At 70.5% G+C, this 57,671-nt stretch carries 48 protein-coding genes and 1 pseudogene (1 of these 49 running past the window's edge); 13 read left to right on the top strand and 36 right to left on the bottom strand.

What is annotated here, in order from left to right:
* Positions 1-1,992 carry the 5' portion of an AAA domain-containing protein gene (locus ACYVK5_RS16550; RefSeq protein WP_460706963.1) on the bottom strand. It extends 636 nt beyond the left edge of the window, so the window shows 1,992 of its 2,628 coding nt (coding positions 1-1,992); it begins with the start codon at positions 1,990-1,992; its stop codon lies beyond the left edge, outside the window.
* 398 nt (positions 1,993-2,390) lie between these two features.
* Between ACYVK5_RS16550 and ACYVK5_RS16545 the strand changes: the two genes are divergently transcribed.
* Positions 2,391-4,556 (top strand): GmrSD restriction endonuclease domain-containing protein, encoded by a 2,166-nt coding sequence (locus ACYVK5_RS16545; RefSeq protein ID WP_460706961.1) that lies wholly within the window; start codon positions 2,391-2,393, stop codon positions 4,554-4,556.
* A gap of 150 nt (positions 4,557-4,706) precedes the next feature.
* On the opposite strand, the gene ACYVK5_RS16540 is transcribed toward ACYVK5_RS16545, so the two are convergent.
* Positions 4,707-4,994 carry a hypothetical protein gene (locus ACYVK5_RS16540; protein ID WP_460706959.1) on the bottom strand — a complete coding sequence of 96 codons (288 nt, stop codon included), beginning with the start codon at positions 4,992-4,994 and terminating at the stop codon, positions 4,707-4,709.
* Positions 4,995-5,056: 62 nt separating this feature from the next.
* Positions 5,057-5,533, bottom strand: a complete 477-nt coding sequence (locus ACYVK5_RS16535; RefSeq protein WP_460706957.1) for an NUDIX domain-containing protein — start codon at positions 5,531-5,533, stop codon at positions 5,057-5,059.
* Between the two features lie 691 nt (positions 5,534-6,224).
* On the opposite strand from ACYVK5_RS16535, the gene ACYVK5_RS16530 reads away from it, so the two are divergent.
* A complete protein-coding gene (locus ACYVK5_RS16530; protein WP_460706955.1) occupies positions 6,225-7,781 on the top strand; it encodes an AAA family ATPase in 1,557 nt (518 codons plus the stop codon).
* A 225-nt stretch (positions 7,782-8,006) separates the two neighbouring features.
* On the opposite strand, the gene ACYVK5_RS16525 is transcribed toward ACYVK5_RS16530, so the two are convergent.
* Genes ACYVK5_RS16525 through ACYVK5_RS16500 form a run of 6 tightly spaced genes read right to left on the bottom strand, consistent with a single transcriptional unit; the run spans position 8,007 to position 12,092 of the window.
* Positions 8,007-8,687: a class I SAM-dependent methyltransferase gene (locus tag ACYVK5_RS16525; protein ID WP_460706953.1), complete on the bottom strand. Its 681-nt coding sequence runs from the start codon at positions 8,685-8,687 to the stop codon at positions 8,007-8,009.
* On the bottom strand, positions 8,684-9,349 hold the full coding sequence (locus tag ACYVK5_RS16520) for an HD domain-containing protein (RefSeq protein ID WP_460706951.1): 666 nt from the start codon (positions 9,347-9,349) through the stop codon (positions 8,684-8,686). The genes ACYVK5_RS16525 and ACYVK5_RS16520 overlap by 4 nt, the downstream gene beginning before the upstream one ends.
* Entirely contained in the window at positions 9,339-9,899 is a 561-nt protein-coding gene (locus tag ACYVK5_RS16515; RefSeq protein ID WP_460706949.1) for a 2'-5' RNA ligase family protein, read from the bottom strand. The genes ACYVK5_RS16520 and ACYVK5_RS16515 overlap by 11 nt, the downstream gene beginning before the upstream one ends.
* Positions 9,896-10,375, bottom strand: a complete 480-nt coding sequence (locus ACYVK5_RS16510; RefSeq protein WP_460706947.1) for an adenylyltransferase/cytidyltransferase family protein — start codon at positions 10,373-10,375, stop codon at positions 9,896-9,898. Before ACYVK5_RS16510 ends, ACYVK5_RS16515 begins: the two co-directional genes overlap by 4 nt.
* Positions 10,372-11,019, bottom strand: a complete 648-nt coding sequence (locus tag ACYVK5_RS16505; RefSeq protein WP_460706945.1) for a hypothetical protein — start codon at positions 11,017-11,019, stop codon at positions 10,372-10,374. Before ACYVK5_RS16505 ends, ACYVK5_RS16510 begins: the two co-directional genes overlap by 4 nt.
* 17 nt (positions 11,020-11,036) lie before the next feature.
* A complete protein-coding gene (locus tag ACYVK5_RS16500; RefSeq protein ID WP_460706943.1) occupies positions 11,037-12,092 on the bottom strand; it encodes a tetratricopeptide repeat protein in 1,056 nt (351 codons plus the stop codon).
* A gap of 302 nt (positions 12,093-12,394) precedes the next feature.
* Here ACYVK5_RS16500 and ACYVK5_RS16495 point away from each other — a divergent pair, with 302 nt between their 5' ends.
* A complete protein-coding gene (locus ACYVK5_RS16495) occupies positions 12,395-13,189 on the top strand; it encodes an alpha/beta fold hydrolase (RefSeq protein WP_460706941.1) in 795 nt (264 codons plus the stop codon).
* Between the two features lie 151 nt (positions 13,190-13,340).
* On the opposite strand, the gene ACYVK5_RS16490 is transcribed toward ACYVK5_RS16495, so the two are convergent.
* Genes ACYVK5_RS16490 through ACYVK5_RS16480 form a run of 3 tightly spaced genes read right to left on the bottom strand, consistent with a single transcriptional unit; the run spans position 13,341 to position 15,087 of the window.
* Positions 13,341-13,829, bottom strand: a complete 489-nt coding sequence (locus ACYVK5_RS16490) for a Rieske (2Fe-2S) protein (protein ID WP_460706939.1) — start codon at positions 13,827-13,829, stop codon at positions 13,341-13,343.
* 8 nt (positions 13,830-13,837) lie between these two features.
* Positions 13,838-14,401: a DUF6529 family protein gene (locus ACYVK5_RS16485; protein ID WP_460706937.1), complete on the bottom strand. Its 564-nt coding sequence runs from the start codon at positions 14,399-14,401 to the stop codon at positions 13,838-13,840.
* Complete coding sequence (locus tag ACYVK5_RS16480) at positions 14,401-15,087, bottom strand: hypothetical protein (RefSeq protein WP_460706935.1); 687 nt, start codon at positions 15,085-15,087, stop codon at positions 14,401-14,403. Before ACYVK5_RS16480 ends, ACYVK5_RS16485 begins: the two co-directional genes overlap by 1 nt.
* A gap of 289 nt (positions 15,088-15,376) precedes the next feature.
* On the opposite strand from ACYVK5_RS16480, the gene ACYVK5_RS16475 reads away from it, so the two are divergent.
* A complete protein-coding gene (locus tag ACYVK5_RS16475) occupies positions 15,377-15,736 on the top strand; it encodes a hypothetical protein (RefSeq protein ID WP_460706933.1) in 360 nt (119 codons plus the stop codon).
* Positions 15,737-15,790: 54 nt separating this feature from the next.
* On the opposite strand, the gene ACYVK5_RS16470 is transcribed toward ACYVK5_RS16475, so the two are convergent.
* On the bottom strand, positions 15,791-16,291 hold the full coding sequence (locus ACYVK5_RS16470) for a nuclear transport factor 2 family protein (protein ID WP_460706931.1): 501 nt from the start codon (positions 16,289-16,291) through the stop codon (positions 15,791-15,793).
* 59 nt (positions 16,292-16,350) lie between these two features.
* Between ACYVK5_RS16470 and ACYVK5_RS16465 the strand changes: the two genes are divergently transcribed.
* Positions 16,351-16,752 carry a MerR family transcriptional regulator gene (locus ACYVK5_RS16465; RefSeq protein ID WP_460706929.1) on the top strand — a complete coding sequence of 134 codons (402 nt, stop codon included), beginning with the start codon at positions 16,351-16,353 and terminating at the stop codon, positions 16,750-16,752.
* 190 nt (positions 16,753-16,942) lie between these two features.
* On the opposite strand, the gene ACYVK5_RS16460 is transcribed toward ACYVK5_RS16465, so the two are convergent.
* From ACYVK5_RS16460 to ACYVK5_RS16425, 8 genes are all read right to left on the bottom strand, one after another.
* Positions 16,943-17,323, bottom strand: coding sequence for an MmcQ/YjbR family DNA-binding protein (locus ACYVK5_RS16460; protein WP_460706927.1), 381 nt, complete (start codon positions 17,321-17,323; stop codon positions 16,943-16,945).
* Between the two features lie 88 nt (positions 17,324-17,411).
* Positions 17,412-20,378, bottom strand: a complete 2,967-nt coding sequence (locus ACYVK5_RS16455) for a glycoside hydrolase family 2 TIM barrel-domain containing protein (RefSeq protein WP_460706925.1) — start codon at positions 20,376-20,378, stop codon at positions 17,412-17,414.
* Between the two features lie 142 nt (positions 20,379-20,520).
* Positions 20,521-21,522: a LacI family DNA-binding transcriptional regulator gene (locus ACYVK5_RS16450; RefSeq protein ID WP_460706923.1), complete on the bottom strand. Its 1,002-nt coding sequence runs from the start codon at positions 21,520-21,522 to the stop codon at positions 20,521-20,523.
* Between the two features lie 251 nt (positions 21,523-21,773).
* The gene (locus tag ACYVK5_RS16445) at positions 21,774-24,014 is read right to left on the bottom strand and encodes an RICIN domain-containing protein (protein WP_460706921.1); all 2,241 of its coding nucleotides are present in this window, start codon (positions 24,012-24,014) and stop codon (positions 21,774-21,776) included.
* Positions 24,015-24,137: 123 nt separating this feature from the next.
* Positions 24,138-25,514 carry an extracellular solute-binding protein gene (locus ACYVK5_RS16440; RefSeq protein ID WP_460706919.1) on the bottom strand — a complete coding sequence of 459 codons (1,377 nt, stop codon included), beginning with the start codon at positions 25,512-25,514 and terminating at the stop codon, positions 24,138-24,140.
* An 84-nt stretch (positions 25,515-25,598) separates the two neighbouring features.
* The gene (locus ACYVK5_RS16435) at positions 25,599-26,495 is read right to left on the bottom strand and encodes a carbohydrate ABC transporter permease (protein ID WP_460706917.1); all 897 of its coding nucleotides are present in this window, start codon (positions 26,493-26,495) and stop codon (positions 25,599-25,601) included.
* Complete coding sequence (locus ACYVK5_RS16430) at positions 26,495-27,433, bottom strand: carbohydrate ABC transporter permease (RefSeq protein WP_460706915.1); 939 nt, start codon at positions 27,431-27,433, stop codon at positions 26,495-26,497. Before ACYVK5_RS16430 ends, ACYVK5_RS16435 begins: the two co-directional genes overlap by 1 nt.
* Complete coding sequence (locus ACYVK5_RS16425) at positions 27,430-29,553, bottom strand: beta-galactosidase (RefSeq protein ID WP_460706913.1); 2,124 nt, start codon at positions 29,551-29,553, stop codon at positions 27,430-27,432. The genes ACYVK5_RS16430 and ACYVK5_RS16425 overlap by 4 nt, the downstream gene beginning before the upstream one ends.
* Positions 29,554-29,722: 169 nt before the next feature.
* Here ACYVK5_RS16425 and ACYVK5_RS16420 point away from each other — a divergent pair, with 169 nt between their 5' ends.
* Positions 29,723-30,913, top strand: coding sequence for a LacI family DNA-binding transcriptional regulator (locus ACYVK5_RS16420; RefSeq protein ID WP_460706912.1), 1,191 nt, complete (start codon positions 29,723-29,725; stop codon positions 30,911-30,913).
* 75 nt (positions 30,914-30,988) lie between these two features.
* On the opposite strand, the gene ACYVK5_RS16415 is transcribed toward ACYVK5_RS16420, so the two are convergent.
* From ACYVK5_RS16415 to ACYVK5_RS16405, 3 genes are all read right to left on the bottom strand, one after another.
* Positions 30,989-31,441, bottom strand: a complete 453-nt coding sequence (locus ACYVK5_RS16415; protein ID WP_460706910.1) for a hypothetical protein — start codon at positions 31,439-31,441, stop codon at positions 30,989-30,991.
* Positions 31,442-31,642: 201 nt separating this feature from the next.
* Positions 31,643-34,648 carry a glycosyl hydrolase gene (locus tag ACYVK5_RS16410; protein WP_460706908.1) on the bottom strand — a complete coding sequence of 1,002 codons (3,006 nt, stop codon included), beginning with the start codon at positions 34,646-34,648 and terminating at the stop codon, positions 31,643-31,645.
* A gap of 325 nt (positions 34,649-34,973) precedes the next feature.
* Positions 34,974-36,836, bottom strand: a complete 1,863-nt coding sequence (locus ACYVK5_RS16405; RefSeq protein ID WP_460706906.1) for an Hsp70 family protein — start codon at positions 36,834-36,836, stop codon at positions 34,974-34,976.
* A 137-nt stretch (positions 36,837-36,973) separates the two neighbouring features.
* On the opposite strand from ACYVK5_RS16405, the gene ACYVK5_RS16400 reads away from it, so the two are divergent.
* Positions 36,974-37,681, top strand: a complete 708-nt coding sequence (locus ACYVK5_RS16400) for a hypothetical protein (RefSeq protein ID WP_460706904.1) — start codon at positions 36,974-36,976, stop codon at positions 37,679-37,681.
* A gap of 98 nt (positions 37,682-37,779) precedes the next feature.
* On the opposite strand, the gene ACYVK5_RS16395 is transcribed toward ACYVK5_RS16400, so the two are convergent.
* The 6 genes from ACYVK5_RS16395 to ACYVK5_RS16370 all read right to left on the bottom strand — a co-directional run bounded on the left by ACYVK5_RS16395 (position 37,780) and on the right by ACYVK5_RS16370 (position 48,444).
* The gene (locus ACYVK5_RS16395; protein ID WP_460706902.1) at positions 37,780-39,255 is read right to left on the bottom strand and encodes a dynamin family protein; all 1,476 of its coding nucleotides are present in this window, start codon (positions 39,253-39,255) and stop codon (positions 37,780-37,782) included.
* On the bottom strand, positions 39,252-41,186 hold the full coding sequence (locus tag ACYVK5_RS16390; protein WP_460706900.1) for a dynamin family protein: 1,935 nt from the start codon (positions 41,184-41,186) through the stop codon (positions 39,252-39,254). The genes ACYVK5_RS16395 and ACYVK5_RS16390 overlap by 4 nt, the downstream gene beginning before the upstream one ends.
* Positions 41,187-41,313: 127 nt before the next feature.
* Entirely contained in the window at positions 41,314-42,762 is a 1,449-nt protein-coding gene (locus ACYVK5_RS16385) for a hypothetical protein (RefSeq protein ID WP_460706898.1), read from the bottom strand.
* Between the two features lie 108 nt (positions 42,763-42,870).
* Positions 42,871-45,039 carry a LuxR C-terminal-related transcriptional regulator gene (locus ACYVK5_RS16380; protein WP_460706896.1) on the bottom strand — a complete coding sequence of 723 codons (2,169 nt, stop codon included), beginning with the start codon at positions 45,037-45,039 and terminating at the stop codon, positions 42,871-42,873.
* 178 nt (positions 45,040-45,217) lie between these two features.
* The gene (locus tag ACYVK5_RS16375; RefSeq protein ID WP_460706894.1) at positions 45,218-46,957 is read right to left on the bottom strand and encodes a cellulase family glycosylhydrolase; all 1,740 of its coding nucleotides are present in this window, start codon (positions 46,955-46,957) and stop codon (positions 45,218-45,220) included.
* A 344-nt stretch (positions 46,958-47,301) separates the two neighbouring features.
* The gene (locus ACYVK5_RS16370) at positions 47,302-48,444 is read right to left on the bottom strand and encodes a ricin-type beta-trefoil lectin domain protein (RefSeq protein ID WP_460706892.1); all 1,143 of its coding nucleotides are present in this window, start codon (positions 48,442-48,444) and stop codon (positions 47,302-47,304) included.
* Positions 48,445-48,766: 322 nt separating this feature from the next.
* On the opposite strand from ACYVK5_RS16370, the gene ACYVK5_RS16365 reads away from it, so the two are divergent.
* Positions 48,767-50,278 carry an RICIN domain-containing protein gene (locus tag ACYVK5_RS16365; protein WP_460706890.1) on the top strand — a complete coding sequence of 504 codons (1,512 nt, stop codon included), beginning with the start codon at positions 48,767-48,769 and terminating at the stop codon, positions 50,276-50,278.
* 49 nt (positions 50,279-50,327) lie between these two features.
* On the opposite strand, the gene ACYVK5_RS16360 is transcribed toward ACYVK5_RS16365, so the two are convergent.
* The gene (locus ACYVK5_RS16360) at positions 50,328-50,765 is read right to left on the bottom strand and encodes a DUF4267 domain-containing protein (protein WP_460706888.1); all 438 of its coding nucleotides are present in this window, start codon (positions 50,763-50,765) and stop codon (positions 50,328-50,330) included.
* A 60-nt stretch (positions 50,766-50,825) separates the two neighbouring features.
* Here ACYVK5_RS16360 and ACYVK5_RS16355 point away from each other — a divergent pair, with 60 nt between their 5' ends.
* Positions 50,826-51,437 (top strand): TetR/AcrR family transcriptional regulator, encoded by a 612-nt coding sequence (locus ACYVK5_RS16355; protein WP_460706886.1) that lies wholly within the window; start codon positions 50,826-50,828, stop codon positions 51,435-51,437.
* A 40-nt stretch (positions 51,438-51,477) separates the two neighbouring features.
* Here the strand turns inward: ACYVK5_RS16355 and ACYVK5_RS16350 are convergent, their stop codons facing one another.
* Positions 51,478-51,615 carry a hypothetical protein gene (locus ACYVK5_RS16350; protein WP_460706884.1) on the bottom strand — a complete coding sequence of 46 codons (138 nt, stop codon included), beginning with the start codon at positions 51,613-51,615 and terminating at the stop codon, positions 51,478-51,480.
* Positions 51,616-51,677: 62 nt separating this feature from the next.
* Here ACYVK5_RS16350 and ilvD point away from each other — a divergent pair, with 62 nt between their 5' ends.
* Entirely contained in the window at positions 51,678-53,384 is a 1,707-nt protein-coding gene (gene ilvD, locus ACYVK5_RS16345) for a dihydroxy-acid dehydratase (protein ID WP_460706881.1), read from the top strand.
* 81 nt (positions 53,385-53,465) lie between these two features.
* Positions 53,466-54,428 (top strand): alpha/beta hydrolase family protein, encoded by a 963-nt coding sequence (locus ACYVK5_RS16340; RefSeq protein WP_460706879.1) that lies wholly within the window; start codon positions 53,466-53,468, stop codon positions 54,426-54,428.
* A 254-nt stretch (positions 54,429-54,682) separates the two neighbouring features.
* On the opposite strand, the pseudogene ACYVK5_RS16335 reads toward ACYVK5_RS16340, so the two are convergent.
* Positions 54,683-54,907 (bottom strand): annotated as a pseudogene (locus tag ACYVK5_RS16335) (RNA polymerase subunit sigma-24); the annotation flags it as partial.
* Positions 54,908-54,911: 4 nt separating this feature from the next.
* Entirely contained in the window at positions 54,912-55,256 is a 345-nt protein-coding gene (locus ACYVK5_RS16330; RefSeq protein ID WP_460706877.1) for a YciI family protein, read from the bottom strand.
* Positions 55,257-55,402: 146 nt separating this feature from the next.
* Between ACYVK5_RS16330 and ACYVK5_RS16325 the strand changes: the two genes are divergently transcribed.
* On the top strand, positions 55,403-55,735 hold the full coding sequence (locus tag ACYVK5_RS16325) for a PadR family transcriptional regulator (protein WP_460706875.1): 333 nt from the start codon (positions 55,403-55,405) through the stop codon (positions 55,733-55,735).
* Between the two features lie 14 nt (positions 55,736-55,749).
* Complete coding sequence (locus ACYVK5_RS16320; RefSeq protein WP_460706873.1) at positions 55,750-56,667, top strand: HAAS signaling domain-containing protein; 918 nt, start codon at positions 55,750-55,752, stop codon at positions 56,665-56,667.
* Positions 56,668-56,802: 135 nt separating this feature from the next.
* On the opposite strand, the gene ACYVK5_RS16315 is transcribed toward ACYVK5_RS16320, so the two are convergent.
* Both ACYVK5_RS16315 and ACYVK5_RS16310 read right to left on the bottom strand, forming a co-directional pair.
* Entirely contained in the window at positions 56,803-57,096 is a 294-nt protein-coding gene (locus ACYVK5_RS16315; RefSeq protein WP_460706871.1) for a TIR domain-containing protein, read from the bottom strand.
* A 22-nt stretch (positions 57,097-57,118) separates the two neighbouring features.
* A partial coding sequence (locus ACYVK5_RS16310; protein WP_460706869.1) for a hypothetical protein occupies positions 57,119-57,671 on the bottom strand: 553 nt, incomplete at its 5' end.

The following is a 57,671-nucleotide window of genomic DNA, read 5'->3' as shown; positions in this document are numbered from 1 at the left end:
ATCCACGAACTGCACGCGAAGGTTCCCCTGCTTGGTGTCGTCGATGACGGTGGTGAAGCTGACCGCCGCACGCTCACGCCCCTGGAACTTGTGCACGGTGTCGGCGGCGATGTACGGGCGCAGGTTCGTGGCGGCCTCGTCCGCGTGCAGCCGGAACGGCGACACCAGCGCGCATTCCTCGGGCCGACGATGCGCCAACCACCCGGGCAGCACCTCCTGCGTCATCTGGTCCAGCTCCCGCTGGCTGTACGCGCCCTTGCCCTTCACCGAGCGCATGTGCCCGCCCGGCGCGGTGAGCTCGACGCGCATCGGCCGCGCGACACGAGGGTTGTCCTGCGTGAACGGGATCAGCTCGTCCCGGTAGAACTTCTTGTTGCAGTACCCGATGATCATCGGGTCGCACCGGTAGTGCTCCTGGAGGGTCACCTCGGGCAGGTCGTCGCCGTACCGCGCGATCACCGCGGACAGGAGGTTGTGCCGGAGGTAGTCCGTGTCCGACGACGGCGCCCGGAGGCCTTCCGCATACGCCTTCTTCGCGATGTGCTGCAGTTGTCGCGAGTCTCCGACGACGACGATCCGGCGGGCGAGGGCCATCGCCACGGCGGCGGTCACCAGATCCACCTGGGATGCCTCGTCGACGATCAGGTAGTCGAGGAGTTCGCCGTCGGGGAGACCGGCCCGGAGGGAGTGACAGGTGCTGAGCACGACGGGGAACTCCTGGAGCAGCTCACGCGTGAGACGCAGATACGAGGGCAGCGGGGTGGATCCCGCGAGCTCCTGCGCGGCGATCTCGGCACCGAACAGCGCCTGCGACATCTCGACGAGGCGCCCACGAAGGTCCTTGTACTTCGCCGATTCGAGCTTTCGGTCGATCCGCTCCACCCGCCGTCGCAGCTCCGCGATCCTGCGCTCGTAGTACGCCTCCTGCAGCCGCAGGACCACCTCGGTGTCCTCGGGGTCCAGCGAGCGGATGATCCCGTACCGCAGGTACTGCCGGAGCCACCGGCTGATGCGCTGGGCACGCGTCGTGGTGAGGGGTCCGACGGCGTTGTCGACGAGAAGCGCGAGAATCCGCCTCGACGAGCGCCACAGCAGCGGGAAGTCGTCCAGTGGCGGGATCTCGTGCCGTTCCAGGTGCTCGCGGAAGTGGCTCTGCTCGAGTTCGTAGGCAGCACGCTCGCCGGACTTCTGCGCCCGTTCGCGATCGAGCTCCTGCAGCTTGACCAGGCGCTTGTCGAGGTTCTTGAGCTTGGTGTCCGTGGCCGCACCGTCGTCGTCGGTACGCGCGGAATGCTTGAGCCGGTGCACCGTCCGCGCGGTGCGGAGATCCGGGACCGCCGTGAAGAACGCCTCCCGCTTCGCCTTCGGGCCGAGCCCGGCGACGACGAAGTCGTACCCGGCTTCGTGCAGCTTCTCGCCGACGTTCTTGACGGCCTCGTTGTTGAGGGAGACGACACCCACGGTCGCGCCAGGATCCCGCACGATGTTCGCGATGATGTTGAGGATGGTCTGGGTCTTGCCGGTACCCGGCGGCCCCTGGATCACCGAGACGTCGTGCTCCAGGGCGTTGCGCACCGCGGCGCGCTGGCTCAGGTTGATCCCGAACGGGTACAGGACGGCCCGCTCGACCTCGGTCCGGCCGATCGGGCGACGGTGCAGGAAATGCGCCAGCGCCGACTCCCGATCGACGATCCGCATCGCCTCGTAATGCCCCACGAGCGACGTCGGCCCTTCGGGCTGACGTCCGGCGATGCGGCGCCAGTAATCCAGGATCGGCCTGCCCTCGGCGTCGTCGGCCCCGTCCACCACGATCCGCCGGACATCAGCCTCGCGAATCGTTCGTATGCCGTCACCGCTCGCGTGGAAGACACGAATCCACGCCCCGGAGTCGTCAACCGCGTCGAACCGCAGGACCTGTGCGGCGACGACGGCCGCCACGTCACCGTTCTTCGCGCGGTAGGTCACCCGTGCGCGGCGACCTTCCGGCGCCATGCTCCGAGGGTTCTGCAAGACCCTGACCCGCTGCGGCCGATACTTCCGACGACGCGGCTCACCACTGGTGTGCTCCAGCCAGACATATCGATCATCGGACCAGCAAGCCACGACACGCGACGTCGCATCGTCGAACGGCGCGCCATCCCGTGCATCGCGAATGAGGACAAGGTACTGGCACGGGTCGAGAGTCGACGTCATGCGCCGAACATAACGGGATGCCGGAATTCATGGGTATCACCCGATCAGGTGCCACCTCCCGACCTATCCGGTCACTCCACCGAAGCATGTTTCACCCGGTCAGGCGTGTCACACCGCCACTCTGCGCAAATAGGCTTCACCGCAGGGCGATCCCAGCCGTGGGTTCGGCCGTTGCCGCCGTCGCACAGGAAGAGACCATGGGATTCGAGACACCGGAACCGGTCCTGAGAGACCTCGTCACGAACGCAGGCACCGGGAAGATCCAGCTACCGGACTTCCAACGGTCGTACCGTTGGGACGACGATCGGATCCGCGAGCTTCTCGTGACCGTCGTGAGAGGGCATCCCATGGGCGTCCTCATGCTGCTCGTCACCGGAAGCGACCACGTGCACTTCCAGCCTCGGCCGCTGGAGCGTGTCGCCTCTGACGCCGTCGAGAGCAGGCGCGACCTCGCTGAGCCCGAGGAACTGCTCCTCGACGGTCAGCAGCGAATGACGTCTCTCTACCAGGCGCTGACCGGGAGCGGTGTCGTCGAAACGATCGACGTGCGCAAGAAGCACATCGCCCGTCGCTACTTCCTCGATGTCGCCCTGGCTCTCGGCAGCCCGGCCGACCAGGACGCCGCGGTCCGCTCCCTTCCTGCTGACGGCATCCTGCGCACCAACTTCGACCGCGACGTCGAACTCGACGTGTCGACCACCGAGAAGCAGGTGGTGGCCGGTCTGATGCCCTTCACGTCGATCTTCAACGGCGAGTACACGGACTGGCTCTGGGAGTACGGGGACCTTCACCCGGACAACCGTTCGCGCGGACGCGAGATCAACGCTCTGATGAGCGCGATGCTCGCGTACAAGATCCCGGCGATCAGGCTCGACAAGGAGACCACGAAGGAGGCAGTGGCCACGGTCTTCAACAAGGTGAACCAGGGCGGACTTCGCCTCGACAACTTCGAACTCCTCACCGCGATCTTCGCCGGCGACCGCTCGTACTTCGACACCCACGGCGAGGACTTCCGGCTGCGGGACGACTGGGCCCTCACGAAGAAGATCCTGGAGGCGCACCCGGTTCTCAGCGAGATCAAGGAGACCGACTTCCTCCAGATGGTCCTCCTGCTCGCATCGCTCGACCGTCAGCGGGCCGACCTCTCAGATCCCTCGCGCAAGGATCGCCCGCGACCGGTCACGGGCCGCGGCGACGACGTCCTGGACATGACCCTGGAGGAGTATCTCCGCTGGGCGCCGCAGGTCCGCGAGGCACTGCCCTGGACGGCTCACTTCTACACCTCGTCCCACATCCACACGAAGCAGTTCCTCCCGTATCGCACGCAGTCCGTCCCGCTGACGGTTTTCCGCGTGCTGCTCGGTGACGAGGCCGACCTGCACTCCGTCAAGGAACGTCTTCGGCGCTGGTACTGGTGCGGCGTCCTGGGCGAGCTGTACGGGTCGACCACGGAGACCCGGTTCGCGCGCGACACCGAGCAGGTACCCGGCTGGGCTCTCGCCGCCAAGACCGGCGCCGACGCCGCCACGCCACGAACCGTCCAGGACGCACGGTTCTCCGAGTCGCGGCTCTGGTCCCTGCAGAGCCGCAACTCCGCCGCCTACAAGGGCATCTATGCCCTCATGCTCGCGCAAGGTCCGCACGACTGGCGCCAGGACCTGCTGCTCGACAACGCCGCCTACTTCGACCTCCAGGTCGACATCCACCACATCTTCCCCAAGAAGTTCTGCGAGGACAACAACCTCGACAAGGAGCGCTGGAACTCGGTGGTGAACAAGACGCCGCTGGCGAAGAAGACGAACATCTGGCTGGGCGGCCGCTCCCCCGAGATCTACACGGCACGTCTGGAAAGGGACCAGAAGTTCGCCCCCGGCCAGCTGGACGATCTGTTCCGGACGCACCTCGTCGATCCTGTTGCCCTGCGCGCGGCGGACTTCGACGCATTCTTCACCGCACGCCAGGAGGCGCTGGTGGCGATCGTCGAAAAGGCGATGGGCAAGCCGGTCTTTCGCGACCTGGCTGCCGGCGAGCCTACGGAGCTTCCTGCAAGCTACGACCCGGACGAGACCGACGACATCGACACCGACGACGACGTCCCCGAGCTGCCGGACGCATGGCACGACCTCAGCGACATCGCGAGCGGCGAGGAGCGGATCGCGCTTGCCGAGCTGGCCAGGTCCGGCGCCCCGCGGCCCGCCGTGGGATTCGAGGCAGACGGCATTCCGGTCGGCATCGGGTGGCCCGACCGCCAGATCGCCACCGACGTCGGACTCCTGACGGAGTACCAGGAGGAACTCACCGGCGAGGGCTGGAAGATCTTCCCCCTGGGCGATGACCTGGAGGCAGCACTCCGACGAAGGTGACGGACACCTGATCGGGTGCGGGGAGGTACCCGATCAGGTGATGTAGCAGCCGTTTCCTGCGGCGGACGATGAACTCGTCAACGTACGAACGAGGAGTTTCATCATGTCTGCGATCCAGCCCCGCCCTGTGCCGTCGACACCGAACCCGGCCTACGGCGCGACGCCGCCCGCTCCCGCCACGAACGGAGCGGCGACGGCGTCGCTCGTCCTGGGTATCGTCTCGCTCTCCCCCCAGACCGAAGTCTCACCCTTGCGGAGGCTGTCGAGGCGCCGTCGCACTTCTGCTGCCGCCGGTGACCCCGGAGGTGACTTGCGGGCGTTGGTTGTGATCATGCGCAGTTCTCGAACGTCGCGGAGCCACTCGTAGCTGGACCATTCCCGGATGTCTCGGCCGTAGCGCCGGCAGAACTCTTCGTACTCGGCACGGACGCCTCCCACCTGCGCCTCCTACCAGGACACGCCACCCCGGCCTACCTCGTCTGGGAAGGATGACAGCCCCGTCAGGCCGCGAAGCCCGCCTCGGCCAGCAGCGCGTCCCTGTTCGCGAGCACGAACTCCTTGAGCACAGCCGGCTTGAGGTCGATGGCTTCGAGTGATCCGTCGGTCAGCGGCACGTAGTCCAGGTCGTAGCCGCCACGCTCGGGCTTGCTGAACTCCGACCCATACCGCTCCGTCAGGTTCAACGACGTCAACCGCGCGAGGAAGAAGTACTGGATCGCCACGCCCGTGTCCGTCGGGTCCGAGGAGAAGAACACCTGCTGGTACCCGTCCGCCGTCGCACCGAGCTCCTCGGCCAACTCCCGACGCAGTGCGTCCTCGACCGTGGCGTCCGACTCCTCGACGCCGCCGCCGGGCGACGTCCAATACGGGTCCTGCCCCGGTTTGGTCCGCTTGATCAGGACCAACCAGCCCTCGTCGTCGATCACGATCCCCCGGGCTCCCCGACGCCCGACATTGATCCCCACAGCAGCGCTCATCCATCTTCTCCATCTTCTGTACGAGCGGCGTGACCGCCCCTGACATCAGCAAACCACCACGCTAGCGACCACAACATGCCTGCGCGCCCGGGCGTACGTGGACGGTTCGACGCCTGTTCAGCAGGTCTGGCCGTTCCGGGACAGGTGATCGTGAGGGGGTCTGCTGCCGCCGCTCGACGGTGCTCATCAGGCTCGGCCGTGACCGGCAGCGGTGCCAGCGAGACCTCGTCGCCGACGTCCGGGCGTCCGACCCCCTCGTAGCCGGCACGCCGCCACTTCTCCAGCGTGTGGACCGAGACGCCCAGCAGCTCCGCGGCCTGCTGGGGCGTGAAGTACCCCGTCGCCGGAAGGGTGGTGTGGCGGACGGGCCTCGGGCTGGGGCGGTGCTGGCGGCTCATCCAACGCAGGTGCGCAGGGCCAGCCGCCTCCTCCCAGCTTCTGACGTCCCGGGCTCGCAGCGCCGGGCAACGGGTTCGCGAAAGCGTGTCCAATCCGGGTCACCTCACGGTGTCGCGGACCCGTCCTTCCTGGTCAGACGCCAGCTACCCGGAAAGCAAGTACTTCTCGGTGTAAGTCATCCAGGCGGGCGCGGCCGTGCGCCGTCGTCCCGGCAAAATCAGCGATGAGTTCGGTCGCGACGTGACGGCTCGGAAGACCGGACGACCACGTACATGTGGGATAGAGTCGTGCGGTGCGGAAGTTCAACACGTCGGGTCCCTGCGAGCCAGAGTTCGACTACATGCTCCCGCTGGAGCCGCGGCTGCCGGAGATCCGGGGCCTCATCGAAGAGTCCGAGTACGTCGTTCTGCACGCCCCGCGTCAGTCCGGCAAGACCACGGTGGTACGGGCACTTGCGGAACGGCTGACGGCCGAGGGTGAGTTCGCGGCGCTGTACGTGTCGTGCGAGGAAGCGGCCAAGCTGGCGAGCAGGGATGTGAGGGAGTCTCAGCTGCGGCTGCTGGAAGCGATCACAGCCGAAGCGGAGGAGCGCCTGCCGAGTGAGCTTCGCCCTCCTGCGTGGCCAGATCGGCTGGCACCCGTTCGGGCCGGGTTGCGCGCTTGGTCTCAGGCATGTCCGCGTCGGGTGGTCCTGTTCCTGGACGAGTTCGACGGGTTCAAGAACGAAGTCATGGCGGATCTCCTGGGGCAGATCCGAGCTGGCCACGCCGATCGTAGGCGCGGCGCCTTCCCGTGGTCGATCGGGATGGTCGGGATGCGGCAGGTGCGGGACTTCAAGGTGGATTTCGGCCGGTCGAGTCCGTTCAACATCCAGACCACGATGCGGTTGCCGGACTTCACGCGGGACGAGGTCGTCGCCCTGCTCGGGCAGCACACCACCGAGACCGGGCAGCGCTTCGACGACTCGGCGCTCGAGACGGTCTGGCAGAGTACGTTCGGGCAGCCATGGCTGGTCAACGCCCTGGCCAAAGAAGCCACCGAGCGGATGAACGTTCCCCGGTCGGAGACGATCACGGGCCGGCACATCGACGAGGCGGCCAGCAGGCTGATCAAGACTCAGGCCATGCACCTGGACAACCTCGCCTCCCGGCTCCTGGAGCCGCGTGTGCGGGCGGTGATCGAACCGATGATCACCGGCACCGACCCGGACTACCAGCTGGGCTCGTACGACCGGGACGTGTCCTACGTCCGCGACCTGGGCCTGATCGCTGCCGACGACCCGGTACGCCCCGCCAACCCGATCTACTGGGAGGTCCTGCATCGCACGCTCTCGGCTCGCGCCGAAGGGCGGGTGCGCGACAACCCGCGCGACTACGTCCGCGCCGACGGCACGTTCGACTACCCCAAGTTCCTTGACGGCTTCATCCGCTTCTGGAAGGAGACGGGTGACGCCCTATCGGCGTCGAAGGACTATTACGAGATCGCACCCCACACCGTCATGTACGGGTGGATGCACAAGATCGGCAATGGTGGTGGCGACATCCACCGCGAGTACCCCCTCGGGCCGGGCAGGGCCGACGTTCTGCTGACCTGGTACCCGGGCGGACGCCTGTCCGACCGCGAACCCGAACGGTTCGCGCTCGAGCTCAAGGTCTGGCACCCCGGCAAGCCCGACCCGCTGATCAAGAGCCTGGAACAACTCGACACCTATCTCGACCAACTCAGCCTCGACACGGGGACTCTCGTCATCTTCGATGGTCGCCGCGAACGCGAACCCATCGGCCGACGTACCGCCCTCACTGAAACGACCAGTCCACAGGGACGTAGGATCACGCTCCTTCGAGCCTGACGTTCACTATGGATCCCGTCCCATGCACCTGTCCGTAGCGCGCGGAACAACGCGGCGAACTCGCGCCCGGGCGGGAACTTCCGCGAACCGGACCTGCTACGCGCGCTGCGCACCTACGCACGACGACGGGTGACCATCCCGCGATCGGCCTCGATGGATGGCCAAGCGGGTGACCACTATTCGAGGAGAGAGGCCCTGTGGTCGACGCCGCGGACATCCGCCAGGTCACGACGGGTGCGCCAGCCCGGTCTTTCTCCACAGGTCGACGACGTGGCCGATGACGCCCGCGACAGGCCGCGACTCGGTGAGATCCCATCCGGCACCACGCATCTGCTCCCGATACGGCGCGACACCACCCCCGTAGCAGTTCGCCACGAAGCAGCCGTCCGAGGTCGCGCAACGGCGAAGCTCACGGATCATCGACGTCGGGACCTTGAAGTGCACGACGAACAGCGCGTGCACGAGGTCGAAAGCGCCGGTCGCGAAGGGCAGCGGCCCTTCAGGTGCCACCACGACGGTGTCCAGTCGTTGGGCGGCGGCGAGGGATCTTGCGCTCATGTCACATCCGAGCACTCTCGGAGTGAATGTCTTCAGGACTTCAATTGCTTCGCCTGAGCCCGTACCGAAGTCAAGGATCCGGTCCGGCGTGATCCCGGCGTCACGGACGAGGTCGATCATCGCGGCCTGGACGGTGTCGTGCAGGCGTTGGTCCAGGACACGGTCTCGTTCGCGCAGCCGGAGTTCGCAGACCTCTTGGACGAGGTCGGGTTCCATCTCCGAGGGTGGGGTGGGGACGTAGAGGTAGTCCATGAACCGGTACCAGGTCCAGCCGTCGTGTTCGATCGTGCGGGGTCCAGTGCTGCCTTCGTTCATAAGAAGGTTCGGGCTGTGAGCAATGAGCTTCATGGCGTATCCCACGACCCGGTGGCCAGCCCGCGGGACTCCTGGAACGTGAGTTCGTCCCTGAGCAGGCCGGCGATCTCCGGGTAGTGCGGGTCGAGGAGGCTGAGCTGGTACTGGTACAGCTGGAACATCCAGCGCGGGATCTTCGACCACGCCGCGTCGGTCGGGCGCAGGTATCGCCAGGAGATGGTGTTGTCCAGGACGTCGCAGGCGTGCACGAGCAACGTGCCTGGATCGGCGTTCTTGAGGCGTGCGAGCTTGGCGAGCTTCCGCTCCCGTCGTTGCTCCCGGGTCTCGGCAGGGGAAGGGCTGGCCGCGCTCACGGCGTCGACGATCGCCGCAACTCGGGTACCGAACTGCCTCGTGATCCGGTCGAGGGGCGTGTCCGAGTCCTCGACGACGTCGTGCAGGAGCGCGGCGGCCACGATGTCCTGATCGGGTTTCTCGTCCCACGTGGCGGCCAGCCGGGCGACACGGATCGGGTGCGCGAGGTAGGCGGTGTCGTCGGCGCGGAGCTGGCCTCGGTGCGCCGTTGTAGCCAGGCGCAGGGCGTCACTGACAACTGCACGATCGATTGCCAGCCTGAGTAGTGGTGCTGCGTCTGAACCGGTCCGGCCATCCCCGGCGCGCATCTGGACGACCAGGTTGGCAAATTCAGGCGTCACCGAGCGTAAACCTCTGGATGACGTCGCCCTTGGCGCCCCGGGATCCGGCGAGCGCGATGTCGACGTGCGTGATCTGGCAGTCCGCGATGCGTCGCACGGTACGGGTCAGGAACTGGTCGACCGCGTCGTGCTGGTTCTCGACAACGGCGACCGTCAGGTGCGGATCGTCGGTTGTGCGGCCCAGTCCACTCAGGTGGTCGGCGATCCTTGCGCGCAGTGCACGTCGCCATTGACGGACAGGATCCGGCATGACGACGTCAGCGAGGACGTACCGTCCCGTGACGATCTCCCGCGCGACAGGTCCGAACCTCATCGGGAACGGTCTCGTGGTGCGCACGGCCCTGTCCAGGAGGGCAATCACGCGGGCGAGGGCACCTTGATCAGCCTCGCCCAGCGCGATCGTGACGTGCGGGCGACTGTTGCCGTCTGAACCGAGCCGGATCTGGGAGCCGAACTGGTCGGCGATAGCAGCGTTCAGCCGGACGAGGTCGTCTGCGGCGGCTCCTTCAACGGCGAAGCTCACTCCAACCTTCTGCGGGAGCTCGTTCACTGTTCACTCGCCTTCGGCTCGACGATTGAGGCGATGATGTCGGACGTCGATCTCAGAAGTGGCCTTTCCATGATGGTGAAGGTGACGCCACGCGACTCCAGGTCGACGCGATCAGCGAGGTCGATCCACTCGAAGTGGCTTGCGCAGAACCGTGCCGGGCGGACGGCGCGGATCGCGGCGGTCACGGCGTCGGCGTCATGCGCGACGATGTAGTCGACACAGGCAAGCGCGCTGAGGATCTCCGCCCGTTCACCGAACGACAGGATCGGCCGTGCAGGACCTTTGACCCGACGTACGGACCTGTCCGTGGCGAGCCCGACGACGAGAGTGTCGCCCAGGGCCCGTGCGCCCACGAGGGACCTGACGTGGGCGGCGTGAGTGAGGTCGTAGACACCCTTGGTCATGACGATCTGGCCGAGTGCGGCACGAAAGCCGTCATCGGCGAACAGCGGCAGGGGGACGAGCCTGGTCCTCACGTACCGGCCTCCAGGGTGCGTGCGACGTCGTCGGGCGCCAGCTGCGCGATGGCCTCCAGGACGAACTGGGCGGTCGCGCGGACCGCGCCGTCGAAGCGGGCGGTGTCGACCAGGACTACCGGTAGACCCGTTGTGCTCGGCGAGCCGGCCACGAAGTTGGTCGCGGCGTCATGCAACGCCGTGAGCCTGGCGGTATTCATGATGCGGCCGTCGGCCGTGGTCAGCCGGTTCGAGTGTTCGCGCTGCAGGCTGAGCTCAGGCGAGGTCGTGAACACGAAGCACAGATCGACCTTCGACTGCACGTCCGGCAGGCCGGCGATCTGCTCGATCGCGGCGGCATGCGCATCGCCGATCAAACCGAGGGACTGCAGTGCGCGAGAGAAGATAACCCGGTCGTTCAGGCCGCGGTCGAGGAGATGGAAGCGCGGCGGGCGTTCGTCGGCGCCGATCGCCGCGACGTACTGCAGCGCGCTGCCCGCGAGATACAGGTTCAGGCTCGTGAGATCCTTCTTGCCCACCGGCGCGTACCTCCCGCCGCCGTGGAAATCTCCGACCGCCCATCCGGCGCGGCGGATCCGGTGCGAGACGATGTCCAGCACGGTGGTCTTGCCGCTCTTGGGCATGCCGGCGAACTCGATCACCACATCGCGAGCCAGCGTACTCACGCAAGGGTCTCCTTGGGCTCGGCGGGACGGCTGAACACTTGGATGCAGAGATTCTCGGCAGGCTGCTCGCCGCGTGCGGCCAGGTAGAACTCCATGTGGCCGAGCACTGCCTGCCGGTTCCTGGCCACGCTGTACGCCGCCATCTGCTTGGCGATCTGTAACGCCCTCGCCCGTGACGACATGGTCCCGCGCGAATACTCGTACGCCCACTCGATGACGTCGGACCAGGCCCGTTTCATCTGTCCGGAGCGACGTTTGAGCTGGACACCTTTGATCGCGTCAGCGAGCAGGGCCTTGGACTCGTCTGCCTCACCGTTCTTGAGGGCCACGAGTGCGGCGAAGAACGATGAGGTCGGCTCCATCGGTGCCAGCGACATCGCGGTCCGGTGCGCTTCGAGCGCTTCGGCCCACCGGCCCTGGTCGCGAAGCAGGAGACCGAGGTAGTCCCAGCTCTCGTACGACGCCCCGTCCGCACGGATCGCCTTGAGAAGGTGATCCATTGCCCGGTCCGGTGCCTCGTATCGGTACGCGGTCGCCAGGGCGCGCCAGGTCCCGGCCGAGTCGGCGTCGTCCGGGTCGGCAGCCTCCAGTACGGCCTCGGCGACCCGGTTGATGCCCTTGTTGATGTACGACCGGGCCAGCCGCACCCGTATCCGCCCGTTGCCCGGCTGGATCTCCAACGCCTGCTGGTAGTAGGCGATCGCCCGGTCGTAGTCCGCCTCGACGTACGCCGACTGTCCCTCGTTGAACAGGTGCGCCGCCAGCACGATGCGCTCCGACTCCTGCTCGAACGCTTGCAGCCGCTCGTCCAGCTCGGCCCGACGACGGGCTGCCTCCGCGAGCTCAGTGCGTAGCGCTTCCCGGTCACGACGCACTTCGTTCAGCGTCCGGACCCCGAGCACCGCGACGACCGCGAGGGCGAAGGTGATGACCGTAATCGCGGCCATGGCTACGGCGATCGTCAGGTTGGCGAAGTCGATGTAGGTCGACGGGTCGAAACCGGGGTGAGAAGGGGCGGGTGCCGGTGTAGCCAGGTGCAAGCGCCTGTCCACGGGCCTCCCTCCGCTCAGCCGTGGCCTGAGGCTATGGTACGCAATGCGCCCCCGTAAACACCCAGGTCACGCGCTGTGGGCAGCAGGACCAGGGCCCATTCCGGACCATCTAGATCAACGCGAAGACTACGCTCCCAGCGTGAAGTACCCCGTCTCGCGGGAGCATGGCGTGGCGAGAAGGCTGGCGGCTCCAGGTCCGAAAGATTCTGGCTGGTCAAAGCCCCGAGTGGTTTTCCCGGGACCCCCGAATCCAGACGTCGCTGGACGTACGTCAGCGCCAGGACTGCGGAACACTTCGAAGCATGGAGATGCACCGCACAGAGGACAGGTTGGGTATCGCCCACACGTGGGGCACTGGACCTGAGGTGATCTTTCTCAGCAATCCGCTCGCAGACCCTGTCGCGTGGTCGGCAGGAGTGCGTGACGATCTCGTTGCTCGTGGTCATCGGGTCACGACATTCGAGCACCGGCCGGCGGCTTTCGACTGGCAGAGTGTCGTCGCCTGCGTCGAGGAGTTCGTTGCACGCCGACCGGATCCGGTCGCGTTGGTCGGATGGTCGCAAGGCGCGGCGATCGCACAGGAGGTGGCGCTTGCGTCCCGGGAGCGTGTCCGAGTTGCCGTGCTGCTGGCCACCTACGGGCGTCAGAACGAGATCGACAGGATCCTGCAGAAGTCATGGGACGTTCTCGCGATAGATGGCGAGGACTGTCTCCGACTCGCCCTGCGGCTGTTGACCGCGTTCCCACCCGACAAGCTCGCCGATGATTCGTTCGTCGAGTCCATGCGACTCCAGGCAGAGTGGTCTGAGCGACCTGACGCGCTAGCCAGGCGCCGTGCGGCCGAGTTCATCTCGACATACCAGGACCGACTTCCGTACCTCGCAGGCATGACGACGCGCTGTCTCGTCGTGGGCTTCGAACTCGACACCGACACCTTCGCAGCACGAGCCCAAGAAGTTGCAGAGGCGATCCCCTTCGCCGAGTACATCGAGCTGACTGGGCTCGGGCACGCTGCACCCTTCACCGATCCGGACCGCGTTTGGCCGATGGTCGCCGAGTTCCTCAGCCAGCACCATGCTCCAGGGGCAGCGTCGTAGATGCGCTGGAGCGCGAAGCGGCCCGCACCTACGGCCGCTGTTCGGCGGGGTCGATGACGGTACGTCCGCCGCCTCCGCGGCAGTGGCCGCGCACGAGGAAGCCGTTGCCCCCGAACAGTCGCACGAACGAGGTTCCTGGTGCGTCGGAGCGCTACTCGGTGACGCTGATCTGGTCCCCGTCGACCGACACCGCAACCCCGGGGAGCGGGTCCTGGCTCTCCGGCGTCAGACCGGACGCGGCCTGGACCACGGATCCGTCCTCGATCGAGAACCTGCTGCCGTGGCACGCGCAGTCGATGGTGCCGTCGCGCACCGCGCTCACGGTGCACCCCTGGTGTGTGCAGATGGCCGAGAAGCCTCTGAAGTCGCCTTCTGTCGGCTGCGTGATCACGATCCGCTGGTCGGCGAGGATCAGTCCCCCGCCGACCTCGACCTCGCCCGTGCCGGCCACGACGTTGGCTCCGGCGCCCGCCTCGCCTTCGGGTGCGGCGTCGCCCTCAGGCGGGTCGACCAGGGGCGGCTGCTCGTCGTCGACGCCGTAGACCGCACACCCGCTCGCCGCGCTCACGACACCGACGGCGCCGAGCACCAGCACGTTCCGCCTCGGAGTGGTTCCCGCCCTGGGAGTGATACCTGACATGCCGCCTCCTAGAATCGAACGCCGAATGTCGTGAAGAACCACAGGGACGACGTCCACCAGAGGGCTACCAGCAGGGTGAACGACGTCCCGCCGAGGACGGGCAGCGCCCAGCCCGGCAGACCGTTCAGCCGCAGCCCGAGCATCTTGACGGTGAAGGCACCGAAGAAGAGGGTCCCGGCGGCCGAGTGGATAAGCACACGGGGCGTCGCGGCCTGGAACCCGAGCGCATAGAGACAGTGGACGGCGACCGGTATGGTCAGGAGGAACGCCACCCGCCCCGACCAGCGGTGTACCGCGCCGGTCCAGCGCGGCGGGTCGGACGGGCCGATCTTGCCGTACATCACCAGGGCCGACACCACCTGCACGATCGCGAGCAGCAGCGCGGCCGATGCGAGCCAGACCTTGGCCTCGAGCTGGCCCGAGAAGCCCGCGACGTTGACGGCGACCCCAGTCGGGGAGTGCACGTTCCCGTACACGCCAAGCACGACGGAGACGACTGCACCGACGAGGAACGGTACGAGCAGCAGCGGCGCGCTGCGGTCGGACGTGCCGGCTTCACTCGCCAGGTTCATCAAAAGCTCCCGTCTACCTGGAGCTCGGCCGTCACGGCCGTGCCCTCGATCGTGACCCGGCCGGTGGCGGGGTCGATCCCGTCCGTGGGTTGTGTCTCGCCGTCGATGCGGACAGCTCCGATCTGCGAGCCGTCGGGGAGGACGATCCAGCCGCCCACCACCTCGGCCCCGGACACGGTGTCGGCAAAGCGATACAGCCCGTCCGGTGGGGCGACCTGTGCGACGTCGAAGGTCCAGGTAAGGCCGTCGACAGCCACTTCGCCCGTGACGGCGGACTCGTCGTACGCGGCGGACAGCGTCCCCCGTGCGCCGGTGAGCTCGACACGCCCGTCGGCTGCGGTCCCGCTCAGCCACGCCTCGATGCTCGCGCCGTCGCAGACATACGCGATCGCCTCGGCCCCGTCGATGACCACGGCCACCGACGCATGCTCGCCGTCGACGTAGCCGACATAGCTCGCCGGCTCGGGCGTCTCCTCTGAGGCTTCCGGCTCGGGTGTGGCCGCCGACGGCGACGGTTCGGCGGACTCGCTGGCCGCGGCCGGCGTCGCCGGGGTCTGCGAGGAGCCGGCGTCTTGCGCGTCGTCGACCGCCGGTTCCGCGGGCGTCGCGGCCATGCCGGCCACGAGTAGCCCGACACCGAGCGCACCACCGGTGAGCAGGGTGATCAGTGGTCCGTTGCGGGGCATCCTCGACCCTTCGTCGTTGCAGGTAGATCGGACTGAGACTGGGCTGGCACTTGCGATTTCGCGCTCAGCGTACCGACGGTGACCGGCGCTGAACAGAGGACGACGAGAACCAGGTGAAATCGAGACAATCGAGAACGACAGCGTGATCCGAGCGGAGGCTGCGCACCTGGCCGGCGAGGTGAAAAATACCCCGGCACCACGACCGTCGTCCTACGGCACCGTCTCAGGAGCGGCGGGTAGCGTTCTCGTACCGGCGATGATTCCGGTACCGGCGAGAGAGGAGAGACCAGTGTCGGAGATCGACGAAGGGCGTGGCGCGGCGGTCCCGCGGGGCAATGCGGCGGGCGCGGACTCGACGGGAGCGGACGACGTCGACGGTGTCGCGTTCCTGTCCGACCGGCCCGGCAAGTTCGACCTGGACGGCGACGGCGTGCCCGACGTGGAGACCGCCGACACCACCGGCGACGGCGTCGTCGACGCCCAGTTCGAGGACTACGACGGCGACGGCGTGCCGGACCTCGAGATGTACGACACCAGCGGCGACGGCAAGCCGGACTTCGTCCACGACGTGGCCGGCGGCGTCGAGTCGATCTCGGTCGACACGAACGGCGACGGCGAGGACGACGTGCGGGACACGTTCCCGGCCTGAGGGTCTGCCTGCGGCTGCCCTCGAGGCCGACGGGCCTTTCAGGCGAGTTTCCGGCTACCCCGTGATGACGGTCGGGTCGCCCGTGTACCAGGTGCACTCGATGTAGACGTCGTTCATGCGCCACAGGTTGCCGGCGCGGCGGGCGCTGACCGCGTACAGGTTCTTCAGGAGCGCGTGGCGTGAGTGGTCTCCGGTCGGCAGGTGCTGCGCCTCGACCAGCGCCGTCATCGTCGCGGTGTCGCCGTCGATCCGGACCCTGGGATTGGTGACGACGTGGGTCGTGTCGAGCCGGGCGCCCGGGTTCATGATGATGCCGGTGATCATCTCCCGGCCGCGCATCAGCGGGACGTCGATCCCACAGGTGGTGGCGGCCGGCCGGAAGTCGAGGACGGCGTCCTCGGTGAACGCGGACTCGAACAGTTCGCGGGACCCTGGGGCGTATCGACGGTCCTGCGCCAGGCCGAAACGTAGCAGGGCATCGACGACGGCGTGGCTCCGGGCGGCGGATGGGTCGTCGACGACGGACGTGGTGATCTCGGGCTGCAGAGTGAACATGGCAGCACCGTAAAGTTGTACACCGGTGTCAAGGTCAAGCGGGGTCGCCGGAGTATGGCATGAGGGTCCAGGAACTTGCCGACCGGGCGGGTGTCTCGGCACGCTCGGTCCGTCACTACGACCGCGCCGGACTGCTGCCGTCGCGCAGGCTCCCGAACGGCTACCGCGAGTTCGACGAGCGGGCCGTCGAACTCGTCCGCACCGTCAAGCGCATGATCGAGTCCGGCCTGCCGGTTCATGACATCGTGACCCTGCTGCCGTGCCTCACCGCCGAAGGAGAGTTCAACGGGTGCGACGACGCCCGTCGCCTGCTGGACGCCCACATCGAGCGTCTGCAGAACGACGTCGCACGGACCCGGCGCACGCTCGAACTGCTCGACGAGCGGCGACGCAACATGTCACCCGCGATCACGCAGGCGGGAGGACGCGCGCCTGACCCTCACCACGACGCCCCCAGGTGAGGCTCCTGGGAGCCGGGGGCCTTGCCTCTGGGCCGAGGGCGCGGAGGAGCAGAACGGCACAGCATTCGACCAGAGCGATATCGACGGGCGATTCGGGGACAACACTGTCCACGCGACGCAGGATCTGACGAACAGGTGGACCAGGTTCGGGTGGGGTGAGCGCAGCTGGGTGGACGACGAGATCTGGGGATCAGGGCACTTCTGGCGCGGGCCGTGGCACCTGCGCCGCCAGGCTCCGGGGGGCCTGGATGCAGTAGGAGTCGGTGAGCAGCTCGGCCAGTTCGTCCCAGTCGGTGTGCTCGTCGAGCACCATGCCGACGACGTTGCTTCCCCAGCTCGCCTTGAAGTACCGCGGTCCGAGGTGCTGGAACGCCTGGACCTCGTCGGGCTCGGCACGGAACGTGATCCGGATCAGGCCGTCCTCTCCCCCGAACACGTGCCCTACCGTCGCGCCGCGGGTCTTCCAGGCGACGCCGGTCCAGGCGTCGTGCTCGTGGCACTCGGGGAGGCGCTCGAGGATGGCGGCGACTCGGAGGACGGTATCGGTCGGGACGGGTGCTCGTTCGCTCACCCCTGGAGTCTTGCACCAGACACTGACAGCGACCGGCAGGTCGCGGGCCGCCGCGGGCATGCCCTCCGGGAGGGCATGCCCGCGGCGGTCAGCCGTCCTGCCGGAACACCATCGACCAGCTGGCCGGCGCAGGGGCCACCTCGTACGCGGGCAGGACGTCGGGTCCGCAGGAGGCCGACCCGACGCCACGCTGTGCGTGGTCGAGGTTGATCCACAGCACGTCGCCGGCCACGAGGTCCGTCGTGTGCTGCGCCGCGGCGAGGTCGTGGTGCGTCCAGCGCCGGACGGTCGCCTCCACGGGCGTTCCCACCGCGTCCACCGCCAGGGATCTGCCCTCTCGGCTGAGCCGAAGGTGGCGCACGGCCGCGCGGGCGCCGTTCTCCTGGGGGCGCACGTAGGGCGTCTGCCAGTCGCGGACGGTGGTCCGCCAGGCCCCGATCCGCGCGGCGAGCGCCGAGTCGGCGTACGCCTCGCCCGGCCCGGCTCCGAACCACGCGACCTCCGTCGCGTCGTCGGCCAGCGGTCCGCGGACCCCGAGCCGCACGCCCCAGCGGGGCACCGGCACCTCCCAGCGTCCCAGGGGCACGAGTTCGACGTCCAGGCGCACACCCCCGTCGACGGGCGTCCAGCGGAACGTCCCGCGCGCGCCGGTGTCGGTACCGGCGGGGAGCGCGTGCTCCACGACCACCAGCGTGCCGTCGTCGTCGCGCACCTCGACGGTGCGGTGGCGCACGCGGTGCAGCCCGAGGCGGTGCCACTGGTCGGCGACCTGCCGCTGCCACCCGAGCCGGTCGTTGTCGACAGGTGCCCGCCACAGGTCGACGTGCGGCGGCTCGGTCGCCATGTCGCCGAGCGCGACCAGCCGGCCGTCGGCATCCAGTACCGCCGGGCCGACCTGCCGGCCGCGCGCCGTCGTCAGCGCCGCGCCCGCGACGACGGGTGCGCGGCGGGCGGCCGCCACCCGCTCCTGGGTCCAGGCCACCTCGTGACCGGCCGTCGCCCAGGACGTGTCGTGCGCCAGCACCGCACGGACCGTCAGCCAGCGCTCTCCCGTCGCTCCCGTCGTACGGCACGCCGCGTCCGGGAGCTGCACCCTCGCGGTCTCGCCCGGGGCGACGGGCTCCACCTCGACGTCTCCGCCGGCGACCGGCACGCCGTCGTCGGCGAGCTCCCAGACGAACCGGAGGTAGCCGGTCGTCACGTGGGCGTGCACGCTGCGCACGACGAGCACGCCGTCGTCCGCGTGCATCCGCACGGGTTCGACGACCTTCTTCAGTTCCAGGAGTCCGGGCGACGGCGTCCGGTCGGGCAGGACGAGGCCGTCGGCGATGAAGTTGCCGTCGTGGAGTTCCTCGCCGAAGTCGCCGCCGTAGGCGTGGTAGGTGCGCCCGTCGGCCGTACGCCGGGCGATGCCGTGGTCGATCCACTCCCAGACGAACCCGCCGGCGAGCCGGTCGTACGTCTCGAACAGGTCCTGGTAGTCGCTCAGGCCCCCGGGGCCGTTGCCCATCGCGTGGGCGTACTCGCACAGCACGAACGGCCTGGTGCGCCGCCGGGCGTCGAGGCGGGGATCCTGCGTCGGCGGCTCCTGTCGGCGCCCGATCAGGGCGACCTCGTCCGGGTGGGCGTACATGCGCGAGTAGAGGTCGACGTCGGGGCAGTCCCAGTCGCCCTCGTAGTGCACGAGCCGTGACGGGTCGCGGTCCTTCGCCCAGCGTGCCATCGCGCGCAGGTTCTCGCCGGTGCCCGCCTCGTTGCCGACGGACCAGATGATCACGCCGGCGTGGTTCTTGTCCCGTTCGACCGTGCGGCGCATGCGTTCCAGCATCGCTTCGTGCCACTGCGGGTCGTCGCTCGGGTTCGCGCGCCACCCCACGTCGACGAACCCGTGGGTCTCCAGGTCGCACTCGTCCAGCACCCACAGCCCGTACTCGTCGCACAGGTCGAGGAACTCGGTCGCCGGAGGGTAGTGGCTCGTGCGGACGGCGTCGATGTTGTGCCGCTTCATCAGCAGCACGTCGGCGAGCATCGTCTCGCGGTCGAGCGTGCGCCCGGTCACCGGATGCCACTCGTGACGGTTGACGCCGCGCAGCAGCAGCGGCGCGCCGTTGACCTCGAGACGGCCGTCGCGCACCTCGACCCTGCGGAACCCGACGCGCAGGGCGACGGACTCCGTGGCGGTCCGCACCGTGACGTCGTACAGCCGGGGCCGTTCGGCCGACCACGGCTCGACCTGCCGCGACGCGGACTCGCGTGCGTCCGCACCGGCCAGGTCGAGCTCCGGTGCGTCCAGCAGCACCTCGTCGGCGTCGGTGAGGACGTCCAGGGCCAGGGTCCCGGTGCCCGTCGCCGGGTCGTAGTCCGCGTGGACGAACACGTCCTCGATCCCCGCCCGGGGTCGTTCGAGCAGCGTGACGGAGCGGAAGATCCCGGACGTCCACCACATGTCCTGGTCCTCGAGGTAGCTGGCGGCCGACCACTGGTACACGCGGACGGCCAGCACGTTCACGCCGGGCCGTGCCTCGACCTCGAACTCGGAGGTCAGGCGCGAGCCCGTGCCGTGCCCGATGCGTTGCCCGTTCCACCAGACGACGAACGAGGAGTCGACGCCGTCGAAGCGCAGCACGGTGCGCGCACCGTCCGCCGCCCAGCCCGCCGGGACGTCGATGATCGTGCGGTACTCGCCGGTCGGGTTCTCCCGTGGGACGTGGGGCGGATCCACGGGGAACGGATACGTCACGTTGACGTATGCGGGTGTGCCGTACCGGGCGCCCTCGACGCCGTCGGGCCCGAGGCCGGCGAGCTGCCAGCTCGACGGGACGTCGATCCGGTCCCAGGCCGAGTCGTCGAAGTCCTGCGCCTCGAACCCCTCGGTCACCTCGTGCGGCCCGGCCGCGAGCCGGAACGCCCAGGCCCCGTCGAGCAGCAGCTGCGGTGCGTCCGACCTGAGTCGCGCGCGGGCGGGCAGGCGGCCGGAGCCCGGCGCGGTCGACGTGAGGGCGGGTTCGGTCGAGGCGGTGGTGGTGGTCACCTGAGCTGAGCCGTGAACGCTCACGGGACGACGGTACACAGTCGTGGTCCGCCGGTCAACGGGCTCCGTCGCCGGATGGTCGGTCGGATGTCGGATGATCGGCTCCCCGGGCGGCCGATCTTCCGACATCGGGCCGACCACTCGGCAGGGACCGCCTCTCAGATTCTCAGGCGGATCCGCGCGTCAGCAGCGTGGCCCGGACACTGCGGCGGATCGGCGCGATGCGGGCGAAGTCCGCGTCGGCCAGGATCTCGATGATGTCCAGGAGGTGCTCCGCCAGCCCACGCCGGTCGAGGGAGATCGAGGTGAGCGGCGGGTCGACCGCTTCGCCCAGGGCCAGGCCGTCGATGCCGACCACCCGGACGCTGCCGGGGACGTCGACGCCCAGGGCGCGGGCGGTCTGGACCGCGCCCAGTGCCATGAGATCGTTGAACATCAGCACGGCGTCCGTGTCGGTATGTTCACGCAGGAGGGCGGCGAACGCCTCGCCTCCGCCCGAGATGCTCTCCTCCCCCGCGACGACACCGGTCAGTTCGTCCCCGGCCGCCTGCTCGAACCACCCCCGCCGGGGCGAGGGCGCGTAAGGCCCCCCCGAGCGAGGGGTCACGTCGACCATCCCGAACCGCCGCGCACCCCGCTCACGGAGTGCGGCGATCGCGTCGACGATCCCGGACCCGAGGTCGGTGTCGACCGCGTGGACGCCGGGGATGGCGCTGCTCGGCACGGATCCCTCGTGCCCGAGCCGGACGATCGGCAGCCCGCGAACCGTCTCGACGAGCTCCGCGTCGGGCCGGCCGAAGTAGCCGGCCACGACGTCGACCTGCGTGGACAGCAGCGCCAGGCTTTCTTCGGCCGCGTCGCCTTCCGGCGCCGCGATGATGACCTGCCACCGGCGCTCCGCGGCGACCGAGAGCACGTCCGCGGCCATCTCGGTGTAGTACGGATTGCGGAGGGAGGAGACCACGAGGCCCAGCGCATGGGTCTTCTGCCTCGTCACCAGGTTGCGGGCGTACCGGCTCGGCCGGTAGCCGAGACGGTCGGCGGCCTCGAGCACCCGCCGCCGCGTCCCCGCGCTGATCTCGCTCATGTCGTTCATCGCGCGTGTCACCGTCTGCCGTGACACCCCGGCCTCCTCGGCGACGTCGAGAATCGTCACACGCTTGCCCACCGGGCCACCTTTCCGCTGCACACGACGGCATACGACGAAGCCGTCCGCAGTCGACCCTATAAGAGGTCGCGCGACCTCCGAGCCCCGGCGGCGACCGCCGGGCGAGGGCGAGCGGTTGCGAGGCAGCAGACGTCTGCCCGAGGCGGTCACCCGCCTCGGGCAGACGTTTCTCCCGATCACTCCGGGGCCGCCGTCCCGCCGGCACCGGTGGCGACGACGCCGACGACGTCCCGGTGGACGCCCTCGGCCCGTCAGAGCGTGCTGCGCTGCCAGGCCTGGTTGTCGCCGCCGTGGCACGTCCACTGCTGCATGGCGACACCGTTGGCGGTCGAGCTCGCGTCGACGTCGAGGCACTTGCCGCTGTTGCGGTTGACGAGCTGGACGTCGCCGCCCGGAAGGTCCTGGACCTGCCACTGCTGGTTCTCGCCGCCGTGGCACGTCCACTGCTGGACCGCGGCACCGTCAGCCGTCGAGAACCCGTCCACGTCCAGGCACTTGCCGCTGTTGACGCCCGTGATCTGGGCGTACCCGCCGGAGACCTCCTGGACCTGCCACCGCTGGTTGTCGCCGTCATGGCACGTCCACTGCTGGACCGTGGCACCATCAGCCGTCGAGAACCCGCTCACGTCGAGACACTTGCCGCTGTTGCGGTTGACGAGTCGTTCGGGCCGCTGCTCGACCAGGGTCCAGTCCTGCGAGCCGTCCGTCGCGGCCGTCTCCAGCGTCAGCTGTGCCCCGGCGGTCGCCCCCGTCAGGTACAGGCTGGTGTCGGCGGCGGCCTGCAGCCGGGTGTATCCGTCGCCGGTCGTGACCAGGTTCCAGATCCCCGCCTCGGTGTTGTCCACCCACTGGCCGATCTTCTGCCCGGCGGACGGCGTTCCGGTCCAGATCCCTGCCGCCCGCCCACCGGACTTGTTGAGCAGCGCCGCCGCCCCGTCGGGCTTCGTGACGACGTGCCAGAACTGCGTGTCGCCGTCGGACACGGAACCGGCGGCCTCCAGGACGACGTCGGGAACGTCACCGTTGCCGATGTTCGCGTCGTTGCTGTTGTTGCCGGTGCCGATCACCTGGCCGGTCTTCCGGTTGACGAGCTGGTGGTACGCGCCCGCCGAGCGGCCGAGGTCCACCTCGCCGTACCGGATGACCGCGTTGCTCGTCGGGCCGCCCCAGGTGCCCTGGAGGATGACCACCCGTCCGGTTCTCGTGACGTACTGCAGGTTGCGGCTGTACCCGGCGCCGACGGTGGTCTGGTACTCCGTCCACGCTCCGGTGCTCGACCCGCTGCGGTTGACCCAGATGTTCCCGCTGCCGCTCGCGTTGTAGGCGATCCGGCCGTCGGGCATCGGGAGCAGCACCGGGCTGCCGCCCGTGGCCAGCCCGCGCGAGCCGGTGCTGACCGGGAGTTCGTCCACCCCGGTCCCGTCGGCGTCGCCGTCGGCGAAGAACCGGAGCGGGTCGCTCGCGGTCTTGAACCTGTTGTTCGTTCCGCCGCCCCAGTACTCGAAGGTGAGCAGCCACTTGCCGTCGGACGTCGGGGCGATCGTGGTCATACCGGGCCGTCCACCACCGATCAGCGATTTCCCGTCGACGTTCACCGTCGTGCCGGGTACGTCGACGATCGGGGCGCTCCACGGCGCGCTCGTGCCGTCCCACGTGCGGTGGGCCAGGATCTGGCCGTGCGGGTCGGTCGCCGTGTCGTTCTCCGGATCCGGCGTCGCGACGCCGGTGGCGGGGTCGTAGCCCGTGTACTCGTTCTCGTCCGAGTAGAAGCAGATGAGCTTCCCGTCGCGCACGATGAGGAACGGCTCCCAGACGGGGTCGACCTGGCGGTAGGTGTTGGCCTCGGCGACATTCGTCCCGGTCGCCCCGGCGCTACCGCCCTGCCAGCCGCCGGCCGCGATGATGTTGACGATGTTCCACGTCACGCCCTCGTCGGTGGACGAGAACAGGGCGATCGCCAGGTCCTTGCGGTCGCCGTCGTTCGTCGGGACCCAGTCCGGGTCGGCCGCCTTCTGCTCGATGTAGTAGTGGTCCTCGCCGGTGACGAGGCTCGCCAGCACCAGCGTGCCCGCGGCGAGGTCGCCGACGGCCTCCGGCAGGACGTACAGGTAGGGGCTGCCCCAGTTGCTCGTGTACTTCGCGTAGGCGGGGTCGCTCGAGAGCTCCGCCGGCGGCCGGACCTCCGAGAGCGACTGCCACGTGGTGCCGTCGTCGTCGCTCTTGTAGATCGGCAGGGTCCCGCCGGTCGCGGCGCCGCTGACCGGGTTGACCGTGGCCTTCTCGAACGCGGCCACCAGCCGGCCGCCGGGCAGCTCGGCGGACTTCGGGTAGACGGCGCAGTTGCCTCGGCCCTTGAGGCACTCGTCGCTGTCGGTGAGCTGGTACATGATGCCGCCCGTGGGGCGGTATGCCTCCGCGGCCACGGCGGGTACCAGGGCTGCCGCGACCGCCGTGACGAACGCGGTCAGGACACGCTTGGTTCTTGACGTCATGCCCCCTCCTCGGGGATGTCATCGACCCGTGCCGGGCACGGGTTCACCTTCGCGACGCCGTCCTGGCATCGCGTCGTGCACGCCGCGGGGCCCGGCACCGGCGCCGGGCCCCGCGGCCCAGCGTCACTCGCTGACGCTGAAACCCTGCGAGCTGCCGTAGGACACGACCTTGTCCTGCCATGCCTGCAGCCCGGCGTTCAGGTCGCTCTGGTCGGTGTACGCCGTGCCGACGGTGTCGGGGAAGACGCTGTTGGCGTAGACCTGGAACGGCAGGTACTCCCAGCCCGTGGCGACGTTCTCGGAGGCGTCGACGAGCACCTCGTTGATCTTCTGGCCGCCGAAGTACTCGGGGGCCTCCGCCAGGAACTCGGGCGAGGTCAGGTGCGCGGTGGTCGCGGGGAAACCGCCGTTGTCGAGGAAGACGTCGACGCTCTCGTCGGAGCTGTTCAGCCACCGCAGGAACGCCGCCGCCAGCGCCGGGTTCTCGCTCTGCTCGATGACCGCCTGGGCGCTGCCGCCGTTCTCCGCGGTGGTGGCGGAGCCGTCGTAGCTCGGCAGGGGCGCGACGCGCCACTTGCCCGCGCCGTCGGGCACCGAGCCCTCGAGGATGCCGGGCATCCACGCACCGCTCACGATCGAGGCCACCGTGCCGTCGCTCAGGGCCTTCCACCAGTCGTCGCTCCAGGTGGGGATGTCGGCGAGGAGGCCCGGCTCGAGCAGCTGGTTCCACGTGTCGGCCCAGAGCCTGGTGCCCTCGTCCTGCAGGTCCACCGTCACGGCGGTGCCGTCGGTCTGGTACGGCCGGCCGCCGGCCTGCCAGATCAGCGGCTGCGCGAAGCCCGGGTCCCCGGCGTCGTTGGTGATGTACTTCGAGGGGTCCGCCGCGTGCAGCTTCTCGCCGGCGGCGATGTAGTCGTCCCAGGTGACGGGAATCTCGAGGTCGTACTCGTCGAAGATCTCCTGGTTGTACAGCAGGACCATCGGGCCGGAGTCCTGCGGCAGGCCGTGGATTGCGTCGCCGGCGGTCACGGCCGACCATGTGGAGGCGGTGTACGCGTCCTCCAGGTCTCCGAAGCCGTAACCCGACAGGTCGAGCAGGCTGTCCGAGAGCACGAACTGCTGGAGAGCGTAGTACTCGATCTGCGCGACGTCGGGGGCGCCGGAGCCGGCCTTGATCGCGTTCTGCAGCTTGGTGTACTCGTCCGTCGCGGTGCCCGCGTTGACGACGGTGACCTCGACGTCCGGGTACTCCGCCATGAAGGCGTCCGCCTGGGCCTGGCCCGAGGGGGTCCACGTCCAGTAGGTGAGCTCGCCTCCCTCTTCGAGGGCGGCGTCGAGGTCCGCAGCCGATCCGGCGGGGGTCTCGCCGCCCGGTTCGGCGGCGGAGCCGCAGCCGGCGAGCGCCATGGTGGTCAGCGCCGCGGCGGCAAGCGCGGCCGCGGTCTTGCAGGCGGCGCGGGCTTGGCGGCCGTTGCGGGTCAGGTGGGCTGGTCTGGTCATGATCTTTCCTTCACGTCTTCGTGGTGGGGGTCGGGTCGGGGTCGCGATGGCGACCTGTCGGGGCGGGCGGTCAGGGGTGGCGGTTCACTGCTTGACGCTTCCGGCGCTCAGGCCGGACTGCCAGAAGCGCTGTAGGAACAGGAAGATGACGATGATCGGCACGATCGTGATCAGGGAGCCGGTGACGACCAGGTTGAAGATCGGCTCGGCGGCGACGCCCGCCGCCTGCGCGCTCCACTGGTTGAGGCCGACCGTCAGCGGGTACCAGTCGGGCTCGCTGAGCATGATCAGCGGCAGGAAGTAGTTGTTCCAGGTGGCCACGATCGCGAACAGCGCCACGGTGACGATGCCGGGGGTCAGCAGGCGGATCGAGATGGTGAAGAAGGTCCGCAGCTCCCCCGCGCCGTCGAGCCGCGCGGCCTCCAGCAGTTCGGTGGGCACCGAGTCCACGGTGTACACCCAGATCAGGTACAGCCCGAACGGGCTGATCAGGGAAGGGATGATGATCGCCCACGGGGTGTTGGTCAGGCCGAGCTGGCTGAACAGCAGGAAGGTCGGCACGGCGAGTGCGGTTCCGGGGACGGCGACGGCACCCAGGACGACGGCGAAGTAGGCCTTGCGGCCCGGGAACCGGTACTTCGCCAGGGCGTAACCGGCCAGGGTCGCGAGGAAGGTCGCTCCGCCGGCGCCGAGCACCACGTACAGCAGCGTGTTGCCGAGCCAGCGCACGAAGATGCCGTCGTCGTAGGTGAACGTGGCGACGAGGTTGTCCCAGAGCGCGAACGAGTCGCCGAAGGCGAACCCGAACGTCGCGAACAGGTCGCCCTGGGTCTTGGTGGAGTTGATGACCAGCCACGCCACCGGCAGGAGCGCGTAGACCAGGAACAGGCCGGTCAGCAGGGTCATGGCGGCGGACTTGCGCGGGCGCGTCGCAGAGGACGCGCGGCGCACCGCGGGATGGATACGGCGCCCGGTGGGCATCAGCGGTCCTCCTGACGGGTTCCGCGGATCTGGACCACGTACGCGATGACCGCGGTGATGAGGCCCATGACGATCGCGACGGTGGCGGAGTAGTTGTACTGCTGTCCGGCGAAGGACAGGTTGTAGGCGTACATGTTGGGCGTGAAGTTGCTCGTGATGACGTTGTTCGCCAGCGGCTGGAGGACGTTCGGCTCGTTGAAGAGCTGGAAGCTGCCGATGATCGAGAAGATCGTCGCGATCACGATCGCGCCCCGGGCGGCGGGCAGCTTGATCGCCTTGACGACCTGCCACGGGCCCGCCCCGTCGAGCGCGGCCGCCTCGTACAGCTCGGCCGGGATCGTCTTGAGGGCGGAGTAGAAGATCACCATGTTGTAGCCGACGAACTCCCAGGTCACGATGTTGCCGATCGAGACGATGATCCAGTCGCGCGCGAACGGCCGGAGCACGTCGCTGCCGAGCCAGTCGTTGATGCTCGCGGTCAGGCCGAAGTTGTCGCTGTACAGGAAGCCCCACATCAGGACGGCCACTACGGCCGGAACCGCGTAGGGCAGGAAGATCACCACGCGGAACAGGCCGGTGGCGTACAACCGGGCGCTGTCGATCGCGAGCGCCGCGGCCAGCGCCAGGAGCAGCATGACCGGCACCTGCACGAGCAGGAACCCGAAGACCCTCCCGAACCCGTCCCAGAAGGCCGGGTCCCGGAGCACCGTCGCGTAGTTCTCGAGTCCCACGAACGAGTTGCCGCCGACCAGCCGGTTCTGGAACAGGCTCAGCCACAGCGCGTAGAGCAGCGGCGCCACGAAGGCGAAGACGAAGACGACGGCGAACGGCCAGGCGAAGAGCCACCCCTGCAGGTTCTTTCTCCATCGCGGTACCGGACGGGCGACGGTCCTCGGTTTCCCGGACTGCGAAGGGATCCGGATCAGGGTGGCGCTCATCGGACTGCCTCTCGCTCGTCGATCAGCATCCGGCAGCCCCACGGCCCGAGCGCGAGCTGCGCGCCCGCGGCGTGGGTGGTGCCGGTGGCGGTGTCGCGCACGCCGGTCGCGAGGACGAGGCGCTGCTCGCCCCAGCCCCAGTTGAAGACGAACCAGGCGCGGCGGCCGTCGGGCAGGGTTCCCGAGGAGACCGTGACCGCCGGGCCGTGGTCACCGGTCAGCAGGCTGCCGGCGCCCTCGGGAGCGGCCCAGCGCACGACAGCGGTCGCCAGGCCCGCCGACGGGACCGTGCCGACGGTGGTGACCCGCCCGCTGCCGTGGGGGTGGGTGACGACCGCCGGGAAGTCACCGAAGCGGGGGTGCTTGTACGTGGCCAGGCGCTGGGCGCCGTCGGGGATCAGGCCGTCGGCCCAGCGGTGGGCGGTGGCGTCCGCGTCCAGGGTGAGCGGACTGCCGTCGGTGGCGACCACCTGGACGTCCGTGTCGAGGTTGGAGAACTCCTCGTACCAGGCACCGGCGGCGGCGTGCAGGCCGTCGGGTGCGACGGCGACGCGGGCGCGCGCCTCGGGGTCGGCGTAGGCGGTACGCGGCCCGAGGATCAGGTGGCCCCCGGCGGCGGCGTACTCGCGCAGCAGGCTCAGGTCGTCGTCGGCGGTGATGTACAGCCCGGCGGCGACGAGGACGGGGAATCGGCGGGCCAGCTCGGTCGCGCCGATGTCGTGCGCCTGCGGCAGGTGCAGGATGCGCGCCTGCCGGCCGGCGTCGATCACCCCGCGGTAGAACGCGTCGGTGATGTACTCGTAGGACTCGTCGTCGCCCTGCCCGCCGGTGGCCAGTGGCGGCATGAACTGCATGGCGAACCGGCTGGGGTTCGACCAGAGGATCGCGACGTCCGCGTCGGGCTCGTAGCCGTCGAGCGTGGTCCCGAGCCGGGACAGCTCGTTGCCGATCTCGGCGATCTCGGTGTAGATCCGGCCCGGGCGCAGGCTGTGGGGCAGGACGCCGCCCCAGTAGGTCTCGGCACCGTACGGCAGCGTGTGCCAGTGCCAGTACTCGATCATCGCCGCGCCGCGTGAGATGAACGCGTAGGCGGCCTGCTTGAGCTGACCGGGGTAGGGCGGGTGGTTGGCGTGCGACGCGTCGATGGCCTGCGCGTTGGTCTCGGTGACGAGGTAGCGCGCCTGACGCGAGGAGTAGATGCGGTCGGCCTGGCGGAACAGGCCGGCGACACCGGTGGTGGTCCAGTAGTTCGGCTGGGCGAGCTCGGTACCGGCCTCCAGATGATCCTGCAGGCCGTAGTACGGGTTGCCCGCCGCGATGTCCAGGTGGCGGCCGAGCCGCTCGTCGTCGAGCGCGCGGCGCGGGTACTGCAGGCACGTCGTGACGAACTGGCCGGGGAGGCGGTACTCGCCGACGATGTCGGCCTGCCAGCCGATGAACTCGGCGGTGACGTCCGCCTGGTAGCGGCGCCAGGCGAGGTCGTACTGGGGGAAGGTGTTGCCGTCGGGGCGCCACAGCTCGTCCCAGCCGGCCAGGCGGTGGGACCAGTAGGTCAGTCCCCATTCCCGGTTGAGGGTCTCGACATCGCCGTACCGCTCCTCGAGCCGCCGCACGAACCGGGTGAAGGTCCCGTGGTTGTGGATCAGGTGCAGGCCGGGTTCGTTGTCCACCTGGTACCCGATGATCGCGGGATGCTGGGCATGGCGTGCCAGGATCGCGCGGATCACGCGCTCGGCGTGGTACCGGAACGCCGGGTGGGAGTAGTCGACCTCCTGGCGCGCGCCCCACGGGATCGGCTCGCCCGTGCGCTGCTCCGCGGCGATCTCCGGGTACGCCGTCCGCAGCCACGGCGGTACGGCATAGGTGGGGGTGCCGAGGATGACGTCGATCCCCCGGTCCCGCGCCGCGTCGAGCACCGGCGCGAGCCACTCGAGGTCGAACTCGCCGTCACGCGGCTCCCACGTGGACCACACCGACTCCCCCACCCGGATCACGTTGATGCCGGCGGCCGCCATCAGGTCCAGGTCCTGGTGCAGCCGGTCGGCGCGGTGGTACTCGGGGTAATAGGCGACACCGAACAGCAGGTGTCCGGGTGGCGCGGGGCGATTCGGTGAGTCCATGAGGCAGCTACTCCGTTGTCTTGCGAGGGACGCAACGGGACGCTACCCGCGAATGTGACCGGTAACAAGTCTCCGAGACCAGATTGTTACCGGTAACATCGCTAGTGGACGGGCTCACCGCCATACGGTGAGGACACCCACCCGCACGTCACCGCACGAAGGAGACCACATGCCCCCCGGCGCTGGCCGCGCACCACAGGATGCCGACGTCACACCGGACGAGAGCCCACGGAAGGAGCCCGCAGGCAGGCCGGACACCGGTGCCGTCAGGCCGGACACCGGTGCCGACGGGCCGGACACCGGTGCCGACGGGCCGGACACCGGCTCGGTTCCCAGCTCGGCCCACGAGCTCGACCGGCCCGCGACCATCCGCGACGTCGCGGCGCTCGCCCGGGTGTCCCACCAGACCGTGCACCGGTTCCTCCAGGGCTACGAGGGCATCCGGCCCGCGACGCGCGAGCGTGTCGTCGAGGCACTCGCGGCGCTCGACTACCGCCCGAACCTGACCGCCCGTTCCCTGACGACGGGGCGGTCGTCGCGACTGGGGGCGCTGACCCACGAGCTCGACCAGTTCGGCCCGAGCAAGATCATCCAGGGCGCCACCCGGGCCGCGCGCGACGCCGGCTACGTGCTCGACATCGTGAGCCTGGACATGGGCGACCCCGCCGAGATCGGCCAGGCGCTGGAGATGCTCACCCGGCACGACCTGGCCGGGATCCTGGCCCTGGCCTCCAGCGACCACATGGCCCGCGCCTTCGACGCCGCCGACTTCCGCGTACCGGCCTACCTCGCCGGCGAGGACGACGAGTTCGCCGGTCACCACGCCTCGCAGCTCACGACCGTCGGCTTCCCTGCCCTCATCGACCACCTGGCGGCCCTGGGCCACCGCCGGCTTCTGCACATCGCCGGCCCGCCGGCCTGGTCGGCGGCACGCAACCGTGCCCGAGCCTTCGAGAACGCCGTCGCGGCGCACGGACTGGAGTCCGCCGGCGTCGTCCGCGGCGACTGGTCGGCACGCTCCGGCCACGAAGCGGTGTCGGCATTCCTCGCGGAGACCGAGTTCACCGCCGTCGTTGCCGCCAACGACCAGATGGCGCTCGGCGCGCTCCTCGCCCTGCGCGAACGCGGCCTGCGGATACCCGAGGACGTGAGTGTCACGGGCGTCGACGACATCCCCGACGCCGCCTACTTCTCCCCGCCGCTCACCACGCTCCAGGTGGACTTCTTCACCCAGGGGCGCCGTGCCGTCGAACAGCTCCTGGCCCGCATCACCGGGCGGGAGCTCCCCGACGACGACGGCGCCCTGCCGTCCCGTCTCGTCGTGCGGAAGTCCACGGGTCCGCTCGCCGCAGCCCGATGATCGCTCCCGTTCGTCGTGCCGCACCACGCCTCGGACCCGTCGGCATGCGATCCCCGCGGCCCCTGGCAGTGCGCGTCAGTGGCGCCTTCGTGGCGCTGCAGGGGCTCGGTCCCGGGGCCGCCCGTTCGTGGTCGGGACGTCGGCGGTTCCCGCGTCCCAGGTGCGCGCGATGCCCAGGCCGCGCAGGTCCGCGTCGCTCAGGGAGACGCCGTCGGGCCCGATCCAGCGGTCGGGCCGGGAGCGATCGTCGGCCTCGGCATTCCAGCGACGCATGAACGGAGTGCCGACGTCGGTGATGACGACCGACCCCGACGTGGCCGGCAGCGGCTCGGCGGGCAGATGCACGAGGGTGTAGGCGCCCACGAGGTCCGACGAGTTGACGGAAGCCACGCTGTACCAGTTGCCGTCCGCGTCCCGCTGGATCGCGTACCCACGGGCGTCGACGACGACGGCGAAGTGCGGCAGGTCAGCGTCCAGGAGATCCTGGCTGGTCCGGTAGACGGCGCCGACCTGTGCTCCCTGGGTCATCGAGATCTCCTGACGTCGAATCGATGGCATCCACCTATCAAAGCGGATACGTCACGATTCGGCCGTTAAATCAGCATCGTCGTCCTCTTCGCCGGAAGCAACCATTCGTCATCCACCATCCCTCGGCCGTAGGTGCCTGGCGCGCACCGAGGCCTCCCCCGTCCGGAGGAGGCCTCGGTGCGCCGTACGGGTCCGGGCCCCTTACCCGCCGCCGACCGTCAGCGACTCGAACGGCACCTCCACCACCGAGTCCTGGAGGTCGACGAGCGTGGTCGCGCTGCCGATCACGTTCCAGACCTCGACCTTGATCGTGCCGTCGGTGATGTCGCCGAGAGTTCCTTCGGAGTTCTCCAGCGCGCGGTTCTCCGAGGTGTAGCGCTCGAAGCCGGGTACCGGGTCGGTGGCGAAGTACGCGTACGACTCCACCCGGTCGAAGGAGCCGTCGCCCTCCAGGTCGTAGGAGACGCGCAACCGTGTGCCGTTGCCGACGTCCTGGCCGGCGTCGAGACCGACGTCGAACACTGTGCCGGCACCGCCGAACTCGCCCGTCACGTGCTCCAGCGTGGCGGTGAGCCCGGTGCTCGGGTCACCGACCGCGTCGGCTCCGGAAGCCGCGCCCAGAACCGCCGTGGTGTCGGAGCCGGGCTCCGGTGCCAGGTCGCCGTCCGCGGTCAGGTAGAGCGTCGGATCCACGGGCTCCGGCGGATCGGTGGGCTCCGGAGAAGCGGTCGGTTCCGGAGAGGCGGTCGGATCGGTCGGGTCGTCCGTGTCGCCCGGGGCTCCTCCCCCGCTCCAGTCATGAGCGCCCGAGGTGACGGTCCGGCCCGCCGGCACGGCGAGCGAGGTCCCGTCCGAGAACTCGACCGTGCGGGGCGACTGCGTGATGTTCGAGGCCACGTAGGTACGCGCCCCGTCCTTGGTGAACACGGCGGCGACGGGAGAGTCGGCGGTCACCGTCGGGTCCACCGTCCCCAGGCCGGCGAGGTTGGCGATCCAGTGGTAGGTGTGTGCGCGGCTCTCCCCTTCCTCGACCGGGTACCCGGGGTCGCCGTCGAGTGCCGCGAGCGCACGCTCGCCGTCCCCGAGCGCGAGGTAGGACCAGAGGATGTCCTGCCAGACGGTCGGGTCGCCACCGTTGGCCGCGACCATCTCGTCGTAGTTGGCGACGACGTCGGAGGGGCGAAGTCCCAGGTAGAGGTGGCCGCCCGTGACCGGCAGGGTGTTGATGCCCTGGATCATCTCGGCCTCACCGCTGAACCAGGTCGCGTAGGCCCCGCCGCTGCCCCAGATCATGCCGACGGTGGAGTGGCCGAAGCCCTCGGGCATGGCGCCGGCCTGGTCGAACCAGTAGTGCTGGATCGCCGCCGTCTGCGTGGCGTAGAGGTAGATCCCGGCGTCGCGGGCGGCGTCGTCACCGGTGGCGACTCCCCACTGGATGAGGCCGTTCGCGAAGTTCTGGCCCTCGGAGCTCGACTCCTGGTTGTTGCCGTTGACGAAGGCGCCGTGTCCCGCCGCCCAGTCGTGGCCCGCGTAGATGTCGAAGTCGCGCAGGTACGGGTAGCGCTGGTCGCTGCGGTCGAAGTTGTTGGCGTCCGCGATCAGCTGGTCGACCATGCCGCCGTACTGCTGGTCGGTGGCCCACTCCGGGTCGAACCGCGCCAGCGTGGCGGCCGCGACGATGAAGTATCCGTAGTGGAAGTGGTGGTCGTTCAGCTCTCTGTCCGACCCGTAGGCGGCGGGGAAGCCCACCAGGGTGCCCCAGTTCTCGTTGTACGCGAACAGGTGCTCCGTCTCACCGGGGCTCGCCGTGAACCAGTCCGTGAGCGTGTCCTCGATCTGTCCGAGCGCCGTGTCGCGGATGCTCGTCCGGTCGAGCTGGTCGGCGATCTCCGCGATCCGGACCGCGCGGCCGAGCGCCTTGCCGGTCCAGTAGGTGTCGTCGGCGTCGATGCTCATCGGGTCGGACGCTTCCGCGTCGAGCAGGGCGTCGAGCCGCGCGTTCGCGTCGCCCTCCGACGTCGTGACCGCGGGAACCTCCGGCAGGACACCGGTGAACGGGGTGTCCGTCGTGAACGACGTCGCCCCGATCAGCGTGGTCATCGCGCCCCGTGCCGACTCGTACTCGCGATCGGATGCCGCGCCGCCGCCGGGCCCGTCGCCGGTGATCCCCTCGAGGTAGGCGTCCTGGTGCGGGTAGAGCGACACGATCGTGCCCGCGTCGGTGCCCTCGTGCGCCTCGGTCTCGAGGGAGTAGGTCGTCCGCACGATGCTCGTCGCCTCGTCGTACACGTAGTCGGCACGGGTGCCGGTCACCTCGACGTAGGCGTACGGGGTGAAAGCGTCCGCCTGGGCGGTTCGTGCCGCGTCGTCGTCCGCCGGTGTCGTGGGGAGAGCGGCGACCGAGACGTAACCCTTGCCCGCGAGGTCGCTGCGCAGTTCGCTGCCCGACGTCGTCCACGACGAACCGCTCGGCGCGAACGCGACGTAGTCGGCGCCGCCCGTGCTGAATCCGACACGGGCACCGTCGTCGAGCCAGACGCGCAGGTCCGACCCACCGGTGAGGAGCGCGTCGCCGCCCGCCATCTCGAACCAGGCGATCGGAAGTCCGTGCCCGATCGTCGCCGTCATGGAGCGGGCTCCGTCGTTCCAGGACGGGGTGACTGTCCAGTCGCTCCAGTCCGCGATCTCGGCGACGGGCGCGTTCAGTCCCGCGACGCCGACGACGAGGTCCTCGTCGTACGGGTAGTGGAACTCCCCGATCCCGCCGGGTGTCCCGTAGAGAGTGGGCTCCTGGGTGTAGGACAGCCCGAGGCCTTCCGGCGACGGCTTGTAGGACACGGGGTGCGCGTGCAGCGGCTCGCTCATCGAGCAGTCGAACTTCTTGAAGCTCAGGGAGGACCACCAGTCGTTCGTCGGCACGGCCCCGTCCGGGGCCGAGTCGGTGAGGAACGCGCGGGCGTCGGTCGCGAGCGGGGCGCAGCCCTCCGGCGCCGGGCCGACCTGCTCGGTGGTGTAGCTCCCCGCTCCCACGGGCGTCGGGTCGGCCGCCACGGCCGCGACGGCGCCCGTCGTTGAGAGCGCGATCACGGCGGCGACGAGGGCCCCGGCGCGCGACCGCCACTTCTGACGGGAGGGCCGGGACCCGGCGTCGTTGCCGGGTGGCCGCACCGCTCCGGGACCGTTCGCCGTGGAATCTGTGCTGGTCAAGGAATGGAACATCGTTGTCCTCTCTGAACCGCCCCGCCGTTGGGGTGCTCGGCACATGTCCTCGTTCCCAGCGTCGTCGAGGGTGGTGCACGATCTGCGAGCCGACAACATGATTGGGAGCGCTCTCAAGAGCGTGGCAGCTCGATGGCCGGTCGTCAACCGTGCGGGGTTGGCGACTGCGGCTCCCGCCGGCCCGGGTCCCGCCGGCCCGGGTCCAGGCGGCAGCCGCGCCGCGCTCGACCTGCTCGACGAGCGACGGCGCAACCTGACACCCGCGCTCACGCCTGCGGGCGAACGCGGAGCCTGGGACGACCAGGACTCCCGCTCAAGCCCTCTCGATCGGCCAGCAGTTGCCCGTGTCGTAGCCACCGTCCGCGTCGGCGACCAGGCTGTGGTTCCTCGCGAAGGCGATGCGCCCGCAGATCAGCGGGGCGTCACCGAGCATCACGTAGTCCACGCTGTCCACCGTGCGGACCACCGGCTCGTCGGCGTCGAAGAAGTAGGACCCGGCGTGGGTCGCCTGGGTCCCCATGACCGCGGCCGCCGGGTCGGCGCCCGTCTCGTCGGCACCGTAGAAGTGGACGTGGAATCCGACCTCCTCGTCGGGTATGCCGCCCGCCCACTCGGCGTCGTACTCCACGACGAGCTCGCCGTCCGTCACCGTGGCGCTGGTGAGGCACACCCAGCGCTCGTTGGCCAGGATCTCCTCGGTGCACTCCTGGGCGGGCAGCAGCTCCGGCTCGGTGTCCGCGCCCTCGTCCGCGCCGTCGTCCGTAGCATCGTCCGTAGCATCGTCCGTGGCATCGTCCGTGGCGTCGGAGGACGCCGACGCCGTCGAACCGCTCGGGGAGCTGGAACCGTCCGGGCCCGCCGCGGCGGGTGCCTGCTCGGGCCACGGGATCAGCGCCCACGCCCCCACCCCGAGCACGACGGCGAGCGCGGCGCCGACGGCGATCTGTGCGCCGCGCGGCATGCGCTGCCACGCGGACCTGCCCCCGGCGGCCTCCGCCGCGAGGGCGGCCGTCTGCTCCCGCGGGTCACCCGCGGACGGCGGACCTTCCGCACGGGAGACCGCCCCGACGGCCACGCCCGTCGTCGTCCGGTCCGGCACGGCCGGCGCCGACGCCAGCCAGGCCGCGCCGAGCGCCACCACGTGCTTCGGATTGACGTCCACGGCCACGGGCCGCCCCAGCTCGGCACCGACGAGCTGGGCGACCAGCGGCATTCGTGAGGACCCACCCACCAACAGCACGGCGTCCAGGTCCTCCGGCACCACTCCCGCCGACGTCAGCGCCCGACGCAGCGCCGCGACCGTCTCCAGCAGCAGGGGCCGCACCACCGCCTCCAGCTCGGCGCGGGTGAGCCGCACCTCGGTGCTCAGTCCCGGCAGGAGGACGGGGATGGTGACGTCGGTGTCCGCGGAGAGGGCCTCCTTCGCCGACACGCACTCCTCCCGCAACCGCGCGACGGCGGCCACCGCCGCCGGGTCCTCCGGGTCCAGGTCGTCCAGCACGCCACCGGTCGCGCGGCGCACGTGGTCCAGCACCGCGGCGTCGACGTCGATCCCGCCCAGTCGCTCGACCCCTTCCGGGCGGCCCAGGATCGTGAATCCCGTCTCGGTACGCCGTAGCACGGCGGCGTCGAACGTCCCGCCGCCCAGGTCGTAGACGGCGACCGTGCCGCCCGGCGCCACCGGCCGGCCGAGGGCGTAGAACGCGGCGGCCGCCTCGGGCTCGGACACGTAGGTGACCGGTTGCTGCAGGCCCGCAATACGCACCGCCTGCTCCAGCAGGTCCAGCTTGTACCGGCCCCAGTTCGCCGGATGGCAGATGCACACGGCCGACGGTTCGCCGCCCTCGCGCGCCGCGACCTCGTCGACCACGGCGCGCAACAGCCGGGCCGTGAGTCCCTCCGCCGAGTAGGGCGCACCGCCGAGCAGCAGGGGTGTCGGGTCGCCGAGACGTCGCTTGAACTCGCGCGCCACGCGCTGCGGCTCGGTCAGCGCCCGCCGGTCGGCGGTCTCACCGGTGAGGAACGTGTCGTCGTCGCGCAGCAGCACGACCGACGGGATCACCGCGGCACGGCTGCCGAGCGTGGCGATCTCGGCCCGGCCGTCGCGCACGACGGCGGCGCCCGTGTACGTGGTCCCCAGGTCGATGCCCAGCGCGTACGTGGTCGATGTGTCCATGATCCCTATCTCTCTGTGGTGCGCCTGCGCGCGGATTCTGTGTGGTTCGGATCGTGCGGTGTCGTCCCCGGCATGGCGGGGGGCCGACGGGGGAATGCCCCGAACCCGCCGCCCGCCGCCCGTTCTACAGTGATGTCGTGGACGAGAACAGGTCGGTGCACGATGTGCTGAGCGAGCGAGCGGGCAGCGGGGACAGCCCCGCCGTCGTCGCCGAGGCGCTGCGTGCCGCGGGCCATGATCTGCCCGGCGACCTCGTCGGGGAGGCCGTGGCCAGCTTCGCGGACACCGCGCCCGCGGCGGTCGCCGAGCATCTGTCCCCGTTCACGACCGCGTACGGCCTGGACGGCCTCGCCGACCCGGCCGACCTCGACGCCGCCGAGATGCTCCCCGACGGGCTCGCGCTGCTCGCGTCCGCTCCCGCCGTCGGCCCGGCGTCGGACGACGAGGCGCTGCCCGGCCGCGCCGAGCTGCCCGACGACGAGGCGGGGCCGGGAGACGCCCTCGCCTTCGGCACGGGCGCCGGCGTGCCGGACGACGATGCCGGGATGCCCGACGGCGGCCCCGGCACCGGTACCCGGGCCGGCGACGCCATGGCCGACGACGACCATGCGAGCGACGACCCGGCAGGCAACGGGACGGCCGCCTACGGACCGGACGCCTACGAGCCGGCCGACGACGACGAGGCGGCGAGCGGCGGCCTGACCGATCCGACCGATGTCCCGCCCCTCCCCCACGACTCCGTCGACTTCGTCCTGGGCGACCTCGACACGCAGGCACCCGACGACGCCTTCGACCCGGCGGAGCTCGACGCGGCCGACGGCGAGGACACCGACATCCCCCTCTGAGCGGCCGTCCGAGACCCGGCCGGTGCCGACCACGCCGTCCCGCGGAGCGCAACCACCACGCACGACGGCGTGGTCGAACTCGGACACCTCGGCGGGGCTCATGGTCGTGGTCCGTCCAGGAGGCCCTCGACGGACCGGACCGCGACCCGCGCCGCGAGCACCAGCTCGCGCCGGCTGAGCGGGTTCTCCGCGCGCCGGGTCCACCGGTCGAGGGCGCCGCGTGCGGCGTCGGTGACATCGGCCGTGGAGGCATCCGCGGGCAGGTCGAGCCGGCGGCGCGAGGTCGCCCCGTCCCCGCCGACCAGTCGCTCCAGGTCGGTCAGCGCCTCGTGCGGGCCGGTGACCCAGCCCGCCCGCAGCGCCGACAGGACCCGCAGCTCCGCGAACGCGTGCGCGGACGCCACGACCTGCTCGACGACGGTCGCCACCCGATCGCCACCGGGCACCGGCTCTGCGGCGAGCAGCGCGTCGAGGGCGAGCAGCGCCGAACGTGACTTCAGGACGTCGCGCCGGCCGACGAAGAGCGAGTCCAGCACGGCGCGCAGCTCCCCCACGCCGCTGCGCGCCGTCAGCTCCCGCGCCAGCTCGGTGGCGGTCGCGACGGCCTTCTGGCGCAGGAGCACCGTCGCCAGACGCAGGCCGAACAGCCCGAACCGCTCCAGCAGTGCCGTGCGCTCGAGGCCGGTCAGGCCCAGGCCGGGCTCCCGGTCGACGAACCGGTCGGCGGACAGCAGCAGGTCCTCGGCGTCGGCCACCGGAAGGGCGGCGACCTGGCGCAGCCGGGCCACCTCGTCCTCGGTGAGCGTCGCGGCGGTCTCGGCGAGCAGGCCCGCGACCGGGACGACGGTCTGCACCATCCGGCGCACCGTGGCGTCGCGGCGCAGGCGCCCGGCGATCCGTCGCGCCGACGCGAGCGCGTCGATGCGGCCGACGCCGATCTCGTCGGCCCGCGACAGGACGCCGATCGCGTTGACCGGGTTCGGGCGGGACACCTCGGTGTCGTGGAACGCGTCGAGGAACGCCACGTCCTGGGGGTGCAGGTGGCGCATGAGGTAGACGACGGCGTCGGCGGGGGTCTCGTCGTCGGCCAGGAGGTCCCACGTACGCTCGGTCGACGACGGGTCGAGCGAGCCGATCCCCGGCGTGTCCACCAGCGTCCACGTGCGCAGCGCCTGCGAGGGCCAGCTGACCTCGAGCCGCTCGACATCATCGGGGGCCAGGCCGTTCAGGTCGATCTCCAGCGCGCCGTCGTCGCGGTGGAAGGTGAGGTCGGCACGGCCGCCGTCGCGCAGCCCGGCGGTGACGCCGTACGTGTGCCCGTCCTGGTACCAGGTGACGATCCGCGTGCACTCGCCCGCGTCGGTGGGCGCGAGTCGCTCCCCGACCAGCGCGTTGAGCAGCGTCGACTTGCCGGCCTTGACGCGACCGGCGACGGCGACGCGCAGCGGCTCGTCCAGGCGGGCGCGCAGGGCGTCCAGCCGCGCCGCGTGCTCGGTGCCCGCGTACGCCTCGCGCGCCAGGTCGACGGCGACGCGCGTGCGGTCCAGCAGGGTGGGTCCCGGCACGGGGATCATGCGGCCACCGCCTCGGCGCGACGGTTCAGCTCGGCGAGGCGGCCCAGCTCGGCCGCGATGTCCTTCCGCCGCCGGGCACGATCCTTCTCGTCGCGGCGGGCGGCCTCGGTGGCCACCCGCAGCGAGTCGGTGGTGGACCGCTGGATCTCGTCGGCCCGCGCGGCGTAGTGGTCGCGCAGCTGCCGCTGCACCCGGCGCATCGTGTCGCGCGAGTCCTTGCCGACCCGGAACGCGGCCTCGTCGCAGTACCGGCGCACGGCGTTACGGGCCTGGCTGCGGCGGTTCTCCAGCTGCCGCTTCTTCTCCTGGCGCAGGCTGCCCAGCCCCATCGCGAGGCCGATCCCGACGGCCACCGGCCCCAGGGACAGCCCGATCAGGCCGCCCAGTGCCGTGAACATCAGGACGCCCAGGTACGAGCCCTTCAGCGCGGTGAGAGCCTGCTTGCGCACGCTCATCCGGGCGAGGTCGAGACGCTGGCGCACGTCCAGCCGGGCGAGGAGCTCCTCCGGCGTGCGCACCGCCAGGTCCGAGAGCACCGGCTCGGCGGCCTCGCTGAAGTGGGTCCACACCTGCTCGCTCAGCTCCTCCGCGCGTGTCCGCAGGAGGGTGTAGCTTGCCACCATCTCCTGCGCGACGGCTGCCTCCAGCCACGCCTTGAGCTGCGGCCACGCGTCGGCGGGGTCGGCGCGCTCGATCCAGTCGTCGGCGGCGTCGATCAGTCGCCGGACGCGGGCGCGCAGGTCGTGGTCGACGTCGGCGGTGAGGTCGGTGACGCCGTCGGAGAGGGTCTGGTTCCACCGGGCCGCCGACCCGCGCAGCTCGGCGGCGCGGGCCTGCGCGCGCTCCAGATCGGCCATGACCTCGCGTGCCCGGTCCGGGTCCGCCAGGATTGCGTCCTCCGCCTCGAACTGGGTGGCGATCTGGCCCGCGACCTGGGCCGCCTCGGTGGCCGCGGACGCCGCGACCTTCCGCGCGGCGCCGTCGGTCACCCGGCCGGACACGAACCGCACGACGTCGCCGAATCCGGACTCGGCGTTCAGTTCCTTGTCCCTGGCGCGGACCGCGCGGGACCGCAGCACGGAGGAGACCGGCATCACCGGGACGCCGGGTGCCGTGTCGTCCAGGTGGCCCCTGTCGAGGTCGGCGATGGTGCGCCACGCGGGGTAGAGGTCGGTCTTGGTCAGCACGCAGACCAGCTCCGGGCCGCTGTCGCGCACCTTGCGCACGAACTCGGCCTCGACGGCGGTCAGCTCCTGGGAGGCGTCGGTGACGAAGAGGACGGCGTCGGCCATCGCCACCGCCGCCAGGCTGGCCGCGGCGTGCGCGGACTCCAGCCCGCCCACGCCGGGGGTGTCGACCAGCACGAGCCCGCCGCGCAGCAGCGTCCGTGGCAGCCGCACGACGACGCCGGACGGTCGCGCGGGGCCGGTGTCCACCGGGGCCGACGGGTGCGGCCAGGCCGCCGGGGCGGACGGATCGGACGGCTCGGGCTGCTCCATGATCACGCGCGCCGCGGCCTCCAGGTCGACGGGCTCGCGCCGGGGCGGGTCGCCTGCCCACAGGACCTCGGCCGACCGGGTCTCACCGTGCTCGATATAGGTGGGCAGGGCCGTGGCGACGTCGTCGTCGACCGGGCAGACCTCGGCACCGATCAGCGCGTTCACCAGGGAGCTCTTGCCCTGCTTGAAGTCGCCGACCACCACCACGTGCACGCGCGGGTCGTCCAGCGTGGCCAGCGCGGTGTTCAGGCGTGCGGCGAGGTCCTCGCGGCCGTAGGCCCGGCAGGCCTCCAGGCCGAGGTTCACGACTGCCCTGGCGCGGTCGACCGCGGGCGCCGCCGGGGCGGCGGGCGATCCGGGGCCGCCGGTCCCGGTGGATGGTGCGCAGGCGGGAGGCGTGCCGTCCACGACGGGTGCCTCGGTGCGAGTCATGATCCCTCCTCGGATGCGTCTGGCCCGGCAGGCGCCCGGAGCCCGGCGGGTGGTACCGCGCGGTGCCGGCGGACCGTGGCCGACGCCCGGTCCGCCGGCACCGCGGAAGTGCTCGTCGGACGGACCTTCACCCGGCGATCTCGATCTCGCTGTCGTCGACGTTGGTCCCGATCTCGGTGTTCTCGATGGTCGTGTCGACGTCCGCGCGGATGTCGGTCTCGATCTCGGTGGTCTCGATGTCGGTGTCGATGTCGGTGGTCTCGATGTCGATGTCCGTGGTCTCGATGTCGGTGGTCGTGGTCTCGATGTCGGTGGTCGTCGTGTTGGCCTCGACCTGCGTGATGTCGGTGTCGGTGAAGCTGCCGGTGGCGTCGCCGCCGTCGGAGAACGCCCCGCCGCCGGACACCTCCACGTCCTGCGCGCCGGAGACGTCGCCCTGGCCGAAGCCGAGCGCATCCGACTCCACGTCGGTGTCGTCACCGGACTGGATCCCGGTGAACGACCCCGTGTTCTGGGTGGCGCTGCCCTCCTCGACCTGCGCGAGCGCGGCCTCGTCACCGGTGTTGACCTGACCCTCGACGTCCTCGACGACGGTGTTGTCCTCACCGACGACGTTCTCCTCGCCCACGACGTTCTCGTCCCCGGTGACGTTCTCGTCCCCGACCAGGTTCTCCTCGCCGGAAACCACCGTGTTGTCGTCGCCGACGGCGCTGCCGTCCCCGGAGACAGCGACGGCCTCCTCGCCGACGGCGTTGCCCTCGCCGGAGACCGCGGTGCTGTCCTCGCCGAGGGCGTTGCCGTCCCCGGACGCGACGAGGTTGTCCTCGCCGACGACGTTGTCGTCGCCCGAGGTGACGGTGTTGTCCTCGCCGAGCACGTTGTCGTCGCCGGAGACCGCCGTCGCGTCGCCGTCGACGGCCGCGGCGGAACCCTCGCCGAACGCGTTCGCCGTCTCCTCGCGGGACGACAGGTCCAGTCCGAGGAAGCCGTCCACGTCGCCGTCGACGTCCACCTCGACATTCCGCGACTCGTCCGTGAACGAGCGGTCGATGATGGTGGTGACGGACTCGTCGCCCTCGTAGACGGTGTAGGTCACGTAGCTGACCTGCTGCGTGACCTGCTCCAGCGTCGCACCCTGGGACTGCGCCGCACCTGTGCCAGCGCCTGTGCCCGCGCCTGCGCCTGTACCCGCGCCGGAGCCGGCACCCGCACCGCCAGGCCCGCCGAAGCCGGGACCGTCGAACCGCCCGCCGCCCTCGCCACCGTCGAAACCCTCCTCGCCGCGGCCGAAGCCGCCCGTGCTGCCGCCGCCGAAGCTCGCCTCCCCGTCGGAGCCACCGGACACGGCCTCGCCCTCGTCGCCGGCGTTCGCCGTGAACGACTCGAAGCCCTGCCGGCTCACGCCTTCCACGCCGGCCTCTCGTGCGGCCTCGAACACGTCGGCCTCCGACAGGTCGGCCTCGGTGATCCCGCGGGCCGCGAGTGTCCCGGCGGGCTCCTGCGCGAACTGCAGCGCGTTCTCGCGGTCACCGGTGATCCACTCGACGAGTTCGCGAAGCATCTCCTGAACGTTCATCCTTCTACCTCCGTGTCGTGTCGGAGCCGGTGGTCCCGGCCTCTGCGACAAGCTTCCATCCGAGGCGGGCGCCGCCGAATCGGGGACTTCCCTCGCGCACCACGGGGGTCATGGGGGGATCGTCTCCGTTCGCGGGTCGCCGGGGTCCGCGCCGAGGTCCTCGCGCAGCGCGGCGAGGAACTCCGCACGCGTCGAGACGCCGAGCCGGGTGCGCATGCGAGCCACGTGGTGCTCCACGGTCTTGGGCGACACGAACAGCTGGGCGCCGATCTCCCGGTGCGTCCGCCCCGCCAGCACCAGGCGCCCCACCTCGATCTCCCGCTCGGACAGGACCGAGCGGGTGGTGCTCTGCCCGGAGCCCTGCCGGAACTCCCTCGCCCGCTCCAGAAGCCGGCGCGCGAGGGCGGCGTCAGGTGTCCGCACCCCCGCCTGACCGGCGAGACGGGATGCCTCCCACGGCAGCCCGGCGGCGTGGAGCGCGTCGGCCGCCGACGTCACGTCGTCGCCGTCGACCCGGTCGGCCAGCGCGTCGGCCCAGCACCGGGCGGCGGCCGCCTGGGCGGTCACCCGGGCAGGAGCGCGCACCGCCGGGGCGCGGGTGGCCGGGGTGCCGCCGAGCAGGTCGCGCAGCTCGGCCAGCTCGGCGGCTGCCACGTCCGCCGAGGCCGGGTCGTCCCCGACGACCGCCACCTGCAGATCGGTCCATGCCAGCAGCGCGGTCCACGGCGCTGCACCGAGGACCACGGCGTACTCCCGGAGAGTGGCGCGCACGCCGTCGGCCCTCCCGGCGCTGCCTGCCCGGGCGGCGGCGACCACCAGCTCCTCGACGCACTCGGCGTGCAGCAGGTCGACGGCCTCCCTCGCGAGGAGGTGTTCGGCGTCGGACCACGCGGCGCGGGCGGCGGCCACGTCTCCCGACCGGCGCGCCAGGCCCGCCCGCAGGCACACCGACAGCAGCACGTCGCGGCCGTCGCGCGCGGTGTCCCCCGGTGATCCGCCGGGAGCGGTCAGCGCACGCGCCTCCGCGTACCGGCCGCCCCGTAGGGCGACCCATCCCGCCAGCAGGCGATGCCGCTGCACGTGGCCCGGCCCGCCCGAGCCCGCCGACAACGCGTCCTCGAGCAGATGCCGGGCTGTCGCCGGGTCGCCCACGGCGGATGCGACCAGCGCGCCGAGGGCGTGCGGCGTGTCCGGCAGGGGCGTCTCGGCCGTCGCGCGATCGAGTTCCTCGGCGGCCTCGATCAGGAGCGGCAGTGCACGAGCGGGCTCGGCCAGGAGCCTGCCGGCCTCCGCCATGCGCAGGGCGAGGCGGCCCTGGTGCGGGTCGCCGGCCGGGGCGGCCTCCGGTCCGGCGTGCTCCTCGGCCATGCCGCCCGCGGCCGCCACCCCCGTCGCCGCGAGCAGCGGCACCGCCAGCAGGCGGCCGGTCGCACCGCCGCCCGCGAGCTCGCGCGCCGCGCGGGCCGTCCGGCCGGACCGGGCGAGGGCGACAGCGGCGTGCAGCGCGGACCGGTCCCGGACCGCGGGCGCGCCGGACAGCGCACGGTCCAGTTCCTGCCGCTCGCCCCGGGTGAGGTCCGCCACGATGGCGCGTGCCACGGACGGGACGAGCCGCTCGCCACCGGGGGCGAGCAGTCCGGCCTCGTGCAGGGCGCGCAGTTCGGCCGCCACGACCTCCGGCGCCACCCCGATCGCCTCCGCGAGCGCGGCATGCGGGAGCGGTCCCAGGTCGTGTGCCGCGGCAAGCACGCGTGCGACGTCCACCGTCCTCGGCTGCCGCGCGAGCGCGCGCTGCACCCGGGCGCGGAGAGCGGCGGTCACCGGTCCGGCGCCGTCGGCCAGCGCCACCACCAGGGCAGGAAGGCCGCAGGTGTCCGCCGCGAGCGCCGCGGCCTCGGCGGGGCCGGGGTGTGCGCCCGTGCGCTCGGCCACGAGCAGCGCCACGTCGCCGTCCCCGAGCGGGTCGCACTGCACGACGCCGTCGCGCGCCGCCAGGCCGTCGAGCTCGGCCAGCGCGGGGTCCGTGATCCCGGGCCTGCGTGACAGGGACACGGGAGTGCCCGCGCGTGCGGCGGACGTGAGCCGGCGCAGGAGGTCGGGCGGGTAGTCGTGGGCGTCGTCGATGAGCACGGGCTTGGTGCCCGAGCCGGTGTGGGCAAGCAGTCCGGCGAGCGCGGCGGGGTCGGGGACGGCGTGCCGCACGCTGCCCGCGGATCGGATGGCGGCGTGCAGATGATGGGTCCGTCCGGACCCGTCGACGCCGATGACCACCACCACGGGGACAAGTGTCGCGGTCGGTGGGTGCCGCGTCCATGGCCTGGGGCGACGGGATGTGATCGCTCGGCGACACACCCGTCCCGGTTGCCGGTGCCGGGCGTACTGACAGCGGCCGGACGCCGCGGACCGGTACACGCCTTCGGGGGCGGCGCGTTCGCGCCGCCCCCGAAGGTCTGTATCAGGCGGTGCCCGTGACGGTCGAGCCGTCGCGGGTCACCGTGTACTCCAGGGTCTCGCCGCTCCAGTAGTAGAACGTCAGGGTCACCGGGGAGTCGTCGGTGACCTCGCTGAAGAATTTCTGGGTCAGCTCGATGGTCCCGTCCTCGTAATCGGGCTCGAAGGTGTCCCAGAACGCCTTGTAGGTGGTCCAGTTGTCGGGCCCGGCCGCGGTGCCGTCGGCGTAGACGGCCTCCATGGTGGCCAGCTTGTCGCCGTTGAACGACGCGGGGATCAGCAGCGAATCGGTGGTGCCGGAGGCGTCCTCCAGGGTCGGGTCCTCGTAGCTGATCACGTTCAGCTTCCACGGCATGCCGTCGGAGTAGCGGACCTGAAGCTCTGCGGTGGTCCCGGGCGCCCGGTCGCCGATGATGTATTTGAGCAGCTTCTTCTTGAGCGTCAGGGTGGTGCCGTCGATCCTGTAGTCCCGGCGCTCCTTCAGCTTGATGTTCCCGAAGTACAGGTCGGTGAACTCCTGGCCGTTCGGGTTCAGCGTCACCGACTGGTTCTTCACCTTGCCCGACGCCTCGACGAACACGAGGTCGGTCGAGGCGGTGCCGGAGCGGGTGGTCCACGCGGTGGAGATGTAGTCGAACTGCTCCTGGTCGCGCCACTCGCGCATGAAGCGGTCGAAGTGCGTGCCGTTGTCCCACCACATGGTCGTGATGCCCGAGGTGCGGGCGAGGTAGCCGAAGTGCTCGAAGAACTTCAGGGACTCTCCGCGCTCGACCCTGTTGCCGTAGTTGTCGTGCAGGCTGTACTCGCCGATGATGACCGGGACGCCCTGGGAGACGAAGGTGTCGACCTGGCGCTGGAAGTCTTGCGCCATCAGGTCCTGGACCTCCTCGTTGTAGGTGGTGTACCCGGCGATGTTGACGCTGAAGGGCCAGAAGCCGTAGTTGTGGGTGGTGGCCGCCAGCATCGGGTCGTCGAGCGCCACGATCTCGGCGGCGAGGGCGTCCATGTTGTCCGGGTCGGATCCGGTGTGGAGCGTCGGCAGGACGAGCAGCCGGTCGGTGTTGTTGTCGCCGGAGGAGCGCACGATCTCGTGGAACGAGCTGTTCAGCTCGGCCATGAGCCGGTGGTCCTCTGCGCCCCCGCCGGACCAGGATGCGTCGAAGCCCACTTCGTTCACCGACTCGAACATGAGCTCCTGCGGGTAGTCCTTGAAGGTCTCCGCGATCTGGGTCCAGGTGGCGCCGTACTGGGCCATCACCTGGTCGTGCTGCTCGGGCTGGGCCAGGTTCGTGATCCACTGCCACGAGTCGTGGTGCGTGTTGATCATGACGTAGAGGTCGGCGTCGAGGGCGAAGCCGACGATCTCTTGCACGCGTTCCATGGTCTCGGGCTCGACCGTGTAGTCGGGCGCCGGACCGGTGTGGTTGCCCCAGCTGACGGGGATGCGGACGGAGTTGAAGCCTTCGGCCTTGATGTCGTCGAAGAAGGTCTCGTCGACGCGCGGGTTGCCCCACGCGGTCTCGCCGCCCTCACCGCAGCACTGGGCGTCGAGGGAGTTTCCGAGGTTCCAGCCCGGCTGCATGGCCGCGACGATCTCCGCGGACGACGTCGGCGCGGCGGACGGACTCTGCTCGGCTGCCGTCTGCGCGGGTGCCGTCTGCGCGCCGGCGGGGGCGGTGAGGCTCGCGGACAGCGCCAGCCCGGCCGCCAGGGCGGCGAGCTTCTTCCAAGGGGGTCTCTTCACGGTATGCCCTTCTTCGCGCACGGATGGCGCTCAACGGGCGGTTGGCTCCCCGTCGAGCGCGCTTTGAGTGATGAGCGGCGATCGCTCGCCGCATCGTGGCCGGGCCTTGCAGTCGCTTCGACGGGGCCACTCCCTCGAAGCGCTTCAACAAAGTAGGACATCGAATCACCGGTCCACAACCCCTGGCTTGCACCCCGGGGCGCAACCCACCGGCCCGGATATCACCGGTTCCGAGAGGAATATCGTCGAAGCGCTTCGAGCGACGTCGACACGATCGGAGGTCTTCCGCCCCCGCGACCTCTTGGCCCCGGTGGTCGGCGCCCCGTGCGATCGGACCTGTTGGACTACTGGAGCGTCCAGCGTTGGTTGTCGCCGCCGTGGCAGGTCCAGAGGATGATCTGGGTGCCGTTGGCGGTGCCGGCGCCGTTGGCGTCCAGGCAGAGTCCGTTGTGGACGTTGGTGATGGTGCCGCTCGAGTTCACGTTCCAGCGCTGGTTGTCACCGCCCGAGCAGTCCCAGATCACCACCCGGGTGCCGTTGGTCGAACCCCAGCCCTCGGCGTCGAGGCACTTGCCGTTGACCTCCAGCTCGCCCGCGGAGGTGTGGTCGAACGACTGGCCGGAGGTCTGCCCGCAGTCCCACAGCTGCGCCTGCGTCCCGTTCGTCGTCGAGGAGTTCGGGATGTCCAGGCAGCGATCCGACGCCGCGCCCACGATCGCGACGGACCCTGACGGCTGGCCCGGGTCGTCGTCACCGAGTGCGCTCATGATGGCGTCGACGATGCCCGGTTGGGTCACCCCGTAGGACGTCCGGTGGAACAGCCCGAACCCGTACTGCCCGTTCACGCCGTTGTCCCAGTAGATGGTGGCCGCCCCGTACTCCTTGGCGGTAGCCACCAGCGTGTGCGCGAAGTCCTCGCGGTACCGGCCGTTTGCCGAGTCGTGCGACGACTTGTCGATCGAGCCGTACTCGCCGACGACGACCGGGTACCCTCGCGTGACGAATGCGTCGTAGGTCTTTCGCAGCTGCGAGTCCAGGTAGTCCTCCTGCCCCCACGTGGACGTTCTTGACGGATCGGTTGCGCCCGGCCCCCATTGGGTGATGTTCCCGTTCTCCTCTCCGGCAAAGTCCCACGGAGAGTAGTAGTGGACGGAGATCATGATCCGCTGCTCGTCGCCGGGAACGGAGGACGATCGGTGGCTGTCCGTCGGAATCTCGAAGCCGTAGTCCCCCGCGGTGTAGTCGATGTTCGTGTTCCAGCCAGGGACGAGCAGCCACCTCGAGCTGTTGTTTCCGCCGGTCTGCCGCACGGTGTCGACGAAGATCTGGTTGTAGCTGTTGATGTTCGAATAGCACGGCTGAGTGGGTTCGCCGTACTGTCCGTCGAACTCCTCGTTCATGGACTCGAGGATCAGGCGCTCGTCGAACTGGACGGGCCGAACCGGAGCCCATCGCGTCCTACGGAGCTCGTGGTCGAAGCGTTTCAACTTGACCGTGGCGTGGGGCCGCGAAGATGCTGCTCAATGGAACCTTTCGAGGGGCGCGCGGACGAAGGTCTCGCCTCTCGCCTACCGACAAAGGCGCTTGTCGCACCACCTCCGACCACGTCGGCAGCGCGGCCGACGTCCTCATCGAGTGCCGTCGAAGCGCTTGACCGGTCCGGGGCTTCGGGTGCAGGATTCGGCGCAGGTCAAAGACGCCCGCCACATGCCAGGAGCCAGAATGAATGCGCTGCCAGCAGAAAGCACGGAGAGCGTTACCCCACGAGGAGTGGGAACACGATTCGCGCGGAGGTGGCGTGCTTTCGCCGTGGCGTTGGCCGCGGTCGCCGCGACGTTCGCCGCGGTCCCGGTGGCCGGGGAGGCCCGGGCGGCCACGATCGATACGGCCGCGTCCTACGTGCTGACTTCTCGGCACAGCGGCAAGGTGATCGATGTCGAGGGCGCGTCGACGTCGGACGGTGCCTCGGTCATTCAGTGGACCGGTACGGGTGGTGACAACCAGCGGTGGCAGTTCGTCGACGCCGGTGACGGCTACTACGAGCTGCACGCCCGGCACAGCGGCAAGGCCATCGACATCGCCCAGGGCTCGGCGGCCGACGGCGCCGACGTGGTCCAGGCGAGCGCCACGGGCGCCACCAGTCAGCAGTTCCGCGTGGTGGACACCGACAGCGGGTACGTCAAGCTCATCAACCGCAACAGCGGCAAGGCGCTGGACGTGTGGGGCTGGTCCACCGCCGACGGCGCCCGCATCTCCCAGTACACCGACACCGGCGGCGCCAACCAGCAATGGCAACTCACCAAGGTCGACACGGACCCCGGCGACGTCCTGTCCCAGGTGCACACCGCCGGCCGCGTCAAGGCCGACGGCGACACCGCCCGGTACAGCTGGCCCGGCATCTATTTCGAGGGCCGGTTCCGGGGCACCGGGGTGGGGATCGTGCTGAACGACCCTGCCGCCGACTACGACGTCGAGGTCGACGGCGCCACCGTCGACACCCTCGTGACGCCCGGCCAGACCACGCACTGGGTCGACGGTCTGAGCGACGCCGAGCACACCGTGCGCCTCGTGAAGCGGAACGAGAGCCCGTGGAGCACCAGCGAGTTCGGCGGGTTCGTCGCCGCCCCGGGCGGCGAGATCCTCAACCGCCCGGCGGCTCGCAGCCGGCAGATCGAATTCATCGGCGACTCGCTGACCGTCGGCTACGGCAACACCTCCACCAGCAGGGACTGCCCCGGCGATCAGGTGAGCCGCACCACCGATACCGACCTCAGCTACGGCGCGCTGACCGCCCGCAGCCTGTCCGCCGACTACCAGGTCAACGCGTTCTCCGGCAAGGGGATGGTGCGCAACTACAACGGCGGCGATCCTGGCAACCACTACCGCGCCTACTACGACCGGGCGCTGCTGAACGTGGCGGACGTCGTCTGGGACCCCGGTACCTGGCAGCCACAGCTCGTCGTCGTCTACCTCGGCACCAACGACTTCTCGACCGCCCTCAACCCCGGCGAGCCATGGACGACGCCGGAGAGCCTCGCCGCCGACTACCGCACCGCCTACGGCGACTTCGTTCAGAAGCTGCGGGCGCGCTACGGCACCGGCACGACCATCGTGGCCGTCGGCGCCGGCTCGTTCGCGGACGACGTGCAGCAGGTGGTGCAGGAGCGCGCCGACGCAGGCGACAGCCGGGTCCGGTACTGGTTCCTCGACGACACCGGCCTGGACTTCCTCGGCTGCGACTGGCACTACTCCACCCGCGACCACCAGATCGTCGCCGACCGGTTCAGCACGTTCGTCGACGGCCTGACGCTGGACTGGTAGCCGCGCGCGACGCACCCCCGCGACGCGATTCCCAGCGCTGACCCCTCCGTCACCGAGCCACGGCCGCCGGCGGCGCGCTCTCGCACTCGTCGCCGGTCGCTCGGGCGGACCTGCGCTGCTCGGTGAACAGGAGGGCCGCGGTGAGCAGCACGAGCACGGCCGCCGACCCGTGGACCGCGAGCGCGTAGCCGACGGTGCCGCCGTGGGTGATCACGGCGACCATGTCGCCGATCGGGATGATGGCGTCGACGAGGACGACCCAGGGCAATGCCCGGCGCTGCCCCAGTATCAGCAGCACGAGGGCGGTGAGTCCGTAGGCGATGTCGCGGACGCCCTTCACGGTGTAGTAGCCCGCGGCGTTGCCGGTGGGCCAGGGGTCGATGCCGAACCCTGCTGCGGCGTCGGCGCCGTTGATCAGGAAGTTCAGGCCGAAGAACAGGCCTGCGCAGACAGTCAGGGAGACGAGGACGGTGTTGAGACGCTTCACGAGGACTCCATTTCTAGCAGTGCTAGGAACACGGTCGACGATATCCCTATCGGCGATTCCGTGTCTAGCAGTGCTAGCATCGAGGTCGTGTCGATCCAGGAACGACGTGAGCGCGAGCGGGCTCAGCGGCACCGCTTGATCGTGGAGACCGCGCGGAAGATCGCCGAGGCCGAGGGGTGGGATGCCGTCACGACGCGGCGTCTCGCCGAGGAGGTCGAGTACAGCCAGCCGGTGCTCTACAGCCACTTTCCCGGGAAGGAGGCGATCGTCCGGGCGGTCGCGCTGGAATCGTTCGGCGAGGTGTCCGTGCTGCTGCGCGCCGCCCGCGAGGCTGCGGAGGATCCACGGGCGGCGCTGCGCGCAGTCGCCGAGTTGTACCTGGCATTCGCCGTCGAACACCCGGCGCTGTACGAGGTGATGTTCGTCCGGCCGCTCGACGTACCCTTCGGCACCGCGGAGACTCCCGAGCCGCTGCGGTCCGCGTTCGGCGAGCTGGCGAGCGCCGTCGCCCCGTTCGCGTCCGGGTCCGACGTCGAGACGACGACCGAGGTGTTGTGGGGCGGGCTGCACGGCCTGGCCACCCTCGGTGCGGACGGCCGGCTCCGACCCGACTACGCCGCCGACCGGCTCGACCGGTTCCTGGCCGGGCTGACGCGGCCGGACCCGACCTGACGGAGCTGCCGGCGGGAACCGGCCGGCGCATCCGAGCCGTCTACCTGACGTGTCCGACGACGACGTGCCCGCGCAGCGGTGCGGCGACGCCGTCAGGATTCTCGAACTCCGCCAGTTCCGTCCGGGCGCGATGCCGGATCCGGTCGTAGCGCGGCCGGTGACTCGCGCGGCCGGTCACGCTTCGCCTGCAGCTCCGCTCCGGTATACGGTCGTGGCGGCCCGAGGAGGATTGAGGATTTCATGATCAGCGACGAGAACCCGGTCGACATCAAGCCCCGCTCCCGCCAGGTGACCGATGGCCTGGAGGCCACCGCGTCCCGGGGGATGCTGCGCGCCGTCGGGCTGGGCGACGACGACTTCGCCAAGCCCCAGATCGGCGTGGCCAGCTCGTGGAACGAGATCACGCCGTGCAACCTCTCGCTCGACCGGCTGGGCAAGGCGGCCAAGGAGGGCGTGCACGCGACGGGCGGCTATCCGCTGGAGTTCGGCACGATCTCCGTCTCCGACGGCATCTCGATGGGGCACGAGGGCATGCACTTCTCGCTGGTCTCCCGAGACGTCATCGCCGACTCGGTCGAGACGGTCATGCAGGCCGAGCGCCTGGACGGGTCGGTGCTGCTGGCCGGGTGCGACAAGTCGCTGCCCGGCATGCTGATGGCGGCCGCGCGCCTGGACCTGTCCAGCGTGTTCCTCTACGCCGGGTCGATCATGCCCGGCTGGGTCAAGCTCACCGACGGCACGGAGAAGCAGGTCACGATCATCGACGCCTTCGAGGCCGTCGGGGCGTGCGCGCGCGGGCTCATGAGCACCGAGGACGTCGGCCGGATCGAGCGCGCGATCTGCCCCGGCGAGGGCGCCTGCGGGGGCATGTACACCGCGAACACGATGGCGTCGGCGGCCGAGGCCCTCGGCATGTCCCTGCCCGGCTCGGCCGCGCCGCCGTCGGCCGACCGCCGCCGCGACGCGTGGGCGCACCGGTCGGGCGAGGCGGTGGTGAACCTGCTGCGTCAGGGCATCACCGCGCGCGACATCCTGACCAAGGAGGCGTTCGAGAACGCGATCGCCGTGGTCATGGCGTTCGGCGGGTCCACGAACGCCGTCCTGCACCTGCTGGCCATCGCCTACGAGGCCGAGGTGGAGCTCACCCTCGACGACTTCTCCCGCGTGGCCGACCGGGTGCCGCACCTGGGCAACCTCAAGCCCTTCGGGCAGTACGTGATGAACGACGTCGACCGCATCGGCGGCGTGCCGGTCGTCATGAAGGCACTGCTGGACGCCGGGCTGCTGCACGGGGACGTCCTGACGGTCACGGGACGCACCATGGCGGAGAACCTCGCCGAGATCGCGCCGCCCGACCCGGACGGCAAGATCCTGCGCGCCATGGACGACCCGATCCACCGGACCGGCGGGATCACCATCCTGCACGGGTCGCTGGCACCCGAGGGCGCGGTCGTGAAGTCGGCCGGGTTCGACTCCGACGTGTTCGAGGGCACCGCCCGCGTGTTCGAGCGCGAGCGCAGCGCACTGGACGCCCTGGAGGACGGCACGATCCAGGCCGGTGACGTCGTCGTCATCCGCTACGAGGGCCCCAAGGGCGGCCCGGGGATGCGCGAGATGCTCGCGATCACCGGCGCGATCAAGGGAGCGGGGCTCGGCAAGGATGTCCTGCTCGTCACGGACGGCCGGTTCTCGGGCGGCACCACCGGGCTGTGCGTGGGGCACATCGCACCAGAGGCGGTGGACGCCGGGCCGATCGCGTTCGTGCGCGACGGCGACCGCATCCGCCTCGACGTGGCGGCCAAGACCCTCGACCTGCTCGTGGCCCCGGCCGACCTGGAGGCCCGCCGAGCGGGCTGGGCCCCGCTCCCCCACGGCTACACACGCGGGGTGCTGGCCAAGTACACGAAGCTCGTCCAGTCGGCGTCCCGGGGCGCGGTGCTCGCGTAGCCCGGCCGGCGGCGAGGGCCCCGCCGTCTGCTGTGCGAAGAAAGGGCTGCACGTCGCCGCGGCTCCGCCCAGGATGGCGTCATGACCGTCTACGACCCCTTCGCCGCCGGCCCGTACCCCGTCACGAGAACCACACGCGGCATCGACCTGGACACCGGCCTGGGCAGGCCGCATCCGGTCAAGACGTGGCTGCCCAACGACGAGACGCCGGGGGGCGAAGCCGCCGGAACCGCGGGCCCGACCGTCCTGTTCTCGCACCGCGGCGGCGCCCACCGGGGCTCGGCGTCGTTCCTGTGCGCGCACCTGGCGAGCCACGGATACCGGGTGCTCGCAACCGACCACGCCGAGACGGTCGACGAGACCCTCGGCAGCGCGCGGCCCGGGGAGGACGCCGCCGGCCGGGCCGCACGCGCGGACCTGATCGCCCGGACGCGCGTGCTGGAGCTCAGCGCGCTGCTGGACCGGGCGGCGTCTGACGGCGCGGAGCGGATCGCCGTCGTCGGGCACAGCATCGGGGGCTGGACCGCGCTGACCGTCGCACAGGCCGATCCCCGGGTGGGCGCCGTCGTAGCCATCGCGCCCGCGGGTGGCCCCGACCCGAGGCCCGGCGTCTACCAGGTGACACTCGACCCGGTACGCAGCGTGCCCACCCTGTACCTCACCGGGGCGCAGGACGTCTCGACACGCCTGGCAGGGATCCGCGACATGGTCACGCGCACGCCCGACCCCGTACGGCTCGTCGTGCTGGACGACGCCGACCACTACCACTTCGCGGACGACGCCCGCACCGAGCACGAGGCGATCCGGTCGGAAGCGAGGTCCGTGCCGCTCCTGAGCTGGGTCCGCGAGATGCGGGAGATCGGCGAGCTGATCGATCCGGACATCGCGCACGCCTTCGCGCGAGGACTCACTCTCGCACACCTGGACGCGACGCTGCGGGGTCGGCCCGAGGCCGCCGCACTGCTGGCCGGAGACCTGGCAGCGGACCTGGCGGCCCGCGGCGTCCCGGCGACCGAACCGGAGCAATCGAGAACCGGCGGCTGACGGAAAGATACGAGGTTGAGCCAGGCGACGCTTCCGCGGAAGGGATCGCCCACCCGCTCCGAGATGCCAGACGCGGTACGCCCCAGCGGCAGCGTCGCCCGGCGACCTCCGCCAGCGCCACCGCCCGGTTCAGCAGCACGACGGGCGACCCCGTCATCTCCACGAGCACGTCGTAGAGCCCGAGGATCTCCACCCAGTCGGTCGGTTGCGTGGCGGCGGGCCGTCGTGGTGAGCCAGGCTCCCGGCCGGTCCGGGATGCCGTCCCGCGCCCAGGTCCGCAGCGCGGTGGTGAAGGCCTCGGACGTCGCTTCCTCGGCGAGGTCGAGGTCACCGGACCACCGCGCGACGGTCGCGAGCACGCGCCCCCACTCCTCGCGGAACGCCTCCTCGACGGCCTGCCCGACCGCTCCGCCGGCGGCCGGCCCGGCCGCACCGGATCCCGGTACGGCGCCCGGACGGCCGCTCCCGGCGTCGGACATCGGCTCAGTCCTCGCCGATGCCCAGCGGCCAGAAGGGGCGCAGCTCGATCGCGCCGCCGAACGCCATCGGGTGCTCCGAGGCGATCCTGACGGCGTCGTCCAGGTCGGTCGCCTCGATCACGTCGAAGCCGCCGATCGACTCCTTGGCCTCGGTGAACGGGCCGTCGGTGACGAGCACCTCCCCGCCGCGGACCCGGGCGCCGACGGCGTCCTCCTGCGGGCGCAGCCGGTCGCCGACGATCCCGGCGCCGCTCCCGTACACCTTCTCGGCCCGCTCCTCGATGGGCATGGTGGCCTCGGTGTCCCCCGGGTCCTCCGGCGTGTTCAGCACGAGCATCAGGTAACGCATGTGAGTCTCCCCTCGTCCGGCGCGACCGTTCGTCGCGTCCTGCTTACCCGACGAACGGCGATCCCGGCTCTCGACGCCCCGGACCCGAACCTTGCCATGCAAGTCTTGTATTGCAAGTCTTGCTACGCAAGGTTAGAGTTCTCGTCATGACCGAAGAGCGCATCGCCACGAACCTCCGCAAGGGGGTGCTCGAGTACTGCGTGCTCGCACTGCTCTCGCACGGTGAGAAGTACGGCCTCGAACTGGCCGCCGATCTCACCGGACGCGAGCTCATCGCCGGCGAGGGCAGCCTGTATCCGCTGCTGGCCCGCATGCGCGAGAACGGGCTCGTCGAGCCCCGCTGGGACGCGTCCGGCACCGGGCGCCCCCGCCGCTACTACGCCATCACCGACGCCGGCACCGCCCAGCTCGCCACCTTCGCCCAGGTCTGGAAGTCGCTCGGCACGCAGGTCGACGCCCTGCTGGAGGGATCCCGATGACCAGGAGGACCACCATGACCGAGAGGACCACGATGACCGCGAACGCCGAGGACTCCTACCTGCGCGACGTCGGCAAGCGCCTGCGGGCACTCACACCCGAGCAGCGCGAAGCCGTGCTCGACGACATCCGGGCCCATTTCGCGGATGCCGCGGACGCGGGCCGCACCCCCGAGCAGGCCGCAGTGAGCCTCGGTGACCCGGCAACGTTCACCGAGCGGGTGCGGGCCGAGCTGGGCCACGACCCCGGGCGGGCCGACCGGATCCGGCGGGTGCTGCAGTGGCTGGCGACGGCCGTGGCGGTCTTCACCGCGATGTTCGTCTCGTTCCTGTGGCCCGACGAGTCCCTCCCGGGCCTCGACACCCAGTTCGAGGAGTACGGCTTCGGGATCGTGCTGTGGAACCTGATCCCCGCGCTGATCGCGGTGCTGCCGATCCTCGTGCCCGCACGCGCCCGTACCCTCGCGACCGCGTCGTCGGCGATCGCGCTGACGGTGGTGAGCTTCACGAGCGTCGACAGCACCTTCTTCGTCCCCACCGCCATGCTCGCGTGGGCCGCGCTCGTCACGCCGGTCATCGCCCGCAACGGCCGGCCCGCCGTCGGCTGGCGCATCGCCGGCGGCGTCCTCACGGCTCTGCCCGGGTTCTGGGTGCTCGGCGGCGCCTTGACCGGCACCATCGACCTGACCGTCGAATCCGTGCTCTCGGTCGCCCTCATCTTCGCCCTCAGCACGCTGATCATCCGCGGCAAGGCGTGGGCGGGCACCATCCTGGCCGTGGTCGCGGCGGCGACGATCGTCCTGGTCACGCTCACCCCAGGACTCCTTCTCCTCGCCGTCTGGTGGTCCGGCGGGCTGCTCCTCACCCTCGGCGCGAGCCACGCCCTCGCACACGCCCGGCCGCGAGAGCACGCACGCGCGCAACCAGCTCCCTGAGCCTCGTCGCCCCGCCCGCCCTCAAGCTCGCGCGGGCAGGTGTGGTCGGTCTGTTGTCCATGCGGTCGGTCCGCTGAAGGGCCGACCGCATGGACAACAGACCGACCACACGACAGGTCGCCGACTCCATCCAGTTCACCGAGTCCCGTCCCCTCGCCCGCTCTCACGCAGCGCGACCTCGAGCTTGTACAGCGCGGGCTGGATCCTCCCCCGCGGGAACGTGATGGTCTGCGCGGCGGCCGTCGTCGGCACGAAGTCGCAGCCCTCCTCCACGAGCAGGACTACACGATCCAGCCCGTACCGTCCCTGGAACAGCCCGACCTCGTGCACCACGTTCTGCCGCGCCAGCCGCCGCCCGTCCGGTGTGACGTCCTCCGCCGTCAGGACGCACACCGCGAAGTCGCACCGGTCCAGGTACGGTGGGGGCATTCAACTCCGTACCCGGGGGAGTTCAGGCACGGTATGCCTGAGCGAGCGCCGCAAAGCGGGGACCGCGTCGTCGGGTGGCCCGGTCGAGGAGAGTGCGCATCGTGACACGGCCGAGTGGCTGGGCGGCTGCCCAGTAGGGAGCCAGGCGATGGGCTGCTTCGAGGTGGGTGAGGGCGTCGTCGTATCGGCGGGTCGCGACCGACGCCGCAGCCAGCTGGAGTTCGTGGCCTGCTTCCTGGAACGCGGGAAGGCGTCCAGGGGTGGTGCCGAGTTCGGCGGCTCGACGCAAGGCTGCTTCGGACTCCCCGGTACGAGTGAGGTGTTCGACTTCGTGGAAGGCGACAGCGCGTGTGCTGAAGAGCGCTGCTTCGCTGACGATGCTGGTCCTGATTCTCGCGGCGGCCGAGCGCGCTTCCGCCAGCATGTCCACCGCGCGGCCAGCCGAGCCATTGGCCACGGCAGCAGTAGCCGCGTTGAACAGCAGGTTCCCGAATACTGCGGCGTGCACCGGCTCAGACCCGGATCCGTGGGTAGCCGGGATCGGCCTGCGTGTTGACAGGGAAAAGACCCCTTCT

Source organism: Myceligenerans halotolerans (genome assembly GCF_054782975.1).
Note: the sequence above shows the minus strand (reverse complement) of the source record. Positions and strands in the feature narration are given on the sequence as shown.

Bases quoted from the DNA above. Each gene is read 5' to 3' on its own strand.
- ACYVK5_RS16545 (WP_460706961.1), top strand. From the start codon at position 2,391: ATGGGATTCGAGACACCGGAACCGGTCCTGAGAGACCTCGTCACGAAC.
- ACYVK5_RS16535 (WP_460706957.1), bottom strand. From the start codon at position 5,533: ATGAGCGCTGCTGTGGGGATCAATGTCGGGCGTCGGGGAGCCCGGGGG.
- ACYVK5_RS16525 (WP_460706953.1), bottom strand. From the start codon at position 8,687: ATGAAGCTCATTGCTCACAGCCCGAACCTTCTTATGAACGAAGGCAGC.
- ACYVK5_RS16495 (WP_460706941.1), top strand. From the start codon at position 12,395: ATGGAGATGCACCGCACAGAGGACAGGTTGGGTATCGCCCACACGTGG.
- ACYVK5_RS16490 (WP_460706939.1), bottom strand. From the start codon at position 13,829: ATGTCAGGTATCACTCCCAGGGCGGGAACCACTCCGAGGCGGAACGTG.
- ACYVK5_RS16485 (WP_460706937.1), bottom strand. From the start codon at position 14,401: ATGAACCTGGCGAGTGAAGCCGGCACGTCCGACCGCAGCGCGCCGCTG.
- ACYVK5_RS16480 (WP_460706935.1), bottom strand. From the start codon at position 15,087: ATGCCCCGCAACGGACCACTGATCACCCTGCTCACCGGTGGTGCGCTC.
- ACYVK5_RS16470 (WP_460706931.1), bottom strand. From the start codon at position 16,291: ATGTTCACTCTGCAGCCCGAGATCACCACGTCCGTCGTCGACGACCCA.
- ACYVK5_RS16465 (WP_460706929.1), top strand. From the start codon at position 16,351: ATGAGGGTCCAGGAACTTGCCGACCGGGCGGGTGTCTCGGCACGCTCG.
- ACYVK5_RS16445 (WP_460706921.1), bottom strand. From the start codon at position 24,014: ATGACGTCAAGAACCAAGCGTGTCCTGACCGCGTTCGTCACGGCGGTC.
- ACYVK5_RS16440 (WP_460706919.1), bottom strand. From the start codon at position 25,514: ATGACCAGACCAGCCCACCTGACCCGCAACGGCCGCCAAGCCCGCGCC.
- ACYVK5_RS16435 (WP_460706917.1), bottom strand. From the start codon at position 26,495: ATGCCCACCGGGCGCCGTATCCATCCCGCGGTGCGCCGCGCGTCCTCT.
- ACYVK5_RS16430 (WP_460706915.1), bottom strand. From the start codon at position 27,433: ATGAGCGCCACCCTGATCCGGATCCCTTCGCAGTCCGGGAAACCGAGG.
- ACYVK5_RS16425 (WP_460706913.1), bottom strand. From the start codon at position 29,553: ATGGACTCACCGAATCGCCCCGCGCCACCCGGACACCTGCTGTTCGGT.
- ACYVK5_RS16420 (WP_460706912.1), top strand. From the start codon at position 29,723: ATGCCCCCCGGCGCTGGCCGCGCACCACAGGATGCCGACGTCACACCG.
- ACYVK5_RS16415 (WP_460706910.1), bottom strand. From the start codon at position 31,441: ATGACCCAGGGAGCACAGGTCGGCGCCGTCTACCGGACCAGCCAGGAT.
- ACYVK5_RS16405 (WP_460706906.1), bottom strand. From the start codon at position 36,836: ATGGACACATCGACCACGTACGCGCTGGGCATCGACCTGGGGACCACG.
- ACYVK5_RS16395 (WP_460706902.1), bottom strand. From the start codon at position 39,255: ATGATCCCCGTGCCGGGACCCACCCTGCTGGACCGCACGCGCGTCGCC.
- ACYVK5_RS16390 (WP_460706900.1), bottom strand. From the start codon at position 41,186: ATGACTCGCACCGAGGCACCCGTCGTGGACGGCACGCCTCCCGCCTGC.
- ACYVK5_RS16385 (WP_460706898.1), bottom strand. From the start codon at position 42,762: ATGAACGTTCAGGAGATGCTTCGCGAACTCGTCGAGTGGATCACCGGT.
- ilvD (WP_460706881.1), top strand. From the start codon at position 51,678: ATGATCAGCGACGAGAACCCGGTCGACATCAAGCCCCGCTCCCGCCAG.
- ACYVK5_RS16340 (WP_460706879.1), top strand. From the start codon at position 53,466: ATGACCGTCTACGACCCCTTCGCCGCCGGCCCGTACCCCGTCACGAGA.
- ACYVK5_RS16330 (WP_460706877.1), bottom strand. From the start codon at position 55,256: ATGCGTTACCTGATGCTCGTGCTGAACACGCCGGAGGACCCGGGGGAC.
- ACYVK5_RS16325 (WP_460706875.1), top strand. From the start codon at position 55,403: ATGACCGAAGAGCGCATCGCCACGAACCTCCGCAAGGGGGTGCTCGAG.
- ACYVK5_RS16320 (WP_460706873.1), top strand. From the start codon at position 55,750: ATGACCGAGAGGACCACGATGACCGCGAACGCCGAGGACTCCTACCTG.
- ACYVK5_RS16315 (WP_460706871.1), bottom strand. From the start codon at position 57,096: ATGCCCCCACCGTACCTGGACCGGTGCGACTTCGCGGTGTGCGTCCTG.